Source organism: Tolypothrix tenuis PCC 7101, from assembly GCF_963874875.1.
Classification (GTDB): Bacteria; Cyanobacteriota; Cyanobacteriia; order Cyanobacteriales; family Nostocaceae; genus Aulosira; species Aulosira tenue.
On record NZ_CAWNJS010000001.1, the window covers coordinates 2,106,846 to 2,162,976 of the forward strand.

40 protein-coding genes, 1 rRNA gene and 1 CRISPR repeat array (1 of these 42 running past the window's edge) are annotated in these 56,131 nt (G+C 41.0%); of the genes, 17 read left to right on the forward strand and 24 right to left on the reverse strand.

What is annotated here, in order from left to right; all coding sequences use genetic code 11:
* On the forward strand, window positions 1–724 hold the 3' end of the coding sequence (locus AACU25_RS08690; RefSeq protein ID WP_190445879.1) for a bifunctional serine/threonine-protein kinase/formylglycine-generating enzyme family protein. The gene continues 1,112 nt to the left of window position 1, outside the view; the window shows 724 of its 1,836 coding nt (coding positions 1,113–1,836); the start codon falls outside the window, past its left edge; its stop codon occupies window positions 722–724.
* A 323-nt stretch (window positions 725–1,047) separates the two neighbouring features.
* Here the strand turns inward: AACU25_RS08690 and AACU25_RS08695 are convergent, their stop codons facing one another.
* Window positions 1,048–1,662: a hypothetical protein gene (locus AACU25_RS08695; RefSeq protein ID WP_096574790.1), complete on the reverse strand. Its 615-nt coding sequence runs from the start codon at window positions 1,660–1,662 to the stop codon at window positions 1,048–1,050.
* A 754-nt stretch (window positions 1,663–2,416) separates the two neighbouring features.
* On the opposite strand from AACU25_RS08695, the gene AACU25_RS08700 reads away from it, so the two are divergent.
* Together AACU25_RS08700 and AACU25_RS08705 are read left to right on the forward strand one after the other, a co-directional pair.
* Complete coding sequence (locus AACU25_RS08700) at window positions 2,417–3,322, forward strand: peptidoglycan-binding domain-containing protein (RefSeq protein WP_096574791.1); 906 nt, start codon at window positions 2,417–2,419, stop codon at window positions 3,320–3,322.
* Between the two features lie 233 nt (window positions 3,323–3,555).
* Window positions 3,556–4,458: an ABC transporter ATP-binding protein gene (locus AACU25_RS08705; RefSeq protein WP_096574792.1), complete on the forward strand. Its 903-nt coding sequence runs from the start codon at window positions 3,556–3,558 to the stop codon at window positions 4,456–4,458.
* A gap of 324 nt (window positions 4,459–4,782) precedes the next feature.
* Here AACU25_RS08705 and ygfZ read toward each other — a convergent pair whose 3' ends face one another.
* Entirely contained in the window at window positions 4,783–5,766 is a 984-nt protein-coding gene (ygfZ, locus tag AACU25_RS08710) for a CAF17-like 4Fe-4S cluster assembly/insertion protein YgfZ (protein ID WP_096574793.1), read from the reverse strand.
* Window positions 5,767–6,056: 290 nt separating this feature from the next.
* On the opposite strand from ygfZ, the gene cobJ reads away from it, so the two are divergent.
* From cobJ to AACU25_RS08725, 3 genes are all read left to right on the forward strand, one after another.
* The gene (gene cobJ / locus AACU25_RS08715) at window positions 6,057–7,793 is read left to right on the forward strand and encodes a precorrin-3B C(17)-methyltransferase (protein WP_096574794.1); all 1,737 of its coding nucleotides are present in this window, start codon (window positions 6,057–6,059) and stop codon (window positions 7,791–7,793) included.
* A 747-nt stretch (window positions 7,794–8,540) separates the two neighbouring features.
* Window positions 8,541–8,807: a DUF2934 domain-containing protein gene (locus tag AACU25_RS08720; protein ID WP_096574795.1), complete on the forward strand. Its 267-nt coding sequence runs from the start codon at window positions 8,541–8,543 to the stop codon at window positions 8,805–8,807.
* Window positions 8,808–8,944: 137 nt separating this feature from the next.
* The gene (locus AACU25_RS08725; RefSeq protein WP_096574796.1) at window positions 8,945–9,295 is read left to right on the forward strand and encodes a hypothetical protein; all 351 of its coding nucleotides are present in this window, start codon (window positions 8,945–8,947) and stop codon (window positions 9,293–9,295) included.
* A 95-nt stretch (window positions 9,296–9,390) separates the two neighbouring features.
* A CRISPR array of direct repeats spans window positions 9,391–10,875; the repeat unit is 37 nt; unit sequence GTTTCAATCCCTAATAGGGATTAAGTGAAGTTTAAAC.
* A gap of 597 nt (window positions 10,876–11,472) precedes the next feature.
* Here AACU25_RS08725 and AACU25_RS08730 read toward each other — a convergent pair.
* The 5 genes from AACU25_RS08730 to AACU25_RS08750 form a co-directional block, all read right to left on the reverse strand.
* The gene (locus AACU25_RS08730; RefSeq protein WP_190445880.1) at window positions 11,473–11,634 is read right to left on the reverse strand and encodes a hypothetical protein; all 162 of its coding nucleotides are present in this window, start codon (window positions 11,632–11,634) and stop codon (window positions 11,473–11,475) included.
* 1,201 nt (window positions 11,635–12,835) lie between these two features.
* Window positions 12,836–13,621, reverse strand: coding sequence for an HAD family hydrolase (locus tag AACU25_RS08735; protein ID WP_096574798.1), 786 nt, complete (start codon window positions 13,619–13,621; stop codon window positions 12,836–12,838).
* Between the two features lie 216 nt (window positions 13,622–13,837).
* Window positions 13,838–14,020, reverse strand: coding sequence for a hypothetical protein (locus AACU25_RS08740; protein WP_096574799.1), 183 nt, complete (start codon window positions 14,018–14,020; stop codon window positions 13,838–13,840).
* A gap of 1,465 nt (window positions 14,021–15,485) precedes the next feature.
* Entirely contained in the window at window positions 15,486–17,027 is a 1,542-nt protein-coding gene (locus AACU25_RS08745; RefSeq protein WP_096574800.1) for a hybrid sensor histidine kinase/response regulator, read from the reverse strand.
* A 17-nt stretch (window positions 17,028–17,044) separates the two neighbouring features.
* Window positions 17,045–18,526 (reverse strand): PAS domain S-box protein, encoded by a 1,482-nt coding sequence (locus tag AACU25_RS08750; protein WP_096574801.1) that lies wholly within the window; start codon window positions 18,524–18,526, stop codon window positions 17,045–17,047.
* A gap of 747 nt (window positions 18,527–19,273) precedes the next feature.
* Here AACU25_RS08750 and AACU25_RS08755 point away from each other — a divergent pair.
* Complete coding sequence (locus AACU25_RS08755; RefSeq protein WP_096574802.1) at window positions 19,274–19,483, forward strand: hypothetical protein; 210 nt, start codon at window positions 19,274–19,276, stop codon at window positions 19,481–19,483.
* Window positions 19,484–19,941: 458 nt separating this feature from the next.
* Here AACU25_RS08755 and ftnA read toward each other — a convergent pair whose 3' ends face one another.
* The 4 genes from ftnA to AACU25_RS08775 form a co-directional block, all read right to left on the reverse strand.
* Entirely contained in the window at window positions 19,942–20,478 is a 537-nt protein-coding gene (ftnA, locus tag AACU25_RS08760; protein ID WP_045870275.1) for a non-heme ferritin, read from the reverse strand.
* A gap of 140 nt (window positions 20,479–20,618) precedes the next feature.
* The gene (locus AACU25_RS08765; RefSeq protein WP_096574803.1) at window positions 20,619–20,840 is read right to left on the reverse strand and encodes a FeoA family protein; all 222 of its coding nucleotides are present in this window, start codon (window positions 20,838–20,840) and stop codon (window positions 20,619–20,621) included.
* Between the two features lies 1 nt (window position 20,841).
* Window positions 20,842–22,305, reverse strand: coding sequence for a ferrous iron transporter B (locus tag AACU25_RS08770; RefSeq protein ID WP_096574804.1), 1,464 nt, complete (start codon window positions 22,303–22,305; stop codon window positions 20,842–20,844).
* Window positions 22,306–22,331: 26 nt separating this feature from the next.
* Entirely contained in the window at window positions 22,332–22,952 is a 621-nt protein-coding gene (locus tag AACU25_RS08775; RefSeq protein WP_096574805.1) for a FeoB small GTPase domain-containing protein, read from the reverse strand.
* Between the two features lie 619 nt (window positions 22,953–23,571).
* On the opposite strand from AACU25_RS08775, the gene AACU25_RS08780 reads away from it, so the two are divergent.
* Window positions 23,572–23,769: a hypothetical protein gene (locus tag AACU25_RS08780; protein WP_096574806.1), complete on the forward strand. Its 198-nt coding sequence runs from the start codon at window positions 23,572–23,574 to the stop codon at window positions 23,767–23,769.
* A gap of 1,249 nt (window positions 23,770–25,018) precedes the next feature.
* On the opposite strand, the gene AACU25_RS08785 is transcribed toward AACU25_RS08780, so the two are convergent.
* The 10 genes from AACU25_RS08785 to AACU25_RS08830 form a co-directional block, all read right to left on the reverse strand.
* Window positions 25,019–25,807, reverse strand: coding sequence for a glucosamine-6-phosphate deaminase (locus AACU25_RS08785; protein ID WP_096574807.1), 789 nt, complete (start codon window positions 25,805–25,807; stop codon window positions 25,019–25,021).
* Between the two features lie 105 nt (window positions 25,808–25,912).
* Window positions 25,913–26,224, reverse strand: coding sequence for a hypothetical protein (locus AACU25_RS08790; RefSeq protein ID WP_096574808.1), 312 nt, complete (start codon window positions 26,222–26,224; stop codon window positions 25,913–25,915).
* 261 nt (window positions 26,225–26,485) lie between these two features.
* Window positions 26,486–27,031, reverse strand: coding sequence for a lipocalin/fatty-acid binding family protein (locus AACU25_RS08795; protein WP_096583604.1), 546 nt, complete (start codon window positions 27,029–27,031; stop codon window positions 26,486–26,488).
* A gap of 126 nt (window positions 27,032–27,157) precedes the next feature.
* Window positions 27,158–27,757 (reverse strand): YdcF family protein, encoded by a 600-nt coding sequence (locus tag AACU25_RS08800; RefSeq protein WP_096583606.1) that lies wholly within the window; start codon window positions 27,755–27,757, stop codon window positions 27,158–27,160.
* An 85-nt stretch (window positions 27,758–27,842) separates the two neighbouring features.
* The gene (locus AACU25_RS08805; RefSeq protein ID WP_096574809.1) at window positions 27,843–28,871 is read right to left on the reverse strand and encodes a VOC family protein; all 1,029 of its coding nucleotides are present in this window, start codon (window positions 28,869–28,871) and stop codon (window positions 27,843–27,845) included.
* Window positions 28,872–29,177: 306 nt separating this feature from the next.
* Window positions 29,178–30,542 carry a flavin-containing monooxygenase gene (locus AACU25_RS08810; RefSeq protein WP_321206888.1) on the reverse strand — a complete coding sequence of 455 codons (1,365 nt, stop codon included), beginning with the start codon at window positions 30,540–30,542 and terminating at the stop codon, window positions 29,178–29,180.
* Window positions 30,526–31,353, reverse strand: coding sequence for an SDR family NAD(P)-dependent oxidoreductase (locus AACU25_RS08815; RefSeq protein WP_096574810.1), 828 nt, complete (start codon window positions 31,351–31,353; stop codon window positions 30,526–30,528). Before AACU25_RS08815 ends, AACU25_RS08810 begins: the two co-directional genes overlap by 17 nt.
* Window positions 31,354–31,536: 183 nt before the next feature.
* Window positions 31,537–31,986 (reverse strand): hypothetical protein, encoded by a 450-nt coding sequence (locus tag AACU25_RS08820; RefSeq protein ID WP_096574811.1) that lies wholly within the window; start codon window positions 31,984–31,986, stop codon window positions 31,537–31,539.
* Window positions 31,987–32,045: 59 nt separating this feature from the next.
* Window positions 32,046–34,253 (reverse strand): CHASE2 domain-containing protein, encoded by a 2,208-nt coding sequence (locus tag AACU25_RS08825; protein ID WP_096574812.1) that lies wholly within the window; start codon window positions 34,251–34,253, stop codon window positions 32,046–32,048.
* 133 nt (window positions 34,254–34,386) lie between these two features.
* The gene (locus AACU25_RS08830; protein ID WP_321206889.1) at window positions 34,387–34,677 is read right to left on the reverse strand and encodes a hypothetical protein; all 291 of its coding nucleotides are present in this window, start codon (window positions 34,675–34,677) and stop codon (window positions 34,387–34,389) included.
* Window positions 34,678–35,954: 1,277 nt separating this feature from the next.
* Here AACU25_RS08830 and AACU25_RS08835 point away from each other — a divergent pair.
* The 4 genes from AACU25_RS08835 (at window position 35,955) to AACU25_RS08850 (ending at window position 45,986) form a co-directional block, all read left to right on the forward strand.
* Window positions 35,955–36,881, forward strand: coding sequence for a DUF11 domain-containing protein (locus AACU25_RS08835; RefSeq protein ID WP_096574813.1), 927 nt, complete (start codon window positions 35,955–35,957; stop codon window positions 36,879–36,881).
* Window positions 36,878–40,654: a hypothetical protein gene (locus AACU25_RS08840; RefSeq protein WP_321206890.1), complete on the forward strand. Its 3,777-nt coding sequence runs from the start codon at window positions 36,878–36,880 to the stop codon at window positions 40,652–40,654. The genes AACU25_RS08835 and AACU25_RS08840 overlap by 4 nt, the downstream gene beginning before the upstream one ends.
* Before the next feature lie 37 nt (window positions 40,655–40,691).
* On the forward strand, window positions 40,692–43,013 hold the full coding sequence (locus tag AACU25_RS08845) for an OmpA family protein (RefSeq protein ID WP_096574814.1): 2,322 nt from the start codon (window positions 40,692–40,694) through the stop codon (window positions 43,011–43,013).
* Between the two features lie 153 nt (window positions 43,014–43,166).
* On the forward strand, window positions 43,167–45,986 hold the full coding sequence (locus AACU25_RS08850; RefSeq protein WP_096574815.1) for an SdrD B-like domain-containing protein: 2,820 nt from the start codon (window positions 43,167–43,169) through the stop codon (window positions 45,984–45,986).
* Window positions 45,987–46,157: 171 nt separating this feature from the next.
* On the opposite strand, the gene AACU25_RS08855 is transcribed toward AACU25_RS08850, so the two are convergent.
* Together AACU25_RS08855 and AACU25_RS08860 are read right to left on the reverse strand one after the other, a co-directional pair.
* Window positions 46,158–47,816, reverse strand: a complete 1,659-nt coding sequence (locus tag AACU25_RS08855) for an adenylate/guanylate cyclase domain-containing protein (protein WP_096574816.1) — start codon at window positions 47,814–47,816, stop codon at window positions 46,158–46,160.
* Between the two features lie 549 nt (window positions 47,817–48,365).
* Entirely contained in the window at window positions 48,366–50,294 is a 1,929-nt protein-coding gene (locus AACU25_RS08860) for a protein kinase domain-containing protein (RefSeq protein WP_096574817.1), read from the reverse strand.
* A gap of 164 nt (window positions 50,295–50,458) precedes the next feature.
* Between AACU25_RS08860 and AACU25_RS08865 the strand changes: the two genes are divergently transcribed.
* Window positions 50,459–50,953, forward strand: coding sequence for a hypothetical protein (locus tag AACU25_RS08865; protein ID WP_096574818.1), 495 nt, complete (start codon window positions 50,459–50,461; stop codon window positions 50,951–50,953).
* Window positions 50,954–51,069: 116 nt separating this feature from the next.
* Window positions 51,070–51,990 carry a histone deacetylase family protein gene (locus tag AACU25_RS08870; protein ID WP_096574819.1) on the forward strand — a complete coding sequence of 307 codons (921 nt, stop codon included), beginning with the start codon at window positions 51,070–51,072 and terminating at the stop codon, window positions 51,988–51,990.
* On the opposite strand, the gene AACU25_RS08875 is transcribed toward AACU25_RS08870, so the two are convergent.
* A complete protein-coding gene (locus AACU25_RS08875) occupies window positions 51,982–52,146 on the reverse strand; it encodes a hypothetical protein (RefSeq protein WP_190446025.1) in 165 nt (54 codons plus the stop codon). The two genes, AACU25_RS08870 and AACU25_RS08875, sit on opposite strands and share 9 nt — an antisense overlap.
* Before the next feature lie 671 nt (window positions 52,147–52,817).
* On the opposite strand from AACU25_RS08875, the gene AACU25_RS08880 reads away from it, so the two are divergent.
* The 3 genes from AACU25_RS08880 (at window position 52,818) to AACU25_RS08890 (ending at window position 55,906) form a co-directional block, all read left to right on the forward strand.
* Window positions 52,818–52,955: a hypothetical protein gene (locus AACU25_RS08880; protein WP_045870255.1), complete on the forward strand. Its 138-nt coding sequence runs from the start codon at window positions 52,818–52,820 to the stop codon at window positions 52,953–52,955.
* 177 nt (window positions 52,956–53,132) lie between these two features.
* Window positions 53,133–53,582 (forward strand): tellurite resistance TerB family protein, encoded by a 450-nt coding sequence (locus tag AACU25_RS08885; RefSeq protein ID WP_096574820.1) that lies wholly within the window; start codon window positions 53,133–53,135, stop codon window positions 53,580–53,582.
* Window positions 53,583–54,417: 835 nt separating this feature from the next.
* Window positions 54,418–55,906, forward strand: a 16S ribosomal RNA gene (locus tag AACU25_RS08890).
* Window positions 55,907–56,131: the final 225 nt, after the last annotated feature.

A 56,131-nucleotide genomic window follows, 5' to 3' on the forward strand; every position in this document is an offset into this window, starting at 1 on the left:
AGAATTGAGTAAAGCGATCGCACTGGAAATGGTCTCAATTCCTGGTGGTACATTTATGATGGGTTCGCCAGATTTTGAAGGCGATGCAGATGAACGTCCCCAACGCCTAGTTACAGTAGCACCCTTTTTTATGGGTAAATATCCTGTAACTCAAGCACAATGGAAGGCTGTTGCTGCTTTACCAAAAATCAAGCAACCTTTAAATCCCAACCCATCGAAAAACAAAGGCCCTAATTTACCAGTAGAAAATGTCACCTGGTATGAAGCTGTAGAATTTTGTCTTAGGCTAGCACAAAAAACTGGACGTGATTATCGTTTACCCAGCGAAGCCGAATGGGAATATGCTTGTCGCGCTGGAACGAAGACATCTTATCACTTTGGCGAAACTGTCACGCCTGAGTTTGTCAGCTGTAGCAGTGGTGATACGAGATACCGTAAAGAAACCACAAATGTTGGTAGCTTTGAAGTCGCCAACGCCTTTGGATTATATGATATGCATGGTTTAGTTTGGGAATGGTGTGCCGATCCCTGGCACAACAATTATCAAGGCGCACCCACAGATGCAAGTGTTTGGGAAGATGGCGGCGATCCGCATCGCCGGGTATTGCGCGGTGGTTCCTGGAGTTTCGGTGCAGAACTTTGTCGCAGCGCCAGTCGCAGCTGGGATGAGTCAGATGGTGGCTTAAGGAGTTGCGGCTTTCGTGTAGTTTTTTCTGCTGAATGAATAAGCGCTGAAAATTAGGTTTTTAAATCGCATTTATAACTTTTGCGACTAGCAAACTAACTTTTGCGACTCGCAAACTAACTTTTGCAACTCAAAAACTAACTCTTGCGACTAGCAAACTAACTTTTGCGACTTGCAAACTAACTTTTGCAACTCAAAAACTAACTTTTGCGACTAGCAAACTAACTTTTGCAACTCAAAAACTAACTTTTGCAACTCAAAAACTAACTTTTGCGACTTGCAACCATTGTTAAAACAAAAACTCCCCTTAGTGCAAGCGAGAGTTTATCTAATATAAAAATTAAAATTAGTCTCCACTGTCCTCACATTAACGAGATTTGCAGATTTTCTACTTTCAGCAAAATTTTGAGCAAAGCAGCCACACCAATTTGCTCGGAAACCGCATCATCATCCCATTCTCCATCACCTGTATATTTACCTTGGCTATAAAGATTAGTAGCTGACCATAAATAAGGATTGAGAACCTCTGGATGGTAAAGCCGATAGCCAAACCCATTGTATTTCTCAATTTGCCAAAGCTGTGCTGCCAAGCTCCAATCTTTTACTTGATTGAATTCATGAAGTACCAAGGCATCAATTGCACTTTCTTCCCAAGTATATCCAACTCCCCAGCCATTGATTGGTGCAGCAATTGGCCTACCCGCAGGTTCATTATATGTACGCTTTTTCAGCGAGTCACCGTTGTGCAGATGTCTGGTGAACTTCAGGGATGATTCCATATTGTGGATAACAGCAATGAAATACCAAGGTACATTCAGCTTGCGCTGCAAAGCTTCATAGCGCCCGCGATTTGAGCGGATAATTGCAACTGTATCTTGAGTAAGGGTCAATTTCTCTGGTTTGATTTCGCAGCGATTCCACAGGTTCTGATATTCTGCTTTTAAATCGCGAAGACGAAGTGATGTATTGGTTGTCATTTCTCTAAACACTCAGCGATCGCACTGGATTTTTTTGTGCCACAAAGGTAACTTATTTTCTTCTTGTTTACATTTATTGATACAAAAAATTAAGTTTTTTTTATCAAAATCAGGTATGGAATAATACTAAAATGCTTTTGCGTGTGTAATTGTAAATTTATTTATACAGAGATGAGATACCTTGACACTGAGGATACAAGGGTAAATAACTATATATAGGATTCACATTTGATTTTTGAAGTTTATGTAGGATGCGTTAGCAGCGAGAGTACGGCATCAGCGCCAAAGCTGAGATTTTTGCAAAAATCAAATCGAATTCCTGTAGAAGTGCTATGTGATTTTTAAACAAGGCTGAGTAAAAATTTCTCGCTTCCTTTCTGTTTCCTATCGCTTCCGCTTCCACGCAAGTAAATTCAAGAATCAAACCATATTCCTTTTAAACCAGCAGTCAATGCAACTTTAAGAACTGAAAAAACACTTAGATGACAGCAGCTGAAAATGGCTATAGCTTTGTAGCGATAATTTAATTTACATTACGTGTCTACGGAAATATTTTACTAAATAACTTCCTTCACTTACACTATATAAGTGCTTTTTAAGCAGCAAATATGTACTTAAATATATACTCGTATCGTATATGAATAAGTAGCAATTTTGACAAAAGTTGTATCTTAGGTTAGCTTCTCAAACAGAATCAACACACACAAGCATTTTTGGACTTAGCTAGCAAGTAGATAATAGAGGCAATTACCAGATGAAACTACAAGATTTCTTAGGGAAACAAGAGAAATGGAACTTTGAGGCCATTGGCCAAGATATAGAATTAAGCCGTCAGATTCAAGTTTTACTCATTGGTTTAGGTTTGTTAGATCCGCCAGCAGATGGTAAATTTGGGCCAGTTTCCGCAACAGCACTAAAAACATTCCAGGAATTAACTAAGTCTGGAGAAAATGATTATTTAGGCGCAGTTACCGCCAAGAATTTAATTGAAACGAAATCCGAAGACTTACCACAACCGCCCCTAAAACTCAGCAGTAGCATTGCCAGCAGAATTGTCAAATACTTGCAATTAAAAAATTATCAGATATTCACAGGAGCCAGACAATATAACATTGTTTATATAGAGGGCATGAATGAAGATTGGACTCTCAATGATGATGCACCCAATCAATTTAACGACCGACGCATTGTCATTGAAATAGTAGAGGGTGTACCCAAAATTGTGAACCACTGGCAAGCAACCACAGAACCAGGTAGCTATTATACTTACAATCCTATGAATCCTGGCGGTGCGGCTAGAATTAAATTTGGGCAATACAAAGCTTGGGCTGTGGGATACCACGGTAATGCAGACCGCCACGAAGCTTTAATCCAAGTTGCACCGATTACTGTGTGTCGAGATTTTAACAAAGATTTTCAACGCACTGGTGACAAACTTGATACTGGTCTTTTCCAAGTTAATCAGCACTGGGGTTATGATGCACCAGTTAATGATATCAAGAATGCCAGCGCAGGTTGTTTAGTCGGACGTAGACGCGAAGGACATCGCGAATTTATGGCGATTGTTAAACAAGACCGCCGCTATTTAGCTAATAATGACTACGTGTTCTACACTACAGTTATTCCTGGGGATGATTTACTAAAAACTGTCCCTGGATAAGGTTTTGGATCTCTATTTTGCTGTAATATAGCTACTTCACAATCTCAAATCCATGCCCACTCGTACCCAGTTAATCTGGTGACAGTGGGCATAGTTTATTGGGATACCATTCTCTTGTCCTCGGAGCAATGACCGAAAACAATAAGGATATAAGCCCCTAATTCCGTTATGGGTGTCTTTAATTTTGAATTTTGAATTTTGAATTTTGAATTTTGAATTCGGAGCGAAGCGACGTGACTGCTGCTGTTTCCCTAGAAAACGTCTACAAATTTTACGATAAACGCCCTGTTGTTAATGACCTGTCTTTCACAATTGAGACGGGAGAAATATTTGCGCTCCTCGGCCCCAACGGTGCAGGTAAATCTACTACAATTCGGATGCTAACTACACTCACAAAACCATCCGAAGGACGGCTGGAGGTAGGTGGTTATGATGTAATTAATCAATCAATGCTGGCTAAAAAGTCTATTGGTGTAGTTTTACAGCAAGTTAGCGTTGATGGCGATTTAACAGTATGGGAAAACATGGAACTGCATGGGAGACTACATCACATTCCCAACCCGCAGCGTAAGCAAAAAATTAATCAATGGTTGGAGTATGTCGAACTAGCAGATAGACGTAATGATTTGGTAAAAACCCTGTCTGGCGGGATGAAGCGACGCTTACAAATAGCGAGAGCCTTATTACATCAACCACAAATTTTATTTTTAGACGAACCAACAGTAGGACTAGATCCCCAAACAAGGCGCAGACTGTGGGAAATTATTCGCGATTTGAATAAGCAGGGGATGACAATACTATTGACAACTCATTACATGGATGAGGTGGAATATTTGTGTGATGCTTTTGGTTCAGCCAAGCCAGGACGCATTGGCATTATGGATAGTGGTAAGTTAATTTCTTTAGGAACTCTGCAAGAATTACGCTCTACTTATGGCGAGGGTTTGGTGATGAAGCAGGTAGGTGTTAATCAGGTAGAGGGTGATACTGCAAATAGTTGGGAATATCTATTTTTCCCTACCTTAGCAGCAGCCAACGATTATCTAGAACAACAGCAAAATAAAACTGGAATGATGGTGCGTCCTTCTAATTTAGAAGATATTTTTGTGGAACTAACGGGACGTAGGCTGGATTAATGGCTTTTGAGGGAAGGGGTAAAGGGGAAGATACTTGTAGGGGCACGGCACCGATCATTGGTGTAAACTTAACGTGAAACCCTCATCAGGACTTGATTTTGCTTCAAATCGCCTACCATCAAGATCCGCGTTACCCCACCCCAGTTTTGTCTAAAGCCAAAACTTCCCCTCCCCTTGGCAAGGGGAGGGGATTAAGGGGTGGGGTGAAAGGCTTGTGGGATAAGCATTTGAACTTAAGTTGATACCTATGGGCACCGATAAGATTATTGTATGTACCAGAAGATTATGGATGCCGTGCCCATACTTAATGAATATCTGAAACCCTCAAGGATATTCGTGAGAGACAAAGGGAACTGCAACTATTTCACCAGTTGTTTCTCCTACTTGCACTTGCAAGCCAACGCCACCTGCTTTGGTGCGAATGTAACCTAACCCAAAATAGCCTTCGGCTGTTTCTATGTAACTGGTGAGTTTGCCGACTTTTTCATCTCCAACGGTAATTGTTGCACCTATTTCCGCAGGAGCATTTAGTTTAATTCCCCAGAGGTTTTGCTTGACACCTTTATATGTATTTAAGCGGGCGATGGTTTCTTGACCGATATAGCAACCTTTACTAAAAGATATAGTCTGCCATAAACCGACTTCTAAAGGATTGTAATCATCTGTCAATTCTGCATCTGGGGTTGGTCGCCCTTCTAATATTCGCAACGCATCCCAAGCGCGATCGCTCAACTCGACTGCGCCTAATGCTAAAATTTCATTCCACAGCTTTTGTTTTTCTGCAACTGGCAAAATTAAGGTATATCCAGGGGAAGCCAAACCGCTACCAACAGCAACAATTACTCCATCGTTAACTAAAATATGATTGCCGTAGGGTTGACCAATAATTGCCCCAGCACCTAACTTTTCAATAATCCCATCACTACCAGGGCCAATTAAACTTAAGGTGGCTGTTTCATCAGTCACATCGGTTAATTGCACTTTATCAGCAAAAAAGATATAGCGGTCTAACCACTGCATGATAAATTCACGGCGATTAGGCGAAACCAGCAATAACACCGCATCCTCTAAAACATAGGCAGTGACTAAATCTATCGTCCGGGCGGTGGATGTCACCATCACCGTATCACACCCTTGCCCAGGCTTAAGACTTTGAAAATCGTTAGTACTTTGATTGTGTAAAAATCTGATGCGGTGGTCATCAGAAACACGGATAAGTCCCCAGTGAGAGCGATCGCATACAACAACCCCTTCCTTTACCGCTTGGATAGCTGCTGCGTCTTGAGCGTCAATTGCAGATGTTGGCATGGTAATGCAGAGTTGCTCTGTGTCAGTGTTTTCGCATTGGAAATATTAGCAAATTAAGGGGCAAAGGGGAATAGGGCATTGGGAATAGGGCATGGGGCATGGGGCATTGGGCATCGGTAATTGGTAATTGGTAATTGGTAATTGGTAATTGGTAATTGGTAATTGGTAATTGGTAATGGGATTTCTCCCCCAATCCCCAATCCCCAGTCCCCAGTCCCCAATCCCCAATCCCCAATCCCCAATTTATGGTTTGATTTGAAACATATCAAAAATTACGTTCCCTAACTTTTATGATGTCGAAGGTTGCACCTGCTGTTGTGGTGTTGGGTCAAAATAGTGTGGCAGTAGGAAGGAAAATCATCAGTGTTTTGCCAGGGGCGACGCTATACGGTTTGGCGGGGCGCACTAGTGAGGTGGATGTTAGTTTTAGTAATTTTGGTGAGACGGTACGGGATTTGTTCGCCCAAGGAAGCCCGGTAATTGGGATTTGTGCTGCGGGAATTTTGATTAGAACTCTAGCACCGATGATTTCCGATAAGCGACAGGAACCGCCAGTAATAGCTGTAGCTGAGGATGGTAGCGCTGTGGTGCCGCTTTTGGGCGGGTTGAGTGGGGTAAATGATTTAGCACGTCGCATTGCTGAGGTTTTTGATATCAAAGCCGCAATTACAACTACAGGCGACATCCGTTTTCGCACAGCGCTGTTGTCTCCTCCGGCTGGATATCATTTAGCTAACCCTGATGATGCGAAGAAATTTATTTCGGATTTGCTAGCTGGGGCGCAAGTGAAGTTAGAAGGAACAGCGCCTTGGTTGAGTGAGAGTCAATTGCCTATTGCTCTTAATGGAGAATTAACTATTAAAATTAGCGATCGCTCAATCAATCCTACACCCGATTGTCTGGTTTACCATCCCAAAACAATTGCGATCGCAATCTCGGAAACTTCGCAATCTCACGATCAACTATTAGCTTCAATACAGCAACTATTAAAAGATGCAGAACTTGCACCTGCATCAGTAGCGGGATTATTTGCACCCATTGCTAGCGCCGCCTATCCTGCAATTCATACTGTAGCTGAAGCTTTGCATGTGCCTGCAAGGTTTTTTACCTCAAATCAATTAGAAAGTTTGTTATCACAGGGTTATAGCCCCGCCCAAGCAGCAGCCATCGCCGCCACAGGTGTATCAGGGGAATTAATGGAGGTAGAAGCAGGAGAAATTGCGATCGCAATTTCCCCCCAACCCATCGACCCTAGCTGCATCGGTCAACCACGTGGGCGATTAGCTGTGATTGGTACGGGGCCAGGGAGTCAAGAGTGGATGTCTCCAGAGGTGAAAGCAATCCTCAAATCGGCTACTGATTTGGTAGGTTATACAACTTATTTAAATTTGGTTGGTTCTCTCGGTGAAGGGAAGCGAAGACATGATTCCGATAATCGCGAAGAAATCTCACGGGCGGAACTGGCGCTAGATTTAGCAGCCGAAGGGCGATATGTTGCTGTGGTGTCCTCTGGTGACCCTGGGATATATGCAATGGCGACAGCAATTTTTGAAGTACTCGATTACCACGCTAAACCGGAATGGGACAGTATCGATATTCATGTAGCACCGGGAATTTCCGCCATGCAAGCCGCAGCCGCGAGTATTGGCGCACCTTTGGGGCATGATTTTTGTGCAATTTCCCTTTCCGATATTCTCAAGCCTTGGTCAATTATTGAAGAACGCATTGCCGCAGCTGCCCAAGCTGATTTTGCGATCGCCTTTTACAATCCTGTGTCGAAAGAGCGTACTTGGCAATTGTCCGCAGCGAGAAATATTCTACTGCGTTACCGAACAGCTGATACCCCAGTAGTATTAGCACGTAATCTCGGCAGACCTGGACAAGCTGTGCGGGTAATTACTTTGGAAGAGTTAACACCAGAAATAGCAGATATGCGAACGATGATTTTGATTGGTTCTAGCAAAACACGGAAGATTCAGCGCCCTGACGGTAGTGTCTCCGTTTACACTCCCCGCAGATACAGTTAAAATCGCGTTGCCAGAATATCAAGTTCGGTAATGGGTAATGGGTAATGGGAAAGAGAAATCCCGTTTTAATACTACTCATACCATTTAGGACTTACGCAAGTGTCATATTTTTTTCGTTTAGGTTTGTCCAGGGTCAAATGTCAAGAGTCCAAAAAACCTTAATTTTTGACCCTTGACTCTTGACTATTGACTCTTATGCCAGAGGATCACTGTGCCAGTTGCGTAAGTCCTGCCATTTTCAAAAAAGAATGCGACAGATGGGTAGGGGCACGGCACCAGTCACTGGTGTCAACTTAACGTGAAACCTGCTTGGTTGCAAGGTTTCGCCCTCACCCCCAGCCCCTCTCCCCCTGGAGAGGGGAGCAAGAGATTTAGTTCCCCTTCTCCTGCGGGAGAAGGGGTTAGGGGATGAGGGCGCGAGGTATTTGTACAACGCCCGCCCTATATAGCTTTTAGCTTAAGTTGACACCAATGGGCACCAGTAAGATATTTGATATGCCAAAAGATTGGGGATGCCGTGCCCTTACAAAGAATTTATCTGTCGCAAATATTATTTGAATTGGTATCAGATAAGCGTTTTGAACTCAAAATTGGTTTTGGGGAACAGGTTAAAGGTTAAGGGTTTTTTCTTTCCTTTTTCCCCTTAACCCAAAAGTATTAAATAACGTTTACCAATTACCAATTACCAATTACCAATTACCAATTACCAATTACCAATTACCAATTACCAATTACCAATTACTAATTATGCCTTACGATATTTTGATGTGTCCCGGGGAAAAATGCCCCATTCAGCAAGAGTGTTACCGTTTTACTGCTGAAATTTTAGGTCGTCAGGATTTTTTCGGAACAGCACCGTATAGTTTAACGACTAATTCCTGTGACTATTTTATTAGTAACCACCCAGATGAAAATCAAATCCGGTTAAGAGCTTATCAAATTTGGCAACAAGCTGGTTACCCTGATGGCAAGTCTGTAGAACATTGGCTTCAAGCTGAAAAGGAGTTGATGTAAAAAGCATTACATATTTACCTTCCGAGCTATTCTGAATTGAATTTGGCTGGGTATACCAAATTCCTGATGCCTATTAGCTTACCCTGTAAGATGAAATCGGCTCATGTGAGCAGTCGAAATTCTTCACCTGGAAACTCATGAACAAATTTTTACTTCACTTGCTTTCGACTCCTGTACTGATAAGCTCTATCTTGTCTATGGGAGTGACAATCAATCAAGCTCAAGCAGCAGATCCAGTACCAGCAAATACTGACCGTCTATCTTGTATCCGCAATAAGCACAAAGTTGGTTTAGTCTGTATGAGAGTTTCTGTATTGGCTCAAATACCAGAGTATCAGCAAGAAGCACAGCCTTCTACAGATGGTGTACCGATGTTAGAGTTTAATGATCAAGAAAGCGATACTGCGATCGCATTATTTGGTTGCGATTGTCCAGCTTGCATCAATTCCTTACGTCAAATGCGCGGCGTAACTCCCTTAGTGTATTAGAATCTCTAACAAATGAACTACCCACAGTTCAGGCGGAGCCAACTGTGGGTAGTTCATACTAGTCTATTGCAGTAAACATCTAGTTTTTTAATATCGTTTCAATCCCTAATAGGGATTAAGTGAAGTTTAAACCTTTCCTTGCACCCACTCATCCCATGCAGCCTTGATGTTTCAATCCCTAATAGGGATTAAGTGAAGTTTAAACTACAAATCAGAAAAGGTAGAAAATCTGGGAAGCCGTTTCAATCCCTAATAGGGATTAAGTGAAGTTTAAACCGGCTGCTAATGTTGCACAGGGTTTGAGTAACGTGTTTCAATCCCTAATAGGGATTAAGTGAAGTTTAAACATTGGCATTGATACAGCTGCGGCTGGTTTGATTTTGTTTCAATCCCTAATAGGGATTAAGTGAAGTTTAAACGAAAACTTGGTATTATTTCAGCCAAATCTAGACTTTGTTTCAATCCCTAATAGGGATTAAGTGAAGTTTAAACTCTATTTTTTACGGACACCCGGATAAACCTAAAGTTTCAATCCCTAATAGGGATTAAGTGAAGTTTAAACATATTCAAGCCACGAATCAACTTACTATCCTGAAATGTTTCAATCCCTAATAGGGATTAAGTGAAGTTTAAACCCAATGTCAGGTTACTCCAACTAATAGCGGTAGTAGGTTTCAATCCCTAATAGGGATTAAGTGAAGTTTAAACTTCTATTGCAATTTTTGGGCAAGTTTCTATTTTTGTTTCAATCCCTAATAGGGATTAAGTGAAGTTTAAACTATTGTTTATTAAGTATGCAGAGTCTAAGCCTGAGTTTCAATCCCTAATAGGGATTAAGTGAAGTTTAAACCCCAGCTTGGTGTGTTTCCGGTGTAGATCCATTGTTTCAATCCCTAATAGGGATTAAGTGAAGTTTAAACCATTTAAAGGAATCGAAGTAGTAGCTTAAGTATTTCGTTTCAATCCCTAATAGGGATTAAGTGAAGTTTAAACAGATTGCATCTTATTTGCAAAATAAGGAGGCTGATGTTTCAATCCCTAATAGGGATTAAGTGAAGTTTAAACCAATCTCTGCAACTACCGCAGGGTCGCTGTCAGATGTTTCAATCCCTAATAGGGATTAAGTGAAGTTTAAACGAAACTCAAGGGAATAGTTGAAATACTTGTATTTGTTTCAATCCCTAATAGGGATTAAGTGAAGTTTAAACTTAAATTTTCTTTGTAGTATTCTTCTCTAGTGGATGGTTTCAATCCCTAATAGGGATTAAGTGAAGTTTAAACATCTTTCTGTTTGTCCAAAAGAAAATATACTAGATTGCATTGTTTCAATCCCTAATAGGGATTAAGTGAAGTTTAAACTATCCTCTTCTTGAAGTGCTTTCAGTGCCGACAAGTTTCAATCCCTAATAGGGATTAAGTGAAGTTTAAACCTTAATTGACATTCCTATAAATAATGATTATGTAATGTTTCAATCCCTAATAGGGATTAAGTGAAGTTTAAACTTTCTTATGTGGCCACTCAATTGGGTATCACGCCAAGAGCGTTTCAATCCCTAATAGGGATTAAGTGAAGTTTAAACAGCGGAAGCCCCAAAGCCAATGTATATATAGTTTTCAAGGTTCGGTTGCGCGGACAGTGCAATCATAACATAAGCAATAATGAAACAGCAAACCCAAAATGGCTGAAAGTCAATCTCTGTAAGGTGCGCGGGTGATTGGACAGCAATAAATCAGTAGAAGCCTTATATACAAATAGTTTTAACGGTTTTTGGTGAGATTACTTTTTTAACACCTACCCATCCGCGCATTCTGGCAAGAAAAGAGTATGGTTGCGGGCGGCTGATATTCAATCATAGCAGCACAGGCAATGCATTAGGGAAGGCTAAAACATCAATTATTGAGAGCTAGTTAATCGAAAAATTGGCTCGTTGGTTGTGAAGGAGAGCTGGTTGTGCGTGAAGGAGATCTGGTTGTGCGTGAAGGAGCGCTCATTGATAGACAACCCGATCACGTTGGTTATGAAGGAACCGATGTTCTCTATGGATGAGCGCTCGTTGATAGACAACCCGATCACGTTGGTTGTGAAGGAACCGATGTTCTCTATGGATGAGCGCTCGTTGATAGACAACCCGATCACGTTGGTTNTGAAGGAACCAATGTTCTCTATGGATGAGCGCTCATTGGTAGACAACCCGATCAGGTTGGTTATGAAGGAACCAATGTTCTCTATGGATGAGCGATCGCAAGCTATGTAGACGCAGTCTATCCGTAGAAATCGCATCCAGTAGTGCTAATTGTTGACTTTGTCTAGTATGTATAGGCGCAGGGAAACTACGCAATCATACTCAGCAATGAAGTGTGTAAATATATTTGTCAACTGCCTCACACAACATAATAGCCCAGTTGCAGTTATACCAATACTTGTCGGTTAAGGGTAAAAGGGGAAGGGTAAAAGGGGTAAGAAAAAACCTTTAACCCTTACCCTTTCACCTTTTCCCCAAACTAAATTAAGAGTTTAACATCCTTAACCGAGCAGTATTGGCAGTTATACTACAATCTCACCTTTGCTCAAAAAGCAGGGTGTATTAATTATTTCTATAATTATTGCGGTATTTAGCGTCAGTAGCGAAGTAGTGCTAATCTTTAATGTACTTAGGTTTTTTCTGTACTGTCTGCATTCTTCTAGCTGTGCTGTTAAAGGTTGTTTAAAAAGTGGTTGGCTGTGATTTTAGAGATTTATTGATCCCCCCTACCCCCCTTAAAAAGGCTACGGAGTATATACAAGTTATCGAATTATTCCCGTTCTCGAATTACCCCACCCTAACCCTCCCCTTATAAAGGCTACGGTGTACACACAAGTACTATCTGTAAGGGTTTCAGGCGTTAGGGACTTCCAGAAAATAAATTATCCAATTTACTTAGATAATATTTTTCTTTCTCCCCCTGCTAAGAGCTCCCTGCCCCCCTGCCTACTCAGCGACGGGATATTTTTTTAGTTGGAAGTCCCTTATAGACCCCTGAAATTGTCATTACGAGCGCAGCGAGGTAATCACATAATCCCGTGGTTTTTGCGATTGCTACCCTGCGGGAAGGCTCCGCCTACGTCGTTCCTCTTGGCTGTGGACAGGCTTCGAGAGCGATCGCACAACCATTAGCTAGATGATCAAACCAAGCACTAGGGGGAATTTTAAGACTTGTGTGTACACCGTAGCCCACCAGGAGAGGGGAGCAAGAGATTCAATTCCCCTTCTCCCCCAGGGAGTCATGGTTGGCGACTGTACAGCTTATTTTGCTTAAGGAGCAAGAGATTCAATTCCCCTTCTCCCTGGGGGAGAAGGGGTTAGGGGATGAGGGCGCGAGGTTTTTGTACAACGCCCGCCCTATATAGCTTTTAGCTTAAGTTGACACCAATGACTGCTGCCGTTTCTCTACAAAAAATTTATCGGACGCAAATATTATTTTTTGCAGTTGGTTGACTGGCGACGCATCATCCACTACGAATGTCAGAAAAACTAGCCCCTGATTTCTTCACTGCAGAATTCAACTCCAATTTGAGAAGTTATAACCAAACTGAGAAAGAGATAATAGCTGAATGCGTTGGTCATTATCGGCTGTCTCTCTTTCCGATTGAGTATTGTAGCCCCAGTCTGCCAAGAAAAGCTTGACATCTGCAAGGTCTGATTGCTGTTGTACTAATTGCAATGTCTTGAGCCTATCTTCTACAAACCAGAGACTAACAGGCTTTTGAGTTGCTGTCTGGATTAATTCGCGGAGAATTTCGTATTTAGGGCGTTTCTCTTCTTTGCCAAAAATCTCTTGGGAAGATAACTCTACACCTTCTTGCTGCAATAATTGCTGGACAAAACGTCCTTCTTTGGTGGTGACAATATATAAGCTAACTGCACTAGCAATAGTTGCTTTGATTTTGTCGATTACACCAGGATAAAATCTATGCAGACTTAACCAGCCATTCAAATCAGTAGCAATCCATTCATCCCGGATATTATCTAGTGCGGTAGCAATTTCTCTTGCTTGTAGCTTGTGGTTTAACAATATTTGTGGAGCAATTTTTACCCAATCTTGCAGGATATTGTCATCCGCAATCCCATCTACTAATGCTTTGATTAAAACAGGCATTTCCCAGCCTGTTTCAATTACTGGTCGTAGCCGATAAAATCTCGAAGCCAAATTATCGGCTGGTGTATTGTTAGCAGGCGACCAGATTTTACAATAGGTGCGCCATGCTACCTCAAAATATTCAATTAGTCCATCGCAAATCACTCCATCAAAGTCTAGGGCTAAAATTGTGGGATTACTTGCGGTCATGGTTTGGAGGATGAAAACTGCTTTGGTTAGCTTATCCGATCCTGCAACAATTTTTCTGTATCAATGCTAGTGCATCGCGGCAACAGTTTCTAACCAGTCGTGATGGTAGTGCAGAGTCCTGAGGAGCCACTGCGTTGGATGGGGTTTCCCGGGAATCGCGCAAGTGGCGTTGCTGAGTTGAATTTTGTACTGATTAGTTATTTGTGCCAGTCTGCACTAGTTGTCATTTTTTTCTGACCAGTCCACAGGTTCTTGTGTAACTTCCTTTGATTGCATAATGTCTAGTGCATCTTGGTCTGCCATTTCGATAATTGCTGCCACATATTGCCGTACCTGTTCAGCAACATCCGGTTTCCATTGACGCAATTTTGTATCTAGAGTTTCCGCTAAAGCTTCCATAGATACCTCTACCATGAATGAGTGTGGTGCCTATTACCATGTTAGAGTATCTAAGCCAGAGGTTGCTCAACAATTACCTTGATCGCCAGTAAATTTAGTTAACTGAAATAGCTGAAATTCAGATTATACAAGCGTTTGAGTAAATTTTTAGTTTAGCGGTTGAGCAGTATCTAATAATAGCTGCTAGGCTAATTATGGTTCAGCGTTTGGTATAATCGCAAATTCAAATAATGTTTGTAGTATATCGATCATTTGTAGGGGCACAATCTTTCTCAGCCTACTTATATATCGGTAGCATTTTTTCAAAGTATGATTCCAAGAAGAAAATATATTGATAATTGTAGTGATGAGATTTAGAAGATAAGATTCATACTTTAAATATTGAAAAATTCTGTTTAAATACTTAATCGCTATTAGAGGTTGTTTGAAAAGTTTTTCCCTGTGATTTTAATTGCACTGTTACCCCCCTTAATCCCCCCTTGTCAAGGGGGGAGACCGGAAAATCCAGTTCCCTCCCCTTAGAAAGGGGAGGGCTAGGGTGGGGTAAAAAATATTTGATACACTATTACAGACTTTTCAAACATCCTCTTAGATGCGATCGCACATCTCAAAGTATCGGCTGCTGTCGTTAAAAATTAGGAGATGAAGGTTTCACAATTTCTGTTCCTCCTTCTAGAGTTAAGAATTATTTCTAAAAACGAGATATTTGCCAAATTTCATCTGTTGATATTTGTGTATTGAGCAAAAATTCAATTTACTAATCGACTTTATTTATGATGAGAGCGCTATAATTTTACAAAAATCAATATTCATTTACTAATAAAGACATTAATTTGCGAACTGCGACATACAATGTGCGAATGTACAACATGAAAGAGACTTGGCGTAGCCAAGCCTCTGTATATACCAAGCATTTACTACACCATGCTTAATTTAGACTGCCTCCGACACTAGTTCATCATCCTAGAGGATGTGTGCAAACAACCTGAAGACAGATTAAAAATTTACTTGTGAGTTCTGAAAAAAAAGGTTTGGTCGCGAGCCAAACCTCGATCATTGCTGTGCTTAACAACGTACTAAATTAATTTAGACCTACTCTCATTACAGATCATCTTCCTTGGGGATGTATCCAAATATGCCAAAAACTGCTAATGGATTACTTGCTTGATCAACTTAATTTGTGAAAAATTATACTTTTATAGTTATTTACTTATATGAATAAATAAAAAGCTATGAAAAAGGCTCGGTTAAAACCAAGCCTCCAGATATACCAGGTGTTTACCATATATAGCTAATTTAGACATACTGGGCTGAGATATCATCTTTCTATCTGGGGTTGACAAATTTTATAATATTTGATATTCGACGGTTCAATATATATAAAAAATGTCGTAAATTTAATCATCTTATAATTACTTTGGCAAAATCAATTACATATTTTCGAGTGATTTTTGGCTTACCTTCTTTACGATTGCTGTGTTGTACTAGTTGGCGCTAAATCAGTAAATATGAGGCTAAATGTCGTTCTTCCGTCGCCACTTTCTACTTGAATGCTTCCTTGTAGCTGTGTGACTAACTTCTGCACTATGGCGAGTCCTAAGCCTGTACCGCCTTGATTCCAGATATCGGCATCAGGGATGCGATAGAATTTTTCAAAAATGCGCTGCAAATCTAAAGCGGGAATTTCTGCTGTATTGCTGACAGTCATTATGGTTTGCGCTGGTATCACAGAAGTGTTGTAAGACACGGTAATGATAATTTCGCCACCAGATGGAGTGTATTTACAAGCATTATTCAGCAATTCTATTAAAATACGTTCCAAGCTGGTACGGTCTGAGATAACTGTGATTTGATTTGGAGGTAGATTTAGCTGTAGAGTTTGCTGATGTTCTTGAACACGGGCTTGGAATGGTTCGATCACTAAAGGTAACCACTGCTCTAATACTAAAGCATCAGGCGCTAGAGGCAAATAAGATGAATTTTCTAGCCTTTGTAAATCTAACAAATCATTGATCAATTCCATCTCGCGATCGCACTCTGCTTTGATAATATCGAGATAGCGCTGAAATTCCTGAGATAGTGGAGAAACTTCTAGTAATTGAATCATCCCTTTCATATTACTTAAAGGTGAGCGCAATTCATGTGTGACTAAATTTAAAAAATCATTTTTAAGTTGATTAAGTTCTTGCAATTTGGCTACTATTTGTGCTTGTTCTACTTGCTTTTTACGAGCCTCTATAGCGGTTTTTAGCTCAGTGATATCTCGAAATATTAACACTGCACCCATAATATTATTTTTATCATCTCTAATCAGGGCAGCACTATGATCTATGGGAATTCCGTTACCATTTCTCCCTATCAAAATTGTATTTTCTGGTAATTGATTAACTACACCGTCTTGCAGAACTTTCTTGAGAGGATTTTCAACAGGTTGAAGAGTTTCAGCATGAGCAAGATTCAAGATTCCTGATGAATTTCTACCCATCGCTTCTGACTCTTGCCAACCTGTCAATTTTTCTGCTACAGGATTCATAAAATTGACTACTTCTTGCGTATCGCTGGCAATTACAGCATCGCTGATGCTTTTTAGCAAAGTAGATAGCCATTTTTGATTATTTCTTAATTGCTTTTCTAGCTGATGTTTAGTCAGGGCTATTTCAATATTAGTTTGTAATTCTCTTTCTTTAAAAGGTTTGAGTAAATAGCCAAATGGATCTGTTACTTTTGCTCTGTCTAATGTATGATCATCTGCATAAGCAGTCAGATAAATAATCGGTATATCTAAATGCTTATGAATTTCCTGAGCTGCTTCTACGCCATCCATTTGACCTTTTAATTTGATATCCATTAGCACTAAATCTGGTGATAACTCTAGTGCTTTATTAATAGCTTCTTGTCCTGAAGACGCAACAGCCGGAACGGTATAACCAAATCTAGTGAGTCGATTACGTAAATCTTTAGCAACAATAGCTTCATCTTCTACAACTAATATGTTGGCGTTAGTCATTTAATAAACCTGTGTATTTAAACTAGAGAAAATGCGATCAAAAACTCTACCCCGATATCGTTCCTAATTGTGATATCGCCTGTCAACTGACTGGCTAAAGCTTCTACTAATTGCCAACCTAATGATGCTGTTTCGGTAAAGTTGAAATTTTCTGGTAACCCAACACCGTTATCACTAACAGTCAGGGCAATTTGATGATTAGCTATTTCTTGGATGGCAATAGTGATTTCACCAGGTCTTCCTCCAGGGAAAGCATATTTTAAAGAATTAGAAACAAGTTCATGAATAATTAAACCACAAGGTACAGCTGTATCTAAACCAAGTAAAATCTCATCATCAATATTAATTTGTACAGTAATCGCACCATCATAGACATCGTATGATGTACATAAACTAGCAACTAACTCTTGAACATATTCACGGAAATTAATTCTAGATAAATCTCCCGATTGATACATCTTTTCGTGAACCAAAGCCATTGATGCTATACGCTGTTGGCTTTGTTGAAATATTTGCAAATCCTGTTTATTTGTAATGTATTCCGATTGCAAACTCAGTAGGCTAGAAATTACCTGAAAATTGTTTTTAACTCGATGATAAACTTCTTTTAATAAAACTTCTTTTTCTCGCAGTGAAGCTCGAATCTGTTCTTGAGAACGCTGGCGATCGCTAATATCTTCAATCACAGAAATAAAATACTTGGGATTACCAAAACTATCCCGCACTAAAGACACAGTCAGACTAATCCAGACGAGAGAATGATTTTTGCAAAAAAAGCGCTTTTCTAAAGTGTAGGTTTGAATTTCACCTGCTATTATCTGCTCAAGATAGTTGAGGTCGGCTGCCAAATCATCTGGGTAAGTAATATCCTGAAAAGTTAGTAATTGCAATTCTTCAAAGGTATAGCCAACAATATCACAAAATCTCTTATTCACTAGTAACCATCTTCCATCTGTTCCTACATGAGCAATACCAACAGCTGCTTGTTGAAATGTTGCCCGAAATTGCTGTTCGCTTTCTCTTAATGCTTCTTCAATGCGCTGGCGTTCGGCAATTTCTGTCTGTAGTGAGGAGTTAGTTGATGTTAACTCTGCTGTGCGTTCTGTAACTATATTTTCTAATCTTTCGAGTATTTGATTAAGATTTTCTTCTGCTTGTTTACGTTCGGCAATTTCTTTCGCTAATTGAGCATTTGCAGCTTCTAGGATGGCAGGACTAGGTAAAGCCAAGGCTTGCGGAACTAATGGTATCAATTCTATGGCTGTGTATACAGAAACAAGAGCAGTTATAGCTTTAATCAAGCCAGATACCCAATAGATAGGATGCCAAAGTGTCCACACTTCCATAATGTGGGTTGTGCCGCAAGCTATGATGAATGTACTAAACAATAGAAAAATCCAATTAAAAGGCAAATCTTTTCGCTTGTGGACAAAATAAACCAAAATTATGGGAATTGAATAATAAGCTAGTGCAATTAGTAAATCAGAGACTATATGCAATCCAACTAGTTGTGGTTGCCAAAGATAGCAATGTCCATGAGGGATATATTGCTGAGGAAAAAAAAACTATTTAGCAATTCCATAACTAAAATTAATGTACAAGAGAAGTTATCACTTCAACATTGAATGTTTAAAGTGGAAATTGCCAGCCTCTTTTCAGGCAAGCCTTGTGATAGGGATCTATAATTCTCTAGCCTTCTTACTTATTTAACTGATAAATCAGTTTGTTTACCTGAAATTGTAATATTTATTGTCATTTTTAGCCCACATTTTAATTACACTAGCCTTATTTTTTGAACTGATAGTTCAAAGCCTATAAAAATACCAACTTTTGACAAAAAAAAGTCAAGATGAATTTTTAATATTGAATTTATCTGGCAAAATGGTTTATTGCAGTGCTGAGTCCTGAATGTAGGAGAGATTTTCCTACTTTCTTTGTGTATCAAGGCCTAATGAGACAAGAGATGTCATTAATTAACATTAAACATAATTTATAAAATTGGCAAGTTCATGCTGATTACTAACGCTTCAGCAAATATATTTGTATATAAAAACATCATTAAAATAATTAGCTTTGTATTGCTATGCTTAAACGTTGTTTGACGCTTTTAAGATATTGATATCTTTTTTTACTCGTAATTCAGTACTTTCCAGCTAGTAGACAGTGTATAAAGTAGCCCAACACTTTCGATGTGAAAGATTATATTCGTTGTAAAGTACTTATTTAACAATTAAAGGGTGTTCTTTATGCCTGACGACAATGAAGAGTTAATTAGGGCTATTAAAGATTTAAACTCTACTGTAAGGTCAGGATTTGTGCTCGTAGCTAATATTATATTTTTAACAGCGTCATGTATTGCTGTTGCAACTTCAAATATATCTCCTTTTAATTTCTTTTCTATAGGATTAGTTTTTTTAATTATCAAGTTGATTGCTTGGTTTGCTTCTGCAAGATAGTGTCTTTTCCGAATTTCTCTTAAAATACAAGGTTGGATTAAGCGCAACGCAACATGGAGCTTCAAAGTTTAAAATATATTTCGGTGTTGGGTTTTCTTAAGTCAACCCGACCTTGTATATTGAGAGTGAGTTTTAAAATTGTCTTTTAGTATCAAGTACAAAAATATAAAAAGAAGCTACTTGCTGGTAGCTTCTTTGTGATCATCAATGAGAAATGATTGTTGATTCTGCAAATATAGTTGTGATTATGGCAACTATATTTGCATTGAGGAGTAAACTAGCTTTTACCAGGGAATTTACAGCTAATACTCTTTAATGACCTGACACATTATCAAGTAGTCACTGTTTCCTGCCCCTATTGATTATTAAAGCGATTTTGCTCTCAAAATCATACAGACTAAAGTCATGAATGTACCATGACTTTAGTCATAAAAGCCAACGCCCTCGCTATATTTGAGTTAAGCTGCTGGTGTCGCGCTCATTGTAGTTGCTTCTTTACCTTTTGTGGCTGCTAGGTTAGCAATTTCTCGGTCGATGAAGAATATTCCCTGTCCTTCAGTACCAATCAAGTGAATTTTGTCGAGAATCCCTTTAAACAGAAACTCTTCTTGATGTTGTTCTGCTACATACCATTGGAGAAACTGTAGCGTAGAATAATCTGGTTCTGTATTTGCTAAATGTACCAACTCGTTAATTTTACGAGTAATGCTCTGTTCGTGTGCATAGATTTGTTCAAACAGTTCTGTCAGGGAAGCGAAATGAATTGGTGGAGCCTGCATCCCACCTAGTACCACTAACGCCCCCGTTTCATGTAAGTAATTAACTAAGCGGCGCATATGCATCATTTCTTCATCGGCGTGTTGACTGAGAAATGTTGCACATCCATCTAAAGCTTTGTAAGCACACCAAGAACCCATTTGCAAATAAAGATGGGAAGAATACATTTCTAGGTTGATTTGTTCGTTCAACCGATCAGTCATAGCTTGCGACAGCATAATTTCTGCTCCTTCTGAATTTCAGGGATGGGGGATTGGGGATTGGGGATTGGGGACTGGGGATTGGGGACTGGGGATTGGGGACTGGGGATGAGGGAGAAATTTCTATTGCCTATTACCCATTACCCATTACCCATTACCTAACAAGATTCCACAAAAATAGTTTGTGCTGTTTCCTTATCTAGGGCGGTGCGGGTTCTGCCGACTGTGATTATGTAAGAAGGGAAGCGTTGCTCTAGCACTAAATTGCTTCCTGGCAGAATACCGAACGCCATCAGCTTGTGTAATACGGCATCATCTTGAGTTTGTAAACACACTACCCTTTGCGGTTGACCAATTTTGACTGTTGGTAAGGCGTTCATTTTAAAAGTTAACTCCGAAGAATGTTAAGCCCAGATTGACGAGATATCCCATCAGAAAAGCGAAGGGGAAAATAAACAGTACTATTAGCCAAGTAGTTTTAGCTCCCCGTTCCTTGATCAACATTTGCAATTGGGCAATACAGGGTAAGAACAATGTCAAGACAATGGCAGCAACTACAAGCTGATTACCTGTGAGGCTTCCTTGTTGCTGTAAATCAAACAGTCCTGCGGCACCATAATCACGCCGAAAGAAGCCATAAAGGAATATCGGTGCTGCTTGTTTGGGCATTCCTAAGGCAAAAGTTAGCGGTTCAATTGCCCGAATAATTAGGTCAAATAATCCAGTTAATCGCCCTACCCAAATCAAGACTGATGCCCAGATAAACAGGGGTAATATTTCTAGGAAATACCACTTCATCCGCACCCAAGTTTTAACTACCACGTTTCGCAAGTTGGGCAATCTTAAAGGAGGAAGTTCCATATAAAATTTACCGGAACTACCAGGTAAAAACCTAGCTGTGAGATAGCCAACTACCAAGAAAATGGCACTAATAAAGCCTCCCCAAAACATCAAAGCTGCGGGTTTTTGTGCTAATAGCCCTAAAATTACCCCCCACTGTGCAGCACAGGGAATAGCCAGGGATAGTAAAAATGTGGCAATTAACCGTTCGCGTTTGGTTTCTAGGGTGCGGGTAACAATCGTTGCCATTGTGTCGCATCCAAAGCCTAACACGATGGGAATTACTGCCCTGCCTGATAAGCCAACGGATTTAAATAAGCGATCGAGCATCAAAGATAGACGTGGTAGATAGCCGCTATCTTCCAGTAACGAAAACATCAAGAAGTAAGTAGCGACTACAGGTAAGACAATGGCTGTAGCATAGCGAATCCCCAAAGTAATAATGCCATAGTCATTACCAATTAAGTCTTGGATTGGTTGCCAGGGAACGACTTGAGCAGTGATGTGGTTCACCACCGGGTTGATTTGTTCCTCAAAAACCGTTTCGATGCGATCTACGAGTTCCCCTGCTCCAAATTCTCCCACAAATTTGTACACCCCGTAGTAAAGGATGACCACAAGGATGGGAAATCCTGTGATGGGGTTGACTGTCAGCCGATGGAGTTTCTCTGCAAATGACGATCGCACTTGTTTGGTTTCATGTAGAACTGCTCGTTCTATTGCCTGCGCTTGGCTTTGGCGAGTGTGGGCGATCGCTAATCCAATGGATTGTTGTAGTTGATTTTGGGTAACAGTAATCAACACTTCCAAATGGCGACACTGTTCTTGATCCTGTTCCAAGATTTGCCACAGCCCTGGATCTTTCTGCAACAGTAATAGCGCCAAACTGCGGGGTGAAAGTGAATAATTACTAAATAAATACCGCTCACCTAAACTTTGCCACCAAGATTCTAATTGTGCGATCGCGGCTTCTATGGGTTCGGGATAGCTAACTTGACCGATCATGCCATTCTTTCCTTATCTCAAAATATTTACGCGGGAATCATGGCAGGCTGAATCGGCAGAAATGGCATAATCCTTTGTTTTAATTCATCTATACCCTGCTTTAAAGCCGCCGCCATGCACACTACTGGAATTCCTAACTCTTTCTCCAACGCATCTTGTTGCACATCCAGCCCCCAACGATGCGCTTCATCCATCATGTTGACGGCAAGTACAACAGGTAGCCCAGCTTCGATGAGTTGAAATGTCAGGGGAAGCATTCGTCCCAAATTCTTCGCATCCACTACATGAATTACGGCTGTCACAGGTTCTATGAGTAGTAAATCTCGTGCAACTTTTTCCTCTTCAGTGATCGGCATCAGTGAATACATCCCTGGTGTATCAACCACAGTCATAGTTTGGCTAGCAATCTGCATCAAACCACGACTCACCTCTACGGTTGTCCCAGGGTAATTGGAAACAGTTACATAAATGCCAGTCAATGCATTGAACAGCACACTCTTACCAACATTAGGCATTCCTACCAAGGCAATTGGTGGACTTGCAGGAACTTCCTTAGAAAATGATGGTTGATTGTTGCGAAAAAATGGCAATTTCCACGATTGTGTTCCACACGATTGGCTTTTAGATTTACATTGGTGACAGTCCATAGTATCTTCTTGTTGAGCTTGTTGAACTTGCTGAAAATTATTCTCAACATAAATTGTGAGGAACTTGTGAGGGTGTATTAATAGTGAAGAAATTTTAAATTGCGATCGCTTCCTTCAAATAGTTAATAATCTGTAAATTTTCTTAATTTTGCTAATTTTGTAGAAATTTTGCAAAAAATAGATTTAATCCGGTTTGAGCGCAGATAGCTAAAAAATGTTTTGGTTTGATTAATTAATTTGTAGAGTAATTAAATCAATATAAATGCAATTAAAAACCTATTATTCTCTGTAGTCACTCTAAATTGATAAAACATAGTGATGTGATACCTTCAATGAAGAGAGCGTTTAAAAGAGTAGCAAAGCTTGCAATCAAATTTTCATAGCATTTAAACGCTATTTGCTAAAATACTCTTAAGCTCTATCAAGCAATAGCTGATTTTTAAGAGAAAAATTTAAGTATTATTATTTATTCCTCAAGATAGAGAAATTAAAGCTGAGAGAACAGTGGCTTAATCTTCCTTAGGTATTATATAAGTCATCCTTAAAGCATGAAGTTATTACAAACTAATCTATAAGACAATATAGAGACATCATCAATGAAAAAGTGGTAGTTACGGCTATGTTTAACATTGGGGACTATGTGCTAAATCAAAAAACTGGACATCTAGGGAAAGTTATTGGTTATGGACATCAAATCATGAATAATGTCTATACAACAACTCTCAAAGTCCTGGTAGATGGAGCTAAAAACTCACAGACGAAAGAATTGGTAGTAGAAGATATAATTTCTGAATGGACTGGTTATTCACCAGCCTAAAGTTTCAGTCTCTACATTAGCCAGATGTCTCAAACAAAACTATGGCTTGCTTGTAGATAGAATATAACAATTATTACCACAAAGTAGAAGGCGAAGGCAGGGCAAATAGCCGATTAAGTTCATGAATAGATGAGGGGTGCGAGTTCCTATCAGCATAATTGCCTTCTGCCTCCAATACTTGTTGGTTAAGGGCAAAAGGGGAAGGGGAAAAGGGGCAAGAAAAAACCTTTAACCCTTACCCTTTCACCTTTTACCCAAACCAAATTCCGAGTTGAAAATTCTTAACATAGCAGTATTACTTCTGCCTCTACTTTGATTAACTTTATACAATTCAGTCAGCAACAAAAGAAACAAGGTAACTATATTATGGTGCGAGATTTAATGCTTTGTTTGCAAGAGGTTGCTTTAGAGTTTGTGCGAAAAAAATATCGCGTTACGCAACAGGTTGCTGAATGTTTTGAGAATCCCCCCTGTGGATGTATTAACCCAGGTAAGGAACTTCAGTGTGAGGACTGTTCGCATCTTGAGTCTTGTTTGTCTAATTTAAAAGCTCAAGGATTTTATAACTAAAATTTTTATAGCGCAGACTAATATTGAAGAATTACGCAGTTGACGTAGTGGACTGACAAGACTAAAGTAGTGCATTTAAAAAACCTCTTGTGGGATGGGCATCTTGCCCGTCCTGGGCGGACAAGATGTCATTGGTGTTAACTTAAGCTAAAAGCTATATAGGGCGGGCGTTGTACAAATACCTCGCGCCCTCATCCCCTAACCCCTTCTCCCCCGGGAGAAGGGGAACTAAATCTCTTGCTCCCCTCTCCTGGTGGGCTATCCATTAGTCACATCTTTCTTTACAATCTTGAAATGCTTATTTTGTGGGCATCTTGAACACTGAGGTGTCAAACATACTTGACAGATTAACTCTTAGTCTTCTCGCTAAAATTAGGTTTTTATTGAGAATTGATGACGAAGGAATCAGGGTTATAAAAAGCGTGAGTGAATACTCTCGTAAATGTTGAGAAAGATCCGGGTAATGGATAGCCTGGTGGGAGAGGGGCTGGGGGTGAGGGCGAAACCATGCAACCAAGAGGGTTTTACGTTAAGTTGACACCCATGACAAGATGTCCACCCCACAAGAAAATTATATTGCCACATTTTAGCCTTGCCATGCCAATAGGATGCGTTAGCGATAACATAACGCATCATTACCAGAGCTTTCTTACGTTACTTAATTTAGCAAATTAGAGCATTAATAATTACTAATATCAGCTAATAAACTGGCTGAATTAGTATCTATAAATAATGTAGCTTGGTTTTGTTGACGCAGAATAGAAGCAGGACATTTTGTATTAATTGGCCCGTGCAAGATATCTTTAACAATATTTGCTTTACGCTTATCCGGCGCAAGGCAGATAATTTTTTTAGCAGCACAAATTACTGGTAAGGTCACTGTAAATGCATATTGTGGTACATTTTCTAGGCTGGGAAACTGACCAGTATTTACTTGTTGTTGTCGATTGATCGCATCTAGTTTTACTAGTTTCACCCTGTAAGGATCTTGAAAATCTGCTACATAGGGATCGTTAAAAGCTAAATGTCCATTTTCGCCAACACCAAGACAGCATAAGTCAATTGACTGTGCTTGCAGGAGTTTACTATAGCGATCGCACTCTGCTAATGGTTGCAATGTATCACCTTCAATATAGTGAAATTGCTTAGGGTGAACTCGCTGTTCTACAAGTTCTCGCAGATAGCGGCGGAAACTAGCAGCATGATCGCTAGAAATTCCTAAATATTCATCTAAATGAAATAGAATAATTCTCGACCAATCTACACCACCTAAGTTAATTAATGCATCGAGAAATTTCAGTTGAGAATTTCCGGTTGCTAACAATACAGCAGCAGTATCTTTTTGCTGAAGCACATTTTGTAGATATTGTTGGGCAATGGCTGCAACATCTTGTGCCATTTCGGATTCATTGTTGTAAATTTGCACCGTCAACTCATCAACACGAAAACTTTTTGTAGCGGCTAGCATTGGTTATACAGATAGTGATGAATATAGATATAATCTCTTCACTTTAGTAAGTATCTGAGGTTTTAACAACCCCCAAATAATTGAGGCAAGTAGTATAGTTATTAACTAGCCAAAGGAACTCACATTTTGTAATAAACAAGCAGCAATTTCTTCCCATTCCTGGTTTAGTCCACCAGAAAATTCTGGCTGATTGCTGCGTCGATACCAGTAGCGTGCATTGCTCAAATCACCTTCTTTACGGTGTAAATAAGCATGAACCCAGCCACTATCATTATCGCTAGCATTTTGCACTATTTCATGAGCTTTTTCCCAGTCACCTTTTTTATCATAAAACAGCGCTTGTAGCGCTTTTGGCAAGGTATTTGGGCATAAGCGATGTTGTGCAATTAACTGTTGAAATTCAGCTAGATTTACCATAGCTAGTCAAACAATAAGCTGTTAAGCATATAAGAAAGCACATTGAGACTGCAGGGGGGCAGGGAGCAGGGAGCAGGGAGCAAGGGAGAGGGTTTGCAGCTTTTACCAACATAAACAATGATGCAATTTAAATGACGATTAGCTTATTAACTCTCTATTTTAAGAATAGAGGTAAATCAGTTTATAGCCAGTCAAACTCCAGGTGGGCATTTGTAAAATTTCGTAGTGCCCACCCTGCAATAATTACTAACTTTTTCGCTGTTAAATGCGGCTATTTGGCTTTGGCTTCTTCAAGGAGACAATTTCAAACTCAAAAGATGCAATTAAACGATCCTCAATATAGACCTGTATCTTATGTTTACCATCTGGATCTCCAGGTGCGATCGTCCAGAAGTTTTGAATCATACCATCGGTAGTTGTTTGCGTGCGCTTTGTCACTGCTTCTTTGCCATCGGGAGAGATTGCTAGGTCTTGTCCAGTATCTACACCCCAGGTTTCTGGACGTTTTGGCAATCGCAGGATTTCTCGCCATGTCACTGCACCCTTGTAGTCTTTGAGTTGAATTTGCCAGCCGTATTTGCTCCCCTCTTGCAGTGGCACTCTAAAGGTGGGGATAAAGGTAACTTTACCCTGGGAGCCAACGCGTTGTACCCCAAAATCAGCTTTATTCACAATAATTGGTTGACTATCTTTTTTTTGAGCTTCCCTTTGTGAAGCAGCCGCTACAGGTTTAATTGGTTCAGCAGCTATAACCCCAGTTGTTAACCAAGAAGAAGTTAGTACAACAGTCACAGCCCAAATTCTCATCAACATAATTTTTTGGTCGGATCTTTTGGTACTTATTCAAGTCTTCTAGTCTATCTTCCGGTTGAGGTTGCTAATAATTAAACTGATTTATTTTTATTTTAAAATCTCTAAAAATCAAGCAAAAAGTTAAATTTTAAACACTAAGTAGACAAGGTAAAAATAAGTTTCTCGTATCAGAAATTGCATCTGACTAGAAAAACTGCGGTAGCGAGTTGTTGGTGTAGGTGATGGATAAGCATCCATGCCTAAATGGCGTGCCATCAGTACTGCACGTTTCATGTGCAATGGATCGCTGACAATGAGAAATTTATTTAATTGATAAATAGATGCTACTAACTGAGCATTTTTGAGATTCTGGGAAGTAGTTCTAGATTCAGTTTCCGTGAGAATATCAGTTACTTTTACTTTGTTTGCCAAAGCATATTTTTTGCCAACTATAGCTTCAGCAGGTTCATTAATTTCACCCACTCCACCAGTAAAAATTAACTTAGTAACATTCTGATTTTTATACAAATTAATTGCATGATTAATTCGTTCTCGAAAAACTGGCGATGGTTCTTCTCCCCAGACTGCTGCCCCTAAAACAATGGCTGCTTCTGCTTTTGTATCAGTAATTTTATTACCGTACAAATAAATACTTGTAGCTGTAGATGTTATTGCTAGTAATAGGGCAGATAAAAAACTGAGTAAAATTAGCTTTACCCATCGAGGTTTAAATTTTGGCATTTTATATTTGGTGTTTGTCATTTGGTATTCGGTGTTAGGAATTTTCCCAATTACCAATTACCCATTACCAATGACCAATTCCCGATCAATTTTCTACCAAAGTCCAGTAGTAGCCATCAGGCGCAGTGAACGAGAAACTCATCTCGCCAAATTCATTGGTGACGATGTTAGTGATATTTTGGGCTGAACTTTCGCGAATGCGATCGCAATATGCCTGTATTCCCCGCACTCGATAGGTATATAATGACATTCCTAAGCAACCTGGTTGTGCGGCTTCAAACCGCGATTCTAACTTTATGGAATCAGGAAACCGTGTGATAAACAGCCTACCACTGCGTGCAGTCAGGAAGTCAGACGCAGAGGAACGCGGATCGTCGAAGGCGGTAATAATAAATTTCTCACCTGGGTTGAGGTCAAAAAAATCTCGCCCTGCGGGTGAAAATTCGTACCTAGTCTCGACATCATCACGTACTCGTAGCAAACCCAACACGTCTTCGTAAAACTTGAGAATTTCTTTGCTATCATCCTGAACAATTAACCCCATGTGGGTAAATTGACTAGTCTTAAATGGGGCATTTGGGTTAATTTGCCCGTAATTTGGTAGTGTATAGCCAAATCTTTGAAATAAGACTTGTCTAGTTAAGGGTTGCAATAACAACATTTCTCGCACCCCAACAGCCGGATCGATAAAAGGACGGCTGATTTTATCTTTGTTGTAGATAATATCCCAGTAAAGATTGCTGAATCTAATATCCCAACCTGCAGCTTTTACTTGCTCTGCATGATTTAAGATACTTAAGCCATCAGCAGTTAAGGTAGTTGCCCAACGATTTCCCTTAACTTTCATTGAACTGATTCCCAAACCCTTATTAGTCGGATTTTGCCAAACCATCAACCGAATTAATCCATGATCCGCTTCTTGATGATAAAGACGGATTGATTTTAACGCTGAATTTACACTATATAGTTGTTGAGCAATATCTGCAGATAATTCACCAACTTGACCTATACGGTAACCAAACTGTTCCCAATATTGAATCGCAGCAATTGCTTCGGGAACTCCAATGCATACTTCATAAATGCCTTCAATTGTATGCTGTTCAGCCTGATTCATAAGGATTTTGAATCTTATATTTTGATGGGTTTGTTGACTTATTTAGGAAGATACTAATTTGGCAATGATTAGCTTTACAAAGATTGCCAAGAAATCCAAATTATCAAATTTTATTGTCGGGTGTGTTGTCGCACAGCGTAACGCACCATTGCATAATCAACAGGGTGCGTTAGCCTACGGCATAACACACCCTACCTTAAATGTATATTTTTAATATACATTGAACTATTATTTCTGTCTGATAAAATTCTTCTCCCCTTATCCCCTTGCTTACACAGCAACAAAATACTTTTGTAGTTGATTTAATTAACAACTAAGCTTTTCGGTGATTTGTGCAGCCGGAAGCGGTTGATTACGAAAATTAGGATATTTGCTATCAACTCGATGAGCTTTTGTAACTATCCAATTAAATAACCAACTAACGAACTTTACTTGCCTAAAAATGTGTTGTGGATCGGCTAGGTGAGTTGTTGGTAATTGTTGACCCATTTCTTTGAGAACCAAACCAATAGGCACATTGATTTCATCTTGAAGTTTGAGAAACCGCATGAACAAGGAATTGCTAGCGGAAATCAGCGAACCTACTCCACCTCTTGCTTGTCCCCAACCAATCACATATAGCCCTTTGTAATCTGAGAAAAATGAGCCGCCATAACATTGCACTGTTGCACCTTTCACACGCTGAAGTTCTAAAGGTAGAAAGGGATAGGCAACATAATAGCCAGTAGCACAAATTATTAAGTCAAATGCTTCACGACTACCATCAACAAATTCCACTTCCCAACCATCCAAACGCCGCACTGCAGGCTTGGGAGTAATTCGCCCATGTTTGATGTAATAGGGTACTTCGTTATTTAGAGTTGGATGTTTGGCAAAAATTCGATAATTGGGTTGAGGTAAACCGTAACTTTTATGTGTACCAAAAGTCAGACGGATAATTGCATAAGCTAAAAGCCGTTGTAACCATTGTGGCATCCACCATCTCATCAGTTCGGCGGTTGGGACTCCTGCAAAAGACTTGGGAATAAACCACACTGATTCACGCATACTCAAAACAGATTTAGCACCAACCCGTGCTGCTTCTGCGGCGACATCGCAAGCTGAATTTCCGCCACCAATTACTAAAACTCGTTTACCAGTTAGCTGTTTTGGATGTTTGTAATCTTTGGAATGAATAATTTCTCCATTAAATTCGCCTTGAAATTGCGGAAATCGCTTGCACCAGTGATGACCATTACAAACCAGTACTCCTTTATAAATTCGCTGTTCTCCATTAGCAAAGGAAACTTGCCAGAGATTATTTTCAATTGGTCGCACATAACTAACTGTGCAATTTAGTTTAATATGTTCCCGTAAACCAAAATGATCGGCAAAAGAGTTTAAATAATCCCGCATATTTTGCGCGCTAGGAAAATCGGGATAATTATCTGGCATAGGGAAGTGTGTAAATTCGGTAATCTTGCGTGACGAAATGATATGTGCAGTTTCATAAACGCCGTGATACCAATTACCACCAATATCGTCACTAGCATCGACTTGATCGTAAGGAATATTAGCTGATTTGAGCATTTCAGCCATACCCAAGCCGACAAAACCAGCCCCAATAATTAGATGTTTTTCTTTAGTCTCAACTAGGTTTTGAGTTGGAATGAAATTACTGACGTTGAGCAAGTTTCAACCTCCTGGTAAATGCATGACTAATCAAGTCCAATAGCAACGGTGAATATCTTTTGAGAAGATGCACGCTTCTGGCAGTTGGGTCAGGAAATACGTGCAGTTTGTCGTTAACAATTCCTTGAATGGTGGCGCGCATTACGTCTACTGGATCTGTGGCCAAGCTTTCTGGAAAGCCTTGTTCTATTAGCTTACTTAAACTGCCAAAGCTTTGCGATCGCAAAATTGGAGTACGACTAAAGAAAGGGTAAACAGCCGTAACTTTGACTTGATGTTCTCTGACTTCATTGAATAGCCCTTCGCTAAACCCTCGTAAGCCGAATTTACTAGCTGAATAATGAGCCATTCCTGCGGTAGCTGACCAGCCTGCTAAGGAAGAAATATTCACGATATGACCTTTTCTACGAGTAATCATATCAGCAGCAAAGAGGGAACTTAAACGCATGGGTGCTAACAGATTTACCTGCATTAGTTGCTCCCATATCTCGCTAGGAACTTCATCCATGCGACCGAAAAGTCCTATTCCTGCATTATTGATTAATATATCCACTGGGATATCAAGTTTTTTAACTTGCTGATAAAGGTTTTCGCTTCCCTCGCGAGTAGCTAAATCTACAGCTAGACAAGCAATCACCTCTCCAGTACTAATTTCACTTTGAATTGCTTCTACTTTTTGATGCAAAATTGCTGCATCCAAATCCGTTAGAATTAGTCGGCTACCAGCCTTTAATAATTGTCGGGTTAATTCCTGTCCAAATCCGCCAGATGCACCAGTAATTAGTACAACAGCTTTATATAACTGCGTCACGTCGCTTTGCTCCGAATTCAAAATTCAAAATTCAAAATTCAAAATTAAAGACCCCACGAATAAATCCGGTGGCTTGAATAAGATGCGTTACGCTGCGCTAACGCATCCTACATTAAAAATCAAATAAATAGTTTTATATAATTTGTTCACCAACAAAATATGGTTGTAAGATTAACCTATTGGTTATTTGTCTTCGCTACGATACCAGCCAGCAGGAATGACTTCAAAATCCCAGATATCTTGAAAGACATATACCCTGTCTAACATTTCTGATGGGGCAATTGCATTTTGATTTCCTTCTTTCCAATCTTTGCGATCAACAGTTCCCATCACCATATAATCATTGCCTATAATTTTTGGGTTGGATTGGATAAAACCTGCAGTCATTAATGATTCAAGTTCCTGCTTTTTGGCAATAATCAGGTCACATCTTTCACAATATTTGCATTGCTTATTTAAAATAAACAGCTGTTGCGGCTGAATGTGAATGACTAAAGGAAATTTACGAACTTTGGTTTTAATATCACATTTTGGGCATTTAGTAAATGCACAATCAGAATAGGTATTCAGGAAAAACTTATGGCGTTCTTTCCACTTCCGATTTGCTATTGTTGGGGAACTTTTTTTAGGCATGGTTGTTGCTTAACTTGTTGTTTAAAAAATTTAAGTTAATTAACATTTGGGCTGAAAATTTACTTTCCCAGCGACTTTAAATCTTGAATTACGTCAATTGCCGATTGATAGCGATCGCTAAAATGATAACGCACCATCCTATCTAAAATTTCTGCAAATTCTTCGCTAACTTGGGCGTAAACACGCCAGATAATATTTCCTGTATCGGGATCGGGATGCAGTTCCTGTGGTTGTATCCCCGTTAAAGCCTGAATTCCAATCATCCCCAAAGCGTAAATATCACTGCATAATCGGGGATGACCTGCAAATTGTTCTGGTGGTGCGTAACCTCTGGTTCCAATGGCTACTGTGGCTAATTCTGTTTGTTCGCTATTGGGAGGTTGCATTAATTTAACTGCACCAAAGTCAATCAATACTAATCGGCGATCGTCAGCAGATCTAATAATATTATGGGGTTTAATATCTCGATGAATTACCCGATGCTCATGGACAAATTCCAAAACCTCTAAAACGCCTTTGAGCATATCGATAACTCCAGATTCATTCTTGACACCCTGTACAGGTGGTAATTCTTCGTGTAAAGTATGCCCAGGAATATACTGTTCAACTAAATAAAATTCTTGATTTTCTTCAAAATAAGCTAGCAATTCTGGTATTTGCTGATGCTTGCCTAATGCGGCTAAAATCTCTGCTTCACTATTAAATAATCTGCGAGCAACTTCTAAAAATTTAGTATCTCGACGTGCTGGCATTAACTGTTTCACAACACAAGTAGGATGACCAGGACGTTGAGTATCATGTGCTAAATAAGAGCAACCAAAGCCCCCAGAACCGAGAATTTTGGCGATTTGATAACGCCCGCCCAAAAGAAAATCACCCGTTATTTTTGGTTTTAAAATTTCGGGGCTTTGGTGATAGTGTTTGTCTTGAATTAACTTGTCTGCTTTAGTTTCTTGTAAGAGGATATCTAACTGTTCAATTACCTCTTTTTGCTTTTCAACTTGCAGAATAATTAACCGAGTTTGCTGTTGAGTCTGGTATGTAGTGTAAGTCATAACACTCATACCAGTAATTAGCAAAGTTAGGGTAGGTGGGATAAGTGGAACCCATCCAGAAAAGAGAAACAAACCAAAGCAAATGCCCACCAACCCAATTAATGTTATACCACCAATGGTCACCAATAATAAAGGATGCCGCAGTCGCCATGCTATTGTTCCACCTATTAATGACCAAGCCCATATCCAGAGAATTTCCGTCCAGTTTGGCCAGTCCCAAATCAAGGATTTCCCATCCAGTACAGTGCTGATGATTTGGCTGGCTATTTGTGCTTGAATGAATACCGCAGCCATTCTCGCAGGTTCATCTGGGGCTGCACTATAAGGTGTGTAATAACCTGGATGAATAGTCGCAGCATTCGCACCAATGAAGACTAAACGGTCTTTAATTTGTTCGGGTTTAAGCTGATTTTTCAGAACTGCTGTTAAGCTGACTTCCTGTACAAAATTAGCTGGCTGACGGTAATTTAACAGTATTTGGTAGCCTTCGGCATCCAAGTTTTCATAGCTACCAAAATTACTAGTCAATATGGGAATCATAGTTTTCCCAATCGAGAGATGTTGCTGATCGGGAAAATCTAATTCCAGTCCCGCTTTCTCTAGATAACTAATTGCAGCTAAAGCCGCAAAGGAAAATTCTGTTGTACATTTTTTATCTGCAGAGTGAGAAAATAACAATGCTCGCCGGACAATTTGATCGCTTTCACTGTCAGGAATTAAATCGTTAAAGCCAATATTATCTATAGATAAATTCGATGGTGGTGGGATTTCTGGTCTCCCTATAGTACTTTTCGCGCAAGTAGCAATGATATTTTGGGGATTTGCAATTCCCGCAGTTAAATTTTTTTGCTCTGGTCGATATAGATTTAAAGCAATGACACGAGGTTGATAAGACTCTAATTTTTGTAACAGTTGATTGACAGTCTTATCTAATAATGGCCACTGATAGCGCGCTAGATCCTGTTGCGTAATGGTGACTAATAAAATGCGATTGTCACGCGGTTGTGTAGGGCGCGATCGCAACATCTGATCGTAGGCTTTTAACTCCCACGACTGCAACCATTTCAGTTCCCTCACTCCCCAGACTACAGCTGTAACTCCCAAACTACTGCACAGGACAATTTGCAGCCACTTCTTGCTGGAGTAAGTGTCACGGGTAATTTTATCTTTGGTCAACGCCGTTCGGAGTTTTTGTAAGATACCGCTAATCACAGAGTTGAGGCAATAGCCCGAATGTGGTAGATGTTACAGTCCTGAGATTTCAGATTATAGGCTTTTGGTTAATCAGCTTTCACTAATACTCTATTTAATTTAGCAATTGATGTTTGGTGTTTGTGGTTAGGTATTAGTTATTTCCCCTTGTCTCTCCCTGATCCACCTTGTCCCCAGTCCCTAGTACCCAGTCCCCAGTCCCTAAAACAGGCACAGATGTAGAATCTAACTGTGATGGTTCAGGCGATCGCTCAATGGTTGCATCATTAAAATAAGAACCAACAATCTTGTCGTAGTTAGAAGCAACGGCTAAAAATGCGCCACCTAAAATATAAATCGGTAAAGGCAGGCTAAATTCCTGTACCCAGTCAAATAGTTCCGCCAAAGCAAACAATACAAAAAAGCAAGCAAGCCAAATCCTCATTTTTTTCTCTCCCGCGTGCAGGCAACTCTAATCATAGGGTAGACAGCTTGCATGATACTTGGGGTGCATCTGAAGATATCTGTTGCTGTCTTCTACTTAATAGCCTTTATTACCACTAATGTATTTTATGTTGCAAGGGTTGGTGTTTCATCATTAGTTTGAGTGGCGCTAGTGAAGTATCAACCTTTGCTGAATTGAAATTTTAAATTTTTATCAGCGACTTGAGAACGGTTACTTGAGTGCAAATAACCTAACTCACTCGCATAAGTGTTCTTTCTTTGACATGAAGCTCGTTCATATTGTTAACCAGCAAAGCCAAGGCATAAATTAGAATTCATCAGATGATCCCGCATTTGCCCAACGATCAAGACCAGTAAATACAGTTAATAGCTAGCGAACAGAGCAATATTATCAGGTTTTCTATACAATAATTATAAACCGATCAAAACTGTCATAAGTAGTGTTTTCTCTGCTATCGCGACTAACAGCACTGTCGTGCTTGTTTTATATACGTACGTATGACACTTTTACAAGTGGTTTATTGTGATCGGAATCAATGACTACTTCTGTATTTTGAAATATCAGTATATTATTGTTGTCATAGTGTTGCAGCTAAAAAGGCAGCCCTTGTGTTTAACTTGGGTACGAATTTGTGAATATGCTTTTCTCGTCAAAATCAAAGCTGAAGACAAAGGAGTAGTAAAGTAATGTAAAGGGCGTAAGGAGCCATAAACCTTAGCTGAACAACAAAATATCTCTCGTCTTTCAGGAGAAATTATGTTCATATTTCTCTGTTTGAAGATTAGAGAATTGAGTGGTGCATGACCTACACTTTATAGCATCAACCTACTTGAGGATGATGAAATAGAGGCTGGTATATATAAATATTTTCTATCATTTGTAGATGATGTATGCAATTTAAGATAGAAATTTGCGTACAATATTTTGTTGTGTAATTATGTCATCAACCTTGGTGCAAAAATACTCAATAGTATTATCTAAGCTTATATACATAGTTCAAGGTTTATATTTGGAATTACTTAATCATGGTTAAATGATGAAGTAGTCAGCAAGTTCTGCTTTGGCTACACATTCTGATAATATGTCTGAACAACCAAGTAATTAAAGATTCTGTAAAGACACTAGTATTGAGTGCAATTTTGTGAAAGGCTAGAAAGCCTTGACTGTTTTATCAAATAAAAAATCAAACAAATGAGAGTTTTTAATTAAAAACTCTCAAATTTAAAAAAACTGCTGTTATCGATTGATGCCTTACAATGACATCTACCTTCTTATGGTTGAGGTCTAAGAGCCTCTTTTTTGCATTTTTTTCTTTAGGGTTACTTGCTGATGCAAGTATGCCTGTTAATGCTCAAGTATCTATCATTAGAAATACTGCTGGCGCGGGTGCAAATAATCTGCCACGACGCAGTTCAAACGAAGTGAGATTAACAGCTTCGCAAGCTGCTTTAGAAATTATTAAAACAGGCGATCGCGCCGCCGCCGAACCAGGCGACACAGTTCTTTATCGTCTTGCTATTAGAAATACTGGTAGATCTGCTGCAAGAAATCTCACCATTACAGACAGGCTTCCTTTAGGATTGCGATTTATTTCCAGATCGCTGCAAGGTTCGATTGCTGGTACATCGGTATCTTTAACCGCTAACACGGGTGCAAATCGGGCGGTGACTCTGACAGTCAACCCAGCCACAGAACTACAACCTAACCAAACTTTGAATGTAGTTTATGCCGTTGAAGTCACCCCAGATGCGATTCGAGGAACTGGGAGAAACTTAGCGCAAGCTCAAGCTGGAACTTTGATAAGTAACCAATCCAGCCATCTGTTGCGAATTCGCCCAGGAATTATCTCTGATTGTGGCACCATCATTGGGCGCGTTTTTGTGGATAAAAATTTTGATGGCGAACAACAGCCCAACGAACCTGGAGTTCCCAACGCCGTAGTGTACATGGATGATGGCAATCGCATTGTTACAGATGCCAATGGATTATTCTCCTTGGCAAATGTCATATCGGGTTATCGGTCTGCAACGTTGGACTTGACTAGCTTACCAGGCTATGCACTGGCACCTAACAACTACTTCATTGAAAGAAATAGCCAGTCGCGGATGGTGAAATTAGCACCCAGTAGCTTGGTAAGAGTCAATTTTGGCGTAACGCCTGCGTTTTCGGGGGGTAAGCGATGAAAACTAGAAAACAAAGAGTGATTTATACCGTAGATCGGAGTGTGATTTCTAAAATCAAATGTACCTTGCCGCTAAGGGATAGCGTCCAAACACAAAAATTATCAATTTTGCGCTTGGCTTGGCAAAGTAAGGGTAAAAAAGTCATATTACTGGCATTTTTGGCATTGATTGCCCCTTCTTTATTCGAGATCAACACCCCTAATAACCAAGCCTTCGCCGCCGAGCCAGAAAACAGCGAACCACCAACTGTTGCTCAACCCGAAGCAGCAGTATTACCAGAGGCGCAAACAGGGGCTAATGAGGTAATTGCTCAAGCCTTCCCTACTACTACACCTTCCTCTAACGATCCAGGCTCGATATTTCCGCCAGATCCAGCTGCCCAATTTCAGCAAAATCCCAACTCTCCGGTTATTCAACCACAAACAATCCCGGTACCCACTCCCACACAGTCACCACCAGCCGCTACACCCACGACTGGAGCGCCGAGTGCCAAAAATAAATTCAAAATCGATATTTTACCCGTTGGCGATCCCCGAGTCCAAGCAGATGGCCGCTCTACAATTAGGCTACAAGGACAAATTACCGATGACCAAGGTCAACTAATTACTGAAGATTTAGTAGTAACTTTGACCACTAGTGCTGGTAAATTTGTTGGCACAGATCAAGACAAAGACCAAGCCGGGTTTCAGGTACGCGCCATAGATGGGGAATTTACCGCAACTCTGCAATCAGATATCAAACCCCAACAAGTCAGAATTCGCGCTGCTGTAGAGAAAATTACCACGCGATCGCCTCAAATTCAACCTGGAGATTTATCATTTCCCCAACAAACAGATACCTCCCTCCTCGACAAAATTGGGGAAGCACCTATTGAGGCTTATACCCAAGTTGAATTCACTACCTATCTGCGTCCTTCCCTCACCACAGGGATAGTTAACCTCCGCATTGGGCCGAGGGGAACCGACTACTGGGGCAGTTTTCAAGACTTCCTCAACCCCGATAGAACAGGGGGAACCCAAGTTGATTTAACTGCGGCGGTATTCACCACAGGTAAAGTTGGTGATTGGTTATTTACCGGAGCATTTAATAGCGAACGCCCAATTAACCAAGATTGTGAAGGTAGAAACCGATTATTTGGCGGCGTGCAGTTCTGCGAACAGCAATATCCCGTCTACGGCGACAGTTCTACAGCTACACCCACCACCCCCTCTATTGATAGTTTTTATGCACGTTTAGAGCGCAGTTCCTCCGTTCCCGGAGCAGAACCAGATTATTTGATGTGGGGGGACTACAACACTCAAGAATTTGCGAGAACCTCCCAACTATTTACAGCCACTTCCCGCCAATTACATGGCTTCAAAGCTAACTACAACTTTGGCCCCTTGCAAATTACCGGGTTATACGCCAACAACATCGAGGGGTTCCAACGAGATACGATAGTCCCCAACGGCGTGAGTGGTAACTATTTCCTCTCCAAACGGTTGTTAATTCCAGGGAGTGAAACCGTTTATCTGGAAGCCGAAGAAATTAATCGCCCCGGTACAGTAATTCAGCGTCAACAGTTGTTTCGCGGCCCAGATTACGAAATCGACTACGATCGCGGCACACTTTTGTTCCGTCGTCCCATCTTAGCTACAGAACTTAACCCGTTTGGAGCCACCTTAGTTAGACGTATTGTTGTTACCTACCAAAACGAAGGCGGAGAGGACACCAAACTTTACGGTGGACGACTGCAATACAACCTATCCCAGGATTTAGACAATAAATCCTATATAGCTGGTAGTTACCTGCAAGAAGACCAAGGTAGCCAGGATTTTCAACTCTATGGCGCAGACTTCTTATTATCTTTTGGTAGCGCAGGTAGAGTAATTGGGGAGTATGCCCGTTCTAATAGCACCCTCGTGAACGGCCAAGATGGCAACGGTTCTGCTTACCGCTTAGAAGCATTTGGTAACCTAGGCGATCGCTTATTAGGTCAAGCCTATTACCGGGCTGTAGAACCCAACTTTGCCAACAATTCCACCTTTAGCTTTACACCCGGACAAACACGCTACGGGGCCTCTCTCATAGGGAAAGTCACCGATACCACTAGCTTGACAGTCGGTTACGACTTTGAAGAGAACTACGGTACAGCAGCCACAGGCTTAAATAGTGTCCTCGGCTTTTTTGACCTCTTCGATCCCCAACCCCAAGCCCGCCCCGGAGAAACAGTTAACAACACCCTCCAAACCTTCCGCGCAGGGATACTGCAAAGAGTAGGCCCGGCGGATGTGAGTTTAGAGTATGTTAATCGTTCCCGCGAAGACAGGATTAGCAATCGCTTTAGTGGCAGTGCCGATCAATTAGTATCGCGGTTGAAACTGCCATTAACACAATCCTTAACTTTCCAAGGGCAAAATGAACTCAATTTAGGCGGTAGCGACCCCCTCTATCCCAACCGCACCACCTTGGGTTTAGATTGGAAAGCCTATCCCGGCGTGACATTCCGCCTAGCCCACCAATTCTATGACGACAGCAGCTTAATTCCTGGTAACTCCATCACCACCCTAGACACAATCCTCGATCGCAAACTCTCCGAAGACACCAGTTTGATCGGTCGTTATTCAGTGCTATCAGCATTTAACGGACTCCAAGGTCAAGGTGCTGTAGGGTTAAATCATCGTTGGGCGGTGGCTCCAGGATTGCGTGTTAACCTGGGCTACGAATACATATTTAAGAACATCTTTAACGGTACTGCTGCTGGTTCCCAGTTTGGGCAATATTATGCAGTTGGGCAAACAGCCTCCACCCTAGGGCTATTTTCTGGTTCCGTTTATAGTGTCGGGTTTGAGTACACCGATAACCCCGAATTCCAAGCCAGCACCAGATTCGAATATCGTGATGGCGATGAAAGCAACAATTTAGTTATTTCCGCCGCCGCCGCCGGGAAACTTTCACCAGCTTTAACGGCCTTAGTGCGCTACCAACAAGCCGGAGAAGCCAACGTCTTTTTACCTTCTACCGTTGGTGTGGTGGCTGAAGGCGTGAGATTCCAAGAACTAGGCGATACCTCCAACCTCAAAATTGGTTTAGCCTACCGCGATCCCAGCAACGATAAATTCAACGCCTTACTCAAATATGAGTGGCGGCAAAACTTCGACTCCATCCCCGAAGCCCAATTAACCGGAAGTACCGCCACAGGACAAATCTTTTCTGCAGAAGCCATCTACGCCCCAAGTTGGCGCTGGGAATTTTACGGCAAATACGCCCTACGTAATGGCATAACATTTTTAAATGGCGATCGCTTCGATGCTAATGTCAACTTAGCCCAGCTAAGGGCAACTTACAGACTCGGTTACCGTACCGATTTAGCAGTAGAAGGACGCTGGATTGGGCAAACCTCCAATAGTGGCACCAACTACACCGAATTTGGCGTAGCTGTAGAGTCTGGGTATTATTTAACCCCCGATTTACGCATAGGCTTAGGCTACAGCTTTGGTAGTGTCGATGACCGGGATTTTACTGGCTACCGTTCCGAAGGTGGCGTTTATCTCAATATCAGCTTGAAGTTGAATGAACTTTTGGGTGGCTTTGGCTTGCAAAAACCTGTACCCAAGCAAGAACAAGAATCGGAAGTACAACCCCTTGCTCAAGTACAGCCGACATCCCAACGCCAACTTATTAATACTCTCAAACAAGCACAAGCACTTCCCAAACCCCCTGAATCGGACACATCCCAAAGTAAACTCTTTGAGCTGATTAAGCGTTGGAAACAGCCACAAGCATCGAACTAATAACAAAGTCCAGATTCAAGGTGTATAGGAGTGAGTGATGTCTAGTTTTAAAGTCCGTTGGTTACTAGATTTTCCACTGAGGAAAGCAAAAGATTACAAACAAAAAATAGAATTTAGCAACCAGAAATTACAATTTAATAGCTTAACGCCAAATCTCTCTCAAAATCTTCTTTCTTTGTGTACTTTGCGCTCTTCGCGGTTCGTTTTCCCCCTAACCCTCTGCCTCTTAACACCCGAAGTCGCCTTTAGCCAAACCCCCACTTTACCCTTACCAATTCCTCTGCGGGTAATAGTCAACAGCAACCAAGATGGTAATATTCAGCCAGATGCTCAGATCACCTTACGCGAAGCCATCGAACTAGTAAATGGTACCCTGACAGTTGCTCAACTCAGCGATGTCGAAAAAGCCCTAGTACAACCGACAACAGGCAGTTCGCGCATTGAATTTAATTTACCTCCAACCGCTAGCACCATTCTTTTACAGCAACAACTCCCAGATTTAGCCAGTCCGGGATTAGTTATAGATGGTGCTACCCAACCTGGATACGATGCTTCCGGTTCCGCCACAGCCGAAATTGCCATTCCCATTCCTGTAGTAGCGATCGCACCTGCACCAGGTAAAGAAATATTTCGCGGTTTAACTGTGGTTGCTGATGGCGTAACCATTCGCGGTTTGAGCATTTATGGCTTCAACGCCAGCCCCATTAAGCAGCAATTGGGAAATCTGTTAATTTACGATGGCATACCCAAGCCTGTAACTTTAACAACACCTCCAGGAGATATTGTCATTTCCCATCGTCTCCCACCTCCTAATACCAAGAAACAGCAGCCACCTAATAGTAATTTCCCCTTCTACAACCGGGATGTGCCACCCAAAAACGTGGTAATCGAGAATAACTGGTTGGGTTTACCTATAGATGAAAAAGTGCCAGAAGAGACTTCTGCTTTCGGAGTTTACGTATTTAACTCCCAAGGGACAACCATTCGCCGCAACCGCATCTATTACCATGATGGCAGCGCCATTATTACCTCAGTTCGGGGGGAAAATACCTTAGTCCAAGAAAATATCATTGTTAGCAACGGTTTGGCGGGAATGCCTGATGCTTTACGCATCGAAGGCGTAGTGAATAATTCCCAAATTACCAGCAATTTAATTTGTGCGAATGATGGCGCTGGTGTGTATTTATTTAAACCGGAAGGTAACTTGCAAATCCGCAATAACCGCATCACCTATAACGGCAGACGTTTGCGGCGGGCAGCAGTTTTCTTAACGGGTAGTAACCATCAAGTAACCAATAATGAAATTTCTTATCAAACTGGGCCTGGGGTAGTGGTAACAGCCTTTCCCCAAAGTCAACGCAACATTATTCAAAATAATACCTTTGCTGCCTTAGAAGGTTTGAGTATTGACCTGAATGGCCAAAGAAATTTAGATGTAAATGAGTGGCAAAGGGGAGATGGGCCCAATCCCAAACGCAATTCTGGTAATCGCCGCCTCGATACAGGTAACGCCGCTATTAATGCCCCAGAATTCACCACGCGGGAATTTCTGCCTACAGGTGATAGCGTCACCTTACAAGGTAAAGCCGATCCCGGTTCTGAGGTGACAATTTATCGCCTGGGTGATTATCAACAAGGTAAGCAAGCAATTTATCAAACAGGTTATGGCGCACTTAGCCAACCCTTAACTAGCGTAGCTGTGGATGAGAAGGGGAACTTTAGCGTTACAGTCCCCAATGTCAAAGTAGGAGATATTGTGAGTGCGATCGCTACCGATCCCAAATATGGCACATCCGAACCTGCGATCGCGGCCTTTATTGGCCCGAGAACTACTACACCCAGTCTCCCACCTGCCAGCAGACAAAATCCCGTACCGCAATGTACTTCTCGCCCAGTACCACCCGAACCAGTCCCACCCACAACCCCACCAACTTTAATTCCGCCTACCCCCATCAGGATACGCGTACCCCGGAACGTTCACTTTGCCTTAGATAAATCCTTCATTAGTCCAGAAAGTGCAAAAGTTCTGGATCGGGTAGTAGAAGTCTTAAAGCAATATCCCTCAATTATTATCGAAATTCAAGGTCACACCGACCCCCGCGCCAGCAACGACTATAACCTAGCCTTGGGTAGAAGAAGGGCCTTATCTACGAGAAATTACTTATTACGGCAAGGTATACCCCCAGAACGGATGACCATCCGCAGCTTAGGTGAAACTCAACGTGTCAGTGAAGGTAGTAACCGCGTAGATTACGCACGCGATCGCCGTGCCGAAATCATCTTCAAAGACGTAAGAGGCGTGGAAATCATCATTGAAGGCCAAGAACAAGACCTGCAATTAGAACCAGAACGAAGGTAGAGGCGATCGGGCATTTGGAATGGGGCATAGGGCACAGGGCATTGGGCATTGCTGATTTCTCCCTCATCCCCCTTATCTCCCTCCACTCTGCCCCCTGCCTCTTCCCCCGGCTTTTTGAGTAAAAAATTTTACAACTTGTTTAGGAAGCCAATAATGAAACCTTTATTAAAAAATGTAGTAAAACCCTTAAGGGGTACATTTCTGACATTACTGTTTACTGTGCCGCAGATTTCCTTGGGAGGCAGCTTTGCCGATAAAAAAGTTTTGGCGCAAGCACAACCCAGTTGTCCAGATGGTACACAACCCGCCACCTACGAGTGGACTCCTACCAATAATGTGGCAGATTTTTTAGCGCAAAACCTCGTTGCTAAAGGAATTCGGGCTACCTTCCAGTTCAGTGATAATCCTGGGCCTTTGGGAACAGTCACAGACACCGCGACTTTCGATCCCAACTCAGATAACCAAGTTACCAGAATTGACTCAGGCTTACCTCAAGATATTTACGGTGGGGTTCTAGGAACCCACCTGCGTTGGAATATTGGTTTGGGCAAAAACCCAGCACAAGGTACTTCCACACTCACTATTAACTTTGCTCAACCAGTCACTTTAGCCACTCCCCTGACATTTCTTGATGTTGATCGCGATGGCGCGCGAGATTTTGGGAGAGTTTTCCAAGATGTAATTACAGTGACAGGATTTAATGGCACTGCACCTGTGCCCTTAACAGGCACTGCCCTCGGCCCCAATACTAGAGTTACTAATAATGGTAATAGTGTCGTTGCCGCAGGGGTGAACGAAAATGCTTTCCCTGATTCAAGTAATGGTAACGCTGAAATTAGATTCTCTGGTGCTGTCAGCCAAATCCGAGTTGTTTACCAAGCAGGTAGAGAATTTGGTGAACCCGGACAGGATGAGACTGTCGGTCTGAATAGGATCAGCATTTGTCTAGCACCAGCTTCAATTGGTGATACTGTGTTCAACGACACCAATGCTAACAACATCCAAGACCCTGGCGAACCAGGAATTAGCGGTGTGCAAGTCAATGTCAGAAACAGTAGTGGTACTGTAGTTGGTACTGCAACTACCGATACTAATGGTAGATACATTGTCCCTAATTTAAATCCAGGACAATACACAGTTAGCGTTGCCCAAACACCTAGTGGTTTTTCACCTACTCTGACCCAACCCAATCCCATCACCTTGACTTCTGGGCAAAATTTCGACCAAGCTGATTTTGGTTTTACTCAACAGGCACAAGGTACAGGCTCTATTGGAGATTTTGTCTTTAGCGATACTAATGGTAATAATATTCCTGATGCAGGCGAACCTGGAATTGCTAACATTAATCTCGTACTCAGGAATAGTAACGGGAACGTAGTTGCTACAACCAAAACTGATGCGAATGGGGTTTATCGCTTTCAGAATGTCCCAGCTGGTAATTACACAGTTGCAGTTACCAATCCTCCGATTAACTTTACCCCCACTCTTACCCAACCTAATGCCATTAGTCTTGCTAATGGACAAAACATTGATACTGTTGATTTTGGTTTCCGTCCGCCTACTAATGGGTCGATTGGCGATACAGTTTTCACCGACACCAACGGTAATGGGACACAAGATAATAACGAGCCAGGTATTCCCAACGTTACAGTTACATTAAGATTACCAAATGGAACTACACAAACTGCTACTACCGATGCTAACGGAAGATACAGCTTCCCAGGATTAGCACCAGGTAATTATCAAGTAAGTGCCAATCCGCCTCAAGGTAATACTCTCACAACTGGTATCAACCCCTTTAATATCAATCTGCTACCAAGTCAACAACTTGATAGTGCTGACTTTGGCTTCCGTGCAGGTGGGTTTAATGGCACTAGCGGTTCTATTGGCGATACAGTATTCAACGATACTAACAGTAATGGTAGACAAGACGCTGGCGAAGCAGGCGTTCCTAATGTTCCCGTCACGCTGACTAGTCCAGGGCCAGATGGCTTATTAGGCACTGGTGATGATACTACTCAAACAACAACTACTAACGCCAACGGTAATTACACTTTCTCTAATTTACCAGCAGGTAACTATCGAGTTGCGATCGTGCCTCCTTTCAATTTGCCACAAGTTACCACTGGTAGTTCTCAAATAGAAGTGAACCTGCAATCCGGTCAAGCATTGACTACTGTTGACTTTGGTCTGCGGCGACAACCAGGTAATGCTGTTGGTGATTTGGTATTTAACGACCAAAACAATAATGGTAGACCAGACCCTGGCGAAAGCGGAATTCCCAATGTCAACATCACTGTTAGAAATCCTAATGGGCAAATAGTTGATACTACTACTACCAACAATAACGGTAACTTCATTTTTACAGGCTTACCACCTGGTAACTATACCTTAGAAGCCACCCCACCCCAGAATTTCACACCCACAACACCGACCAGTGTGCCAGTAAATTTGACTGGTGCTAATGCCGAGATTGATAATCTAGACTTTGGTTTTGCTTCTGGGACAGCCAATAATACAGGTGTACAACTAGTCAAACGGATTACTGCGATCGCCAGAACCAATGGTCAACGCATTCAATACAATACTTTTATTGATGACCCCAACGATCAAAATGATAATGTCATCAGACCCGCACCTCTGGGTCAATATGAGGTGCAAACACCCATAGCAAGTGGTGATGAAGTAGAGTACACCGTTTATTTCCGCGCTGGTCAGTTATTAGAAAATCTCAATTTCTGTGACTTAATTCCCTCTGGAACAACTTATGTAGCTAATAGTATTACTGTAACGGGCAGTGGTACTGGTGCAGATCAAGGCAGATTTTTCTCGCCTCTCACACCCTTAGCATCAATTCCGGAAAGTAACGCTTGCGAAAATACCAATAATCCCAACGGTACAGTAATTGTCAGGTTGGGCAATGTTCCTAATGGTCAATCAGGCGCTGTGAGTTTCCGTGTGAGAATCGACTAACAAATAATTACTAATTCGTAATTAAAAAAAGTAGATTTGTCACAATCTACAGTAATTATGAATTATTAATTATCGAATAGGAATTTCAAAAAATGCAACAGATAGTAAGGGCACAACATTGTTGTGCCCTTACCTATAATTTATCTGTGAAAAAGGTTATTGGCATTAATATCACTTAATCATACCTGTATTCGCAACTCCCCCAATTTGAGAATGTTTAGATGGTAATAAATTCCAATTTAGGCGATAGAGTTGTAACGGCTGGTCTTGACCTTTAACTTGCACAAGTGGCATTTTTTCTACAGGTAAATTTCTAGCTTGAATCCGCTCAAATGTAGTTTGAGAGATAACTATTTCCCCTGCTTGAGCAACATTGCAGATTCTACTAGTGACATTTGTGGTATCCCCAATAGTAGCGTACTGAATCAGTTTTTCTGATCCGATATTTCCTGCTGCTACTTTTCCGGTATTCAATCCAATATGAATTTGAATTGGTTGTTTACCTTGTTGCAACCACTTTTGATTTAACCGCATTACTGCCCACTGCATATCAATTGCTGCTTGTATGGCTCTTTCTGTATCATCTGCTTTGCGATAAGGCGCACCCCAAATCGCAAATAAGGCATCCCCAATATATTTTTCTAAAGTACCTTCATATTGAAAAACAATCTCTTCTACCATCACCTCGAAATATTCATTTAGCATCGCAATTACTTGGCGCGGATGCATAGTAGAAGACATTTTTGTGAAATTACTAATATCAGCAAATAAAGCTGTAACTTCAGTATCAATAATACCCAAAGTTGTTTCTTCCTTCAGTTTTTTTCTCACAGGTTCGGGAAAGAAACGCTCTAGTTTATTCCGCATTACTGCTTCTGCTTCAATTTTCTTGTAGAGATTGGCATTATCAATGGCGATCGCAGCTTGATTAGCTAAAGCAGTCAAGAACTCTACATCTTCGTCAGAATAAACATCTGACATCGATAAATTATCAACATATAATACCCCAATTACTTCTTCTCTGGGTTTGAGCGGAATGCACATTGAGGCCCGAATAGCTTGGACAAAAATAGATTCGGAAGTATGGAAGCGCTGATCTAAGCACGCATCTGTGGTGACAACAGCATTGCCATTTTGATATACATGATTAGTAATATTTTTGCTATAAAATTGATTTTCTATAGAAGTTCCTGAACGCAACTTTGCTACTCTTTGTTCCAGCTGCTTCGTTGTGTCATTAACCAATAAGATCACTGCTCGGTCTACATTGATAATCTCGAAGAGTAAATCCAGAATTTTTTCTAACAGGCGATCGGGTTCTTCGGGTGAGGAAAGTTGTTTGCTGACCTCAAGTAAAATTTTTAATTTATCTACAGTGCGTTGATTACTACCACGTTGTGATAGCCTTAAGAGAGAATCTCTTCTGCCTGGAGTATCCAGTAAATCTTGAATGTTGAAGCGACCTTGTTCAGTGGAAAACTGTTTAATGATTGTTTCCGGAATTGGCTCTTCTTCACAACCATCATTTACAGGTGTGGTGTTAAGTTTTTCTATAAATTTGAACTCTACGTTCCCACAATAAATTGAATCTCCATCCTTGAGTTCATATTGGTCAATTTTGACCTCATTTACAAAAGTATGGTTCAGACTTTGCAAATCTTTAATAGTAATGCGATCTTCTACAATTGTAATCTCTGCATGGTAACGGGATAAACTCTCATCTCCGATGACAATTGTATTGTCTCCGCTACGGCCAATAGTGTTCATCCCCACAATTAATTGATGAACTCTTTCTTGAGGAGTTTTAGGAGCGTAGATTAAATATGGCATATTCCGCCCTCACTTTTCCACATTCTTGAAAATTTCTGTTCCGGATTCAAGGATAAACTCTACAATATTAATAGTATTAAATTCACTATTCTCCCTAATCATTTCGGATTTTTTAGATTACTAACTATAAAATTTGCCATCAATTTATAGGTAAATTACGCAATTATAAGTTATCCAATGCTGATAACACAAAATCATGACAAACTGACAAGACTCCATAAATTCAGAATAACTAATGACACGAAAAATAGCACATAACAAAAAATTGTTATCCCTACTATGGTTTACAGTAATCGATAACTAGTTATGTAGTTTAATAATTAATCAATCTTGGTCTAAATATAAATTATCAAAAGATACTTTAGCCGCTTCACAGCCAAGCAATTTTGTACTTTTTGAGCATGATAAATAAACACCCTCTTAGAGAAACTGTGTAAAATATTGCAATCTGATACTACTTTATGTGATCAGTAGCCTGGTGTAAATATTTGTCTGGAAGTTGATTAACCAAGTGTAAAAAAAGAGGGTTTCAGCCTCATTCATAGATAATTACAAATTGTTACGGTTATTTTCACCAATAGGTGAATTATTTATATTATTTGTTTTTTCTTTTTTGGGTAGGTTATTATTATCTTTTTTCTCAAATTGGCTTAATCCTTGTTTAGCTATATTTTCAGCCGCTTGTTTAAATACTGGTTCTAATTTATCTTGCCAGTATTTGATATTTGGCAACTTTTCGGGATGTTTTTGATAATCTAAAACCTTATCCCATTGACCTTGCGCCAATGCCGTATTGATATCATTAAATAAAGCATCTGCTTTCGCCCAATCTTGTTGCCATTGAGCAATCATCGCCGCAGTTTCTTTAAAACCCGAAGAAGCTGTTTGTGGGACAGATTTTAGCAGTGCGATCGCTCCTGTCAAATCGCCTGAATCATATTTCTTTTTGGCTTGCTCCAACACCTTAGCTGTATCAGCATCATTCTGTGATGGCTCTGATTTTTCTGAGTCATCTGTAAAAGGTTTGGAACTAAAGGGGTCTGATTCACTATGTGATGTCGTTGTAACCCCGCTAGATTGAGGCTTTGGCTTCGGTAGCGGTCGAGATGCAATCAGTTTATTATCATCAACTGTATTAATTGCAATACCCCTATCTCGCAAACAAGAAACCCATTGTTCATTATTGGCGATCACATCTGAATGTGCCCAAGCTGTACGTCCAGAGTTAGCTTTCACTTCTACCCAACCCTGTTTTGTGCGGTTACCAGTAACCTCAAATTTAGTGTCACGCTTCACTGTCTGCACAATACTGTCAGAGGTGATTGCTCTTGGTTCCGAACGAATATTAGAATTGCTAACCACAATAGCTAAACACTTGTTTTCGGCAGTTGTATCGTTACCAGTTAAATGAGCAGCAAAATTTTTCACGCTGGGATACACATTTGTTACCAAAGCTGCTGCACCACCTGCCAACAACAAACCAATTATTAAAGGTAATGGATCAGGTTTGCTCCCATCTTGACGCGCAGGTTTCCCAACTGCTTTGTTAGCTGGTGCAACTGCAACAGTTTGCTGTGGAGAGACTTGAGACGTAGTTTTGCTCTGTGGGTAGCTAGAATTTTGACGGGGTTTTACTTGGGAAGCTACAGCTACAGCAGGTGTCAATGCTCTACAAGCTTGCAATGCTTCGGCTGCACTTTGGTAACGGTCTTTAAAGTGGTAACGTACCATCTTATTTAAGACTGCTGCTAACTGAGGATTCACAGAAACTGAATGCTGCCAGATAATTTCGCCTGTATTGGGGTCTTCTTGCAAGGCATTTGCTGCTAATCCTGTTAAAGCTTGAATAGCAATGATACCTAATGAATAAATATCACTATTAGGACGAGGTTTACCTTGTCCTTGTTCTGTAGGCATATAGCCAGGAGTACCAATAACTACTGTAGCTGTTGGTTGTCCTCCAGGCGTAACCAAATTTGTCCGCAATTGTTTAACTGCGCCAAAGTCTACTAAAACTAACTTATTGTCACTAGCTCGACGGATAATATTATCTGGTTTGATATCCCTATGAATCACGCCTTGGCTATGTACAAATTCTAAAATACCCAACACTTCCTGCAATAACTGCATCACCCGATCTTCACCCCAGCGCTGATCGGGTAAAAGTTCCTCACTGAGGGTATTTCCTTCAATAAATTCTTGTACTAAATAGAATTCTTGATTTTCATCAAAGTAAGCTAAAAGTCTGGGTATTTGGTCGTGCTTGCCCAAGATTTCTAAAGTTTCCGCTTCACTATTAAACAAGCGCTTGGCTGTTTCAAAAACTTTGGGATCTGAACTAGCAGGTTTCAGATGCTTAACAACGCAAATGGGATTACCTGGCCGTCTAGTATCTTGAGCAATATAAGTTTGCCCAAATCCTCCCGTAGCCAGGACTGCAATTACTTGGTAACGATGATCTAGAAGCTTGCCAATCATAATCCCTCCCCAGTGTTAACACCTAATTTTCCAGATGCTAATCAATATCTCCAAATTTTCCTGCATGAAATCCGCTATCTTGAGAAAAGATTTGAATCAAAAATGCAGTTTTTTAATAAATGCAGATTGTTAATTTTTGTTTAAGCAGCCTTTTTTGATTAGCAATGCCACCCAAAATCAACAACTCTGTCGCATGGCAGCAGGCTGAAATTCTCATGCAGCCTGCCTTTATCCGCGTGGTCGATAATATTCGCAAGCAACTAGATGTGTCTTCCTGGAAAGGAACGTATCATGATGTCTTGATTTGGCCTGCTAGCACCACCGATCAGACAAAAGCAATTGTGACTCAGCTGTTGCAAGAAATGGAAACTGCAACACCAGAACAAGCAGATGAGATTAAAGAGAGTCTTTCTCGTCTGCCAATGCCCCATCCAGGATATCATCTACGTTTACAGCGTCAAGAGCAGCAAGTAAATATCGATTTGTGGGAACTATGTTATCAAGTGTGTTTTCTTAACTACAGTCCCGAAAACCCTAATTCCGTAGGTGTTGATATTGATAGTAGTTTAATTGATGAAACCGGAGAAGTAGATTGGTTAATTTTGGAAGCGAAAACTAAAGAGTTAGTTGAGCAATTGTTTACCAATTTGCCTGAGTAGGATGGGGGGAATAGGGATTGGGGACTTAAGACTGGGGACAGGGAGACAAATTTCTATTACCGATTACCAATTACCCATTACCCAATGACAAACACCAAACACCAAAAACCTAATTTATGCTACCAGTCATTTATTCTGATGAGTTTCTAGAACACAAAACTGGAAATTACCATCCAGAATCACCACAACGTTTAACAGCTATTGTCAAAGCCTTAAAGCAAGCGCCTTTTGCCGAAAAACTGATCTGGCGATCGCCTACACCAGCATCAGAAAATCCAGCACTAATGCCGATGTTATCCAAAGCCCATACTCCAGATTACATCGACAAAGTCCATCGGATTGCCTTTGCTGGAGGCGGTTATTTAGATGGCGATACACCAATTTCCCCCCGCAGTTATGACGTAGCATTATTAGCAGTTAGCGCTTGGTTGGATGGAATCGATGTAGTTTTATCCACAGAAAACCCAGCTTTTGTGCTATCTCGTCCCCCAGGACACCATGCAGAAAGTGATATGGGTATGGGATTTTGTCTATTTTCTAATGCGGCGATCGCTGCCTTCCATGCCCTACAAAAACCAGGGATTAACCGTGTGGCTATTTTAGATTGGGATGTACATCACGGCAATGGTACTCAGGCGATCGTGGAATCTGAAGCACAAATTGCCTATTGTTCGCTACATCAATATCCTTGCTATCCCGGAACTGGTAGAGCATCCGAACGCGGCTTTCATAATAATGTCTTAAATTTACCCGTACCACCTGGTAGCACAATGGCAGTATATCAGCCGCTCTTTGAAAACAAAGTTCTCCCTTTTTTAGCCAATTTTCAAGCAGATCTATTAATTATCAGTGCTGGTTATGATGCTAATGCCGAAGATCCCTTAGCCAGCGTTAATTTACAACCAGAAGATTACGGTTACTTGATCAATTATTGTTTAGGCTACACTCGCAAAATTCTTGTTGGTTTAGAAGGTGGCTATGATTTGCCAACCCTTGCTCAATCTGTGGTAGCAACAATCGAACCCTGTTTAGTATAAAGCTTGATCGATAGACAAACCAATCAGAGTGGCATGATAAATTGCGTAGACGCAAAGCGGTGAGGTAGTGCGTTGGGCGGGTTCCCCGACTTGTTCGCGTAGCGTCTCCCCTTGGGAGAAGCAACTACCAAACCCGGAGGGCTTTTCGTTAGACATCGCTCATCGAAATGTAAAGAAATATGTATCTCCGCTACAACCAGCAAAGCAAATTAGTCGATGTTGGGATTGATTTCTGTAGCAAATGCCACTAAAGTCAGCGAAAAAGCAATCTTTACAAGTTAGAGGTGAGGAATTAGTCTAGATAGGATTTTTATGTGAGTTATGATTCTCTGAAATTTTGTACTTTCTGCGATCGAGAAGCTTTATATTGCTTTTTCGAAAATCTCAAGCTGAATAAATTTTATAAATAAATTTTTAGGTAAAGCTAATAACACAATTACCTAGTAATTCTTTCGTAAATAGTCTAAGTAAGTTTTAAAAGAATTTTATCTCTCTAGGCAGGTTTCACAGCAAAATATTGCTAATTACTTCCATAGATGATAATTCTATTCGTGTTTTTTATTGTTGCTATGGAGACTTAAGTGCTAAGTATTATTTCTAGAAATGAGATGTACATTTTTTTAACAGCAAATAATTTGCAGTATGGTATGCAACCAAATACCAACAAAATTCATGGAATCTTCAGAAAGAAAAACTTTGAGATGTATTTTGAAAGAGCTAAAGTTTTGTTAAGATGCAAATGCTAGGAGCTTTTCAACGGAATACACCTCTCAGGGTGTGGAGAACTAAAAAGCACTAGCAATACAGAGTTATAAAGGTGAAGCATAATGACCACCTACATTTTTTTCAATGAAGCCCTTCAGATGCTGGCTAATGCCTATCTCATCTCAGCAGTAGTGCTAATAGCAGCTTCTGGTATAGGTTTAGCAGTAATAGAAACGATGGAGAAGACCGGAGAACGCTAAGTTCTCACCTGGCTTTTCGTTCTCTCCGAAAACCCATGACTTATATATGTTCATTGTGAAGAAATACTGGGAACAATAAACCATAAAAGTCTCACAGTGTTGCAGATTCACCTGAAAGTTGTTGAACATACAGGGTACTGCTCCCCTATTGAAGACTCAATCAAGGAGCGCACTACTATGGGTTTATTAGACACGGTATTGGGTACAGAAAGCCAGGCTCAACCAACACTCAGTCCATCAGAGGCTTTTGCTGCTATTACTCTCGCTGCAACAGCAATAGATGGCGATCTTGCGGAAAATGAAGCTCGTTCTATTGCCTCGGTTCTATCTCGGTCTAAGCTTTTTAGAAACTATACTGACGAGATGATGAACAAGCTGTTTGATAAAATCCTTGGCATCCTCAGGCGGCGGGATGGCATAAATGTTTTATTTAATTCAGCTAAACAAACTTTAACCCAAGAATTGCGCGAAGCAGCTTTTGCAGTAGCTACAGATTTGGTACTAAATGACGGAATTTTGACAGAAGAAGAAACTAATTTTCTCAATGATCTGTACTTATCTTTGGGTATTTCCAGCGATCTAGCGCTACAAATTGTGCAAGTTGTACTAATCAAAAACCGTGGCTAAATATAATTTAGCAAGCTGATTTGCAATTATTATTGCTTTTATATGTAATTATTTAAGCTTAAACTGCATCCATGCTAATTCGGTAGTCCATCGCCATATCATAATTTGTTGGTTCAAAGTCTTAGCTTTAAAGCATCAGAGGTATCGAAGGACAATATTTTCAGCTTTCAGCACAGATTTGCCAAATTATAACTGATTAGCCAGACATGATATCAACACGCTATCTCCTCTTCATCGATTTAGCAGATATGAGGCAAATTATGTTTTATGGTGTGCTGCTTAATATTTCGAAAAATAAACATCCTATGCATCGTTAATCTTCCAACGATCAGGTTTTGTCTTGAGATCAAGCACTCATCTTTGGAATATTTTGAAAAATAAGAGTTTAGTAAAAGTCGCACACTTAGGTTTGTAGCTGCATAGCCTATTTCATGCCGAACATCTGAGTAATGAGTAGAGGTGAGTTGAAGCGTAACAGGGGGATTCGCATGAGATAAATACTCAGCCATAGTTCAGGCTGACTCAGATATTAAAGAAGAAAAAACGCCAAAAGGCTTAACCCATAGAGGTTTACTGTCGTAGTGCAGCAATGGTAGAGAGTGGGTTGGAAAAAAAGTTGACAAAAGGGTTGACGAAACAGAAAAAGAGTTGTTAATGTAGATAAGTGCTAAGGCGGAAAGATGCCAAAGCAACCGAACCGAGAAAAACAAATACTTTGAAAGCTTCAGAAACAATCCTCGTCAATTAAGATTGTTGGGTTAAGACCCAAAGAAATCTGAAAAAAGAAATATAGGATTCCGAGACATAAAGTCATCGGAGCCACAAGCTCGAAATCAAAATGGAGAGTTTGATCCTGGCTCAGGATGAACGCTGGCGGTATGCTTAACACATGCAAGTCGAACGGTCTCTTCGGAGATAGTGGCGGACGGGTGAGTAACGCGTGAGAATCTAGCTTCAGGTCGGGGACAACCACTGGAAACGGTGGCTAATACCGGATGTGCCGAAAGGTGAAAGATTTATTGCCTGAAGATGAGCTCGCGTCTGATTAGCTAGTAGGTGTGGTAAGAGCGCACCTAGGCGACGATCAGTAGCTGGTCTGAGAGGATGATCAGCCACACTGGGACTGAGACACGGCCCAGACTCCTACGGGAGGCAGCAGTGGGGAATTTTCCGCAATGGGCGAAAGCCTGACGGAGCAATACCGCGTGAGGGAGGAAGGCTCTTGGGTTGTAAACCTCTTTTCTCAGGGAAGAAAAAAATGACGGTACCTGAGGAATAAGCATCGGCTAACTCCGTGCCAGCAGCCGCGGTAATACGGAGGATGCAAGCGTTATCCGGAATGATTGGGCGTAAAGCGTCCGCAGGTGGCTATGTAAGTCTGCTGTTAAAGAGTGAGGCTCAACCTCATAAGAGCAGTGGAAACTACATAGCTAGAGTGCGTTCGGGGCAGAGGGAATTCCTGGTGTAGCGGTGAAATGCGTAGAGATCAGGAAGAACACCGGTGGCGAAAGCGCTCTGCTAGGCCGCAACTGACACTGAGGGACGAAAGCTAGGGGAGCGAATGGGATTAGATACCCCAGTAGTCCTAGCCGTAAACGATGGATACTAGGCGTGGCTTGTATCGACCCGAGCCGTGCCGGAGCTAACGCGTTAAGTATCCCGCCTGGGGAGTACGCACGCAAGTGTGAAACTCAAAGGAATTGACGGGGGCCCGCACAAGCGGTGGAGTATGTGGTTTAATTCGATGCAACGCGAAGAACCTTACCAAGACTTGACATGTCGCGAACCCTCTGGAAAGGGAGGGGTGCCTTCGGGAGCGCGAACACAGGTGGTGCATGGCTGTCGTCAGCTCGTGTCGTGAGATGTTGGGTTAAGTCCCGCAACGAGCGCAACCCTCGTTTTTAGTTGCCAGCATTAAGTTGGGCACTCTAGAGAGACTGCCGGTGACAAACCGGAGGAAGGTGGGGATGACGTCAAGTCAGCATGCCCCTTACGTCTTGGGCTACACACGTACTACAATGCTACGGACAAAGGGCAGCGAGCTAGCGATAGCAAGCAAATCTCATAAACCGTGGCTCAGTTCAGATCGCAGGCTGCAACTCGCCTGCGTGAAGGAGGAATCGCTAGTAATTGCAGGTCAGCATACTGCAGTGAATTCGTTCCCGGGCCTTGTACACACCGCCCGTCACACCATGGAAGCTGGCAACGCCCGAAGTCATTACTCCAACCATTCGTGGGGGAGGATGCCGAAGGCAGTGCTGGTGACTGGGGTGAAGTCGTAACAAGGTAGCCGTACCGGAAGGTGTGGCTGGATCACCTCCTTTTAGGGAGACCTACCCAACTTTGAAATCGAAAGCAAACAGTGAATAGAGACAAAGATGGTCTACTCTAGGTCGGTCGAGATTGATGAAGAACTTTCAAAGTATTGTGTGTTCGGTAAATAAAAATGATTGCAAACATCAAAAGGTAAAATCAGCAATTGACTCTTTGTTTAAATAGTCAAACTGCTGGAATAATTCCAGCCAGAACCTTGAAAACTGCATAGTAAC

Excerpts from the sequence above, each read along its gene's own strand:
- AACU25_RS08880 (WP_045870255.1), top strand. The coding sequence starts at position 52,818 with ATGACCACCTACATTTTTTTCAATGAAGCCCTTCAGATGCTGGCTAAT.
- AACU25_RS08800 (WP_096583606.1), bottom strand. The coding sequence starts at position 27,757 with ATGCCAAAATTTAAACCTCGATGGGTAAAGCTAATTTTACTCAGTTTT.
- AACU25_RS08885 (WP_096574820.1), top strand. The coding sequence starts at position 53,133 with ATGGGTTTATTAGACACGGTATTGGGTACAGAAAGCCAGGCTCAACCA.
- AACU25_RS08785 (WP_096574807.1), bottom strand. The coding sequence starts at position 25,807 with ATGCTAGCCGCTACAAAAAGTTTTCGTGTTGATGAGTTGACGGTGCAA.
- AACU25_RS08780 (WP_096574806.1), top strand. The coding sequence starts at position 23,572 with ATGTTTAACATTGGGGACTATGTGCTAAATCAAAAAACTGGACATCTA.
- AACU25_RS08765 (WP_096574803.1), bottom strand. The coding sequence starts at position 20,840 with ATGAACGCCTTACCAACAGTCAAAATTGGTCAACCGCAAAGGGTAGTG.
- AACU25_RS08700 (WP_096574791.1), top strand. The coding sequence starts at position 2,417 with ATGAAACTACAAGATTTCTTAGGGAAACAAGAGAAATGGAACTTTGAG.
- AACU25_RS08695 (WP_096574790.1), bottom strand. The coding sequence starts at position 1,662 with ATGACAACCAATACATCACTTCGTCTTCGCGATTTAAAAGCAGAATAT.
- AACU25_RS08805 (WP_096574809.1), bottom strand. The coding sequence starts at position 28,871 with ATGAATCAGGCTGAACAGCATACAATTGAAGGCATTTATGAAGTATGC.
- AACU25_RS08850 (WP_096574815.1), top strand. The coding sequence starts at position 43,167 with ATGAAACCTTTATTAAAAAATGTAGTAAAACCCTTAAGGGGTACATTT.
- AACU25_RS08835 (WP_096574813.1), top strand. The coding sequence starts at position 35,955 with ATGACATCTACCTTCTTATGGTTGAGGTCTAAGAGCCTCTTTTTTGCA.
- AACU25_RS08795 (WP_096583604.1), bottom strand. The coding sequence starts at position 27,031 with ATGAGAATTTGGGCTGTGACTGTTGTACTAACTTCTTCTTGGTTAACA.
- AACU25_RS08865 (WP_096574818.1), top strand. The coding sequence starts at position 50,459 with ATGCCACCCAAAATCAACAACTCTGTCGCATGGCAGCAGGCTGAAATT.
- AACU25_RS08830 (WP_321206889.1), bottom strand. The coding sequence starts at position 34,677 with ATGAGGATTTGGCTTGCTTGCTTTTTTGTATTGTTTGCTTTGGCGGAA.
- AACU25_RS08855 (WP_096574816.1), bottom strand. The coding sequence starts at position 47,816 with ATGCCATATTTAATCTACGCTCCTAAAACTCCTCAAGAAAGAGTTCAT.
- AACU25_RS08875 (WP_190446025.1), bottom strand. The coding sequence starts at position 52,146 with ATGTCTAACGAAAAGCCCTCCGGGTTTGGTAGTTGCTTCTCCCAAGGG.
- AACU25_RS08720 (WP_096574795.1), top strand. The coding sequence starts at position 8,541 with ATGCCTTACGATATTTTGATGTGTCCCGGGGAAAAATGCCCCATTCAG.
- AACU25_RS08845 (WP_096574814.1), top strand. The coding sequence starts at position 40,692 with ATGTCTAGTTTTAAAGTCCGTTGGTTACTAGATTTTCCACTGAGGAAA.
- cobJ (WP_096574794.1), top strand. The coding sequence starts at position 6,057 with ATGATGTCGAAGGTTGCACCTGCTGTTGTGGTGTTGGGTCAAAATAGT.
- AACU25_RS08790 (WP_096574808.1), bottom strand. The coding sequence starts at position 26,224 with ATGGTAAATCTAGCTGAATTTCAACAGTTAATTGCACAACATCGCTTA.
- AACU25_RS08745 (WP_096574800.1), bottom strand. The coding sequence starts at position 17,027 with ATGACTAACGCCAACATATTAGTTGTAGAAGATGAAGCTATTGTTGCT.
- AACU25_RS08755 (WP_096574802.1), top strand. The coding sequence starts at position 19,274 with ATGCCTGACGACAATGAAGAGTTAATTAGGGCTATTAAAGATTTAAAC.
- AACU25_RS08735 (WP_096574798.1), bottom strand. The coding sequence starts at position 13,621 with ATGACCGCAAGTAATCCCACAATTTTAGCCCTAGACTTTGATGGAGTG.
- AACU25_RS08870 (WP_096574819.1), top strand. The coding sequence starts at position 51,070 with ATGCTACCAGTCATTTATTCTGATGAGTTTCTAGAACACAAAACTGGA.
- AACU25_RS08740 (WP_096574799.1), bottom strand. The coding sequence starts at position 14,020 with ATGGAAGCTTTAGCGGAAACTCTAGATACAAAATTGCGTCAATGGAAA.
- AACU25_RS08770 (WP_096574804.1), bottom strand. The coding sequence starts at position 22,305 with ATGATCGGTCAAGTTAGCTATCCCGAACCCATAGAAGCCGCGATCGCA.
- ftnA (WP_045870275.1), bottom strand. The coding sequence starts at position 20,478 with ATGCTGTCGCAAGCTATGACTGATCGGTTGAACGAACAAATCAACCTA.
- AACU25_RS08820 (WP_096574811.1), bottom strand. The coding sequence starts at position 31,986 with ATGCCTAAAAAAAGTTCCCCAACAATAGCAAATCGGAAGTGGAAAGAA.
- AACU25_RS08840 (WP_321206890.1), top strand. The coding sequence starts at position 36,878 with ATGAAAACTAGAAAACAAAGAGTGATTTATACCGTAGATCGGAGTGTG.
- AACU25_RS08775 (WP_096574805.1), bottom strand. The coding sequence starts at position 22,952 with ATGGACTGTCACCAATGTAAATCTAAAAGCCAATCGTGTGGAACACAA.
- AACU25_RS08725 (WP_096574796.1), top strand. The coding sequence starts at position 8,945 with ATGAACAAATTTTTACTTCACTTGCTTTCGACTCCTGTACTGATAAGC.
- ygfZ (WP_096574793.1), bottom strand. The coding sequence starts at position 5,766 with ATGCCAACATCTGCAATTGACGCTCAAGACGCAGCAGCTATCCAAGCG.
- AACU25_RS08860 (WP_096574817.1), bottom strand. The coding sequence starts at position 50,294 with ATGATTGGCAAGCTTCTAGATCATCGTTACCAAGTAATTGCAGTCCTG.